This is a genomic window from Sinorhizobium sp. CCBAU 05631 (assembly GCF_002288505.1).
GTDB classification, from domain to species: domain Bacteria; phylum Pseudomonadota; class Alphaproteobacteria; order Rhizobiales; family Rhizobiaceae; genus Sinorhizobium; species Sinorhizobium fredii_C.
On sequence record NZ_CP023064.1, the window covers coordinates 511,481 to 567,010 of the forward strand.

Annotated in this window: 57 protein-coding genes and 1 riboswitch (2 of these 58 only partly in view); of the genes, 27 read left to right on the forward strand and 30 right to left on the reverse strand. The window is 62.0% G+C overall.

Translation table 11 applies throughout. The annotated features are described in order from the left end of the window. Together SS05631_RS21960 and SS05631_RS32065 are read left to right on the forward strand one after the other, a co-directional pair. On the forward strand, window positions 1–376 hold the 3' portion of the coding sequence (locus SS05631_RS21960; RefSeq protein ID WP_202947944.1) for a class I SAM-dependent methyltransferase. The gene continues 254 nt to the left of window position 1, outside the view; only the last 376 of its 630 coding nucleotides appear in the window; the start codon falls outside the window, past its left edge; its stop codon occupies window positions 374–376. Further along, window positions 339–485, forward strand: a complete 147-nt coding sequence (locus SS05631_RS32065; protein WP_202947945.1) for a hypothetical protein — start codon at window positions 339–341, stop codon at window positions 483–485. The genes SS05631_RS21960 and SS05631_RS32065 overlap by 38 nt, the downstream gene beginning before the upstream one ends. 15 nt (window positions 486–500) lie before the next feature. Here SS05631_RS32065 and SS05631_RS21965 read toward each other — a convergent pair whose 3' ends face one another. From SS05631_RS21965 to cyoA, 5 genes are all read right to left on the reverse strand, one after another. Continuing rightward, window positions 501–1,262 (reverse strand): SURF1 family protein, encoded by a 762-nt coding sequence (locus SS05631_RS21965; protein ID WP_037419283.1) that lies wholly within the window; start codon window positions 1,260–1,262, stop codon window positions 501–503. A 209-nt stretch (window positions 1,263–1,471) separates the two neighbouring features. After that, complete coding sequence (gene cyoD, locus SS05631_RS21970) at window positions 1,472–1,873, reverse strand: cytochrome o ubiquinol oxidase subunit IV (protein ID WP_037419286.1); 402 nt, start codon at window positions 1,871–1,873, stop codon at window positions 1,472–1,474. After that, on the reverse strand, window positions 1,870–2,499 hold the full coding sequence (gene cyoC, locus SS05631_RS21975; RefSeq protein ID WP_037419289.1) for a cytochrome o ubiquinol oxidase subunit III: 630 nt from the start codon (window positions 2,497–2,499) through the stop codon (window positions 1,870–1,872). The genes cyoD and cyoC overlap by 4 nt, the downstream gene beginning before the upstream one ends. 4 nt (window positions 2,500–2,503) lie before the next feature. Further along, the gene (gene cyoB / locus SS05631_RS21980; protein WP_037419291.1) at window positions 2,504–4,507 is read right to left on the reverse strand and encodes a cytochrome o ubiquinol oxidase subunit I; all 2,004 of its coding nucleotides are present in this window, start codon (window positions 4,505–4,507) and stop codon (window positions 2,504–2,506) included. A 36-nt stretch (window positions 4,508–4,543) separates the two neighbouring features. Then, the gene (gene cyoA, locus SS05631_RS21985) at window positions 4,544–5,704 is read right to left on the reverse strand and encodes a ubiquinol oxidase subunit II (RefSeq protein ID WP_037419294.1); all 1,161 of its coding nucleotides are present in this window, start codon (window positions 5,702–5,704) and stop codon (window positions 4,544–4,546) included. A gap of 273 nt (window positions 5,705–5,977) precedes the next feature. Here cyoA and SS05631_RS21990 point away from each other — a divergent pair, with 273 nt between their 5' ends. From SS05631_RS21990 to SS05631_RS22005, 4 genes are all read left to right on the forward strand, one after another. After that, entirely contained in the window at window positions 5,978–7,318 is a 1,341-nt protein-coding gene (locus SS05631_RS21990) for an MFS transporter (RefSeq protein WP_037419497.1), read from the forward strand. A gap of 125 nt (window positions 7,319–7,443) precedes the next feature. Continuing rightward, window positions 7,444–8,772, forward strand: coding sequence for a hemolysin family protein (locus SS05631_RS21995; protein ID WP_037419297.1), 1,329 nt, complete (start codon window positions 7,444–7,446; stop codon window positions 8,770–8,772). A 144-nt stretch (window positions 8,773–8,916) separates the two neighbouring features. Then, entirely contained in the window at window positions 8,917–9,105 is a 189-nt protein-coding gene (locus SS05631_RS22000) for a DUF3008 family protein (RefSeq protein ID WP_037419299.1), read from the forward strand. A 201-nt stretch (window positions 9,106–9,306) separates the two neighbouring features. Further along, complete coding sequence (locus tag SS05631_RS22005) at window positions 9,307–9,465, forward strand: hypothetical protein (RefSeq protein WP_083854047.1); 159 nt, start codon at window positions 9,307–9,309, stop codon at window positions 9,463–9,465. A 19-nt stretch (window positions 9,466–9,484) separates the two neighbouring features. Here SS05631_RS22005 and SS05631_RS22010 read toward each other — a convergent pair whose 3' ends face one another. Beyond that, window positions 9,485–10,006 (reverse strand): sigma-70 family RNA polymerase sigma factor, encoded by a 522-nt coding sequence (locus tag SS05631_RS22010; protein ID WP_037419302.1) that lies wholly within the window; start codon window positions 10,004–10,006, stop codon window positions 9,485–9,487. 259 nt (window positions 10,007–10,265) lie between these two features. Here SS05631_RS22010 and SS05631_RS22015 point away from each other — a divergent pair, with 259 nt between their 5' ends. The 4 genes from SS05631_RS22015 (at window position 10,266) to SS05631_RS22035 (ending at window position 11,926) form a co-directional block, all read left to right on the forward strand. Next, window positions 10,266–10,544 carry a DUF1236 domain-containing protein gene (locus tag SS05631_RS22015; RefSeq protein ID WP_037419305.1) on the forward strand — a complete coding sequence of 93 codons (279 nt, stop codon included), beginning with the start codon at window positions 10,266–10,268 and terminating at the stop codon, window positions 10,542–10,544. A 61-nt stretch (window positions 10,545–10,605) separates the two neighbouring features. Then, a complete protein-coding gene (locus SS05631_RS22020; RefSeq protein WP_037419500.1) occupies window positions 10,606–10,872 on the forward strand; it encodes a hypothetical protein in 267 nt (88 codons plus the stop codon). Window positions 10,873–11,171: 299 nt separating this feature from the next. Continuing rightward, window positions 11,172–11,669: a CBS domain-containing protein gene (locus SS05631_RS22030; RefSeq protein ID WP_037419310.1), complete on the forward strand. Its 498-nt coding sequence runs from the start codon at window positions 11,172–11,174 to the stop codon at window positions 11,667–11,669. Further along, window positions 11,657–11,926 carry a DUF982 domain-containing protein gene (locus SS05631_RS22035; RefSeq protein ID WP_037419312.1) on the forward strand — a complete coding sequence of 90 codons (270 nt, stop codon included), beginning with the start codon at window positions 11,657–11,659 and terminating at the stop codon, window positions 11,924–11,926. Before SS05631_RS22030 ends, SS05631_RS22035 begins: the two co-directional genes overlap by 13 nt. A gap of 21 nt (window positions 11,927–11,947) precedes the next feature. Here SS05631_RS22035 and SS05631_RS22040 read toward each other — a convergent pair whose 3' ends face one another. The 6 genes from SS05631_RS22040 to SS05631_RS22065 all read right to left on the reverse strand — a co-directional run bounded on the left by SS05631_RS22040 (window position 11,948) and on the right by SS05631_RS22065 (window position 15,060). After that, entirely contained in the window at window positions 11,948–12,256 is a 309-nt protein-coding gene (locus tag SS05631_RS22040; RefSeq protein WP_037419315.1) for a DUF6074 family protein, read from the reverse strand. A gap of 275 nt (window positions 12,257–12,531) precedes the next feature. Beyond that, on the reverse strand, window positions 12,532–13,314 hold the full coding sequence (locus tag SS05631_RS22045) for an SDR family NAD(P)-dependent oxidoreductase (RefSeq protein ID WP_037419318.1): 783 nt from the start codon (window positions 13,312–13,314) through the stop codon (window positions 12,532–12,534). 2 nt (window positions 13,315–13,316) lie between these two features. Continuing rightward, window positions 13,317–13,691 (reverse strand): hypothetical protein, encoded by a 375-nt coding sequence (locus SS05631_RS22050; protein ID WP_037419321.1) that lies wholly within the window; start codon window positions 13,689–13,691, stop codon window positions 13,317–13,319. Window positions 13,692–13,832: 141 nt separating this feature from the next. Continuing rightward, window positions 13,833–14,255: a low affinity iron permease family protein gene (locus tag SS05631_RS22055; RefSeq protein ID WP_037419503.1), complete on the reverse strand. Its 423-nt coding sequence runs from the start codon at window positions 14,253–14,255 to the stop codon at window positions 13,833–13,835. A gap of 187 nt (window positions 14,256–14,442) precedes the next feature. Continuing rightward, window positions 14,443–14,733: a DUF982 domain-containing protein gene (locus tag SS05631_RS22060; RefSeq protein WP_037419324.1), complete on the reverse strand. Its 291-nt coding sequence runs from the start codon at window positions 14,731–14,733 to the stop codon at window positions 14,443–14,445. Between the two features lie 75 nt (window positions 14,734–14,808). Next, window positions 14,809–15,060 carry a DUF982 domain-containing protein gene (locus SS05631_RS22065; protein ID WP_037419326.1) on the reverse strand — a complete coding sequence of 84 codons (252 nt, stop codon included), beginning with the start codon at window positions 15,058–15,060 and terminating at the stop codon, window positions 14,809–14,811. A 413-nt stretch (window positions 15,061–15,473) separates the two neighbouring features. On the opposite strand from SS05631_RS22065, the gene SS05631_RS22070 reads away from it, so the two are divergent. Both SS05631_RS22070 and SS05631_RS22075 read left to right on the forward strand, forming a co-directional pair. Next, window positions 15,474–16,571 carry a DUF475 domain-containing protein gene (locus SS05631_RS22070; protein WP_037419328.1) on the forward strand — a complete coding sequence of 366 codons (1,098 nt, stop codon included), beginning with the start codon at window positions 15,474–15,476 and terminating at the stop codon, window positions 16,569–16,571. Window positions 16,572–16,905: 334 nt separating this feature from the next. After that, window positions 16,906–17,250: a hypothetical protein gene (locus SS05631_RS22075; RefSeq protein WP_037419330.1), complete on the forward strand. Its 345-nt coding sequence runs from the start codon at window positions 16,906–16,908 to the stop codon at window positions 17,248–17,250. Between the two features lie 550 nt (window positions 17,251–17,800). Here the strand turns inward: SS05631_RS22075 and SS05631_RS22085 are convergent. Continuing rightward, window positions 17,801–17,962, reverse strand: coding sequence for a Thivi_2564 family membrane protein (locus SS05631_RS22085; protein ID WP_018237148.1), 162 nt, complete (start codon window positions 17,960–17,962; stop codon window positions 17,801–17,803). Window positions 17,963–18,278: 316 nt separating this feature from the next. On the opposite strand from SS05631_RS22085, the gene SS05631_RS22090 reads away from it, so the two are divergent. The 6 genes from SS05631_RS22090 (at window position 18,279) to ugpC (ending at window position 25,489) form a co-directional block, all read left to right on the forward strand. Then, window positions 18,279–19,298, forward strand: coding sequence for a LacI family DNA-binding transcriptional regulator (locus SS05631_RS22090; protein WP_037419336.1), 1,020 nt, complete (start codon window positions 18,279–18,281; stop codon window positions 19,296–19,298). Between the two features lie 97 nt (window positions 19,299–19,395). Beyond that, complete coding sequence (locus tag SS05631_RS22095; RefSeq protein ID WP_037419339.1) at window positions 19,396–20,631, forward strand: sugar ABC transporter substrate-binding protein; 1,236 nt, start codon at window positions 19,396–19,398, stop codon at window positions 20,629–20,631. Window positions 20,632–20,694: 63 nt separating this feature from the next. Continuing rightward, window positions 20,695–21,612 (forward strand): sugar ABC transporter permease, encoded by a 918-nt coding sequence (locus SS05631_RS22100; protein WP_050988256.1) that lies wholly within the window; start codon window positions 20,695–20,697, stop codon window positions 21,610–21,612. Further along, entirely contained in the window at window positions 21,609–22,472 is an 864-nt protein-coding gene (locus tag SS05631_RS22105; RefSeq protein WP_037419342.1) for a carbohydrate ABC transporter permease, read from the forward strand. The genes SS05631_RS22100 and SS05631_RS22105 overlap by 4 nt, the downstream gene beginning before the upstream one ends. Before the next feature lie 17 nt (window positions 22,473–22,489). Further along, window positions 22,490–24,412, forward strand: a complete 1,923-nt coding sequence (locus SS05631_RS22110) for a glycoside hydrolase family 127 protein (RefSeq protein WP_083854049.1) — start codon at window positions 22,490–22,492, stop codon at window positions 24,410–24,412. After that, window positions 24,413–25,489, forward strand: a complete 1,077-nt coding sequence (gene ugpC / locus SS05631_RS22115) for a sn-glycerol-3-phosphate ABC transporter ATP-binding protein UgpC (protein ID WP_037419349.1) — start codon at window positions 24,413–24,415, stop codon at window positions 25,487–25,489. Window positions 25,490–25,524: 35 nt separating this feature from the next. On the opposite strand, the gene SS05631_RS22120 is transcribed toward ugpC, so the two are convergent. From SS05631_RS22120 to SS05631_RS22130, 3 genes are all read right to left on the reverse strand, one after another. Then, on the reverse strand, window positions 25,525–25,740 hold the full coding sequence (locus tag SS05631_RS22120) for a hypothetical protein (RefSeq protein WP_037419352.1): 216 nt from the start codon (window positions 25,738–25,740) through the stop codon (window positions 25,525–25,527). Between the two features lie 175 nt (window positions 25,741–25,915). Beyond that, window positions 25,916–26,890 (reverse strand): AraC family transcriptional regulator, encoded by a 975-nt coding sequence (locus tag SS05631_RS22125; protein WP_037419509.1) that lies wholly within the window; start codon window positions 26,888–26,890, stop codon window positions 25,916–25,918. Window positions 26,891–27,306: 416 nt separating this feature from the next. Continuing rightward, window positions 27,307–28,023 carry a response regulator transcription factor gene (locus SS05631_RS22130; RefSeq protein ID WP_244412169.1) on the reverse strand — a complete coding sequence of 239 codons (717 nt, stop codon included), beginning with the start codon at window positions 28,021–28,023 and terminating at the stop codon, window positions 27,307–27,309. Window positions 28,024–28,959: 936 nt separating this feature from the next. Here SS05631_RS22130 and SS05631_RS22135 point away from each other — a divergent pair. Next, on the forward strand, window positions 28,960–29,739 hold the full coding sequence (locus tag SS05631_RS22135; RefSeq protein WP_037419356.1) for a response regulator transcription factor: 780 nt from the start codon (window positions 28,960–28,962) through the stop codon (window positions 29,737–29,739). Between the two features lie 635 nt (window positions 29,740–30,374). Next, a complete protein-coding gene (locus tag SS05631_RS22140) occupies window positions 30,375–31,151 on the forward strand; it encodes a response regulator transcription factor (RefSeq protein WP_037419359.1) in 777 nt (258 codons plus the stop codon). A gap of 256 nt (window positions 31,152–31,407) precedes the next feature. Here SS05631_RS22140 and SS05631_RS22145 read toward each other — a convergent pair whose 3' ends face one another. Then, entirely contained in the window at window positions 31,408–32,310 is a 903-nt protein-coding gene (locus tag SS05631_RS22145; RefSeq protein ID WP_245369173.1) for an AraC family transcriptional regulator, read from the reverse strand. 928 nt (window positions 32,311–33,238) lie between these two features. On the opposite strand from SS05631_RS22145, the gene SS05631_RS22155 reads away from it, so the two are divergent. Beyond that, on the forward strand, window positions 33,239–34,246 hold the full coding sequence (locus SS05631_RS22155; protein ID WP_037419362.1) for a serine hydrolase: 1,008 nt from the start codon (window positions 33,239–33,241) through the stop codon (window positions 34,244–34,246). Between the two features lie 79 nt (window positions 34,247–34,325). Here SS05631_RS22155 and SS05631_RS22160 read toward each other — a convergent pair whose 3' ends face one another. Next, window positions 34,326–34,985, reverse strand: a complete 660-nt coding sequence (locus tag SS05631_RS22160) for a peroxiredoxin (protein ID WP_037419364.1) — start codon at window positions 34,983–34,985, stop codon at window positions 34,326–34,328. A gap of 217 nt (window positions 34,986–35,202) precedes the next feature. Next, a riboswitch (TPP riboswitch) is annotated at window positions 35,203–35,305 on the forward strand. Window positions 35,306–35,382: 77 nt separating this feature from the next. Here SS05631_RS22160 and thiD point away from each other — a divergent pair. Further along, on the forward strand, window positions 35,383–36,183 hold the full coding sequence (gene thiD / locus SS05631_RS22165) for a bifunctional hydroxymethylpyrimidine kinase/phosphomethylpyrimidine kinase (RefSeq protein WP_086022753.1): 801 nt from the start codon (window positions 35,383–35,385) through the stop codon (window positions 36,181–36,183). A gap of 105 nt (window positions 36,184–36,288) precedes the next feature. On the opposite strand, the gene SS05631_RS22170 is transcribed toward thiD, so the two are convergent. The 11 genes from SS05631_RS22170 to SS05631_RS22225 form a co-directional block, all read right to left on the reverse strand. Then, window positions 36,289–38,652, reverse strand: a complete 2,364-nt coding sequence (locus SS05631_RS22170; protein WP_037419372.1) for a polysaccharide biosynthesis tyrosine autokinase — start codon at window positions 38,650–38,652, stop codon at window positions 36,289–36,291. Between the two features lie 129 nt (window positions 38,653–38,781). After that, window positions 38,782–39,687 (reverse strand): UTP--glucose-1-phosphate uridylyltransferase, encoded by a 906-nt coding sequence (locus tag SS05631_RS22175; protein WP_037419375.1) that lies wholly within the window; start codon window positions 39,685–39,687, stop codon window positions 38,782–38,784. Between the two features lie 4 nt (window positions 39,688–39,691). Next, window positions 39,692–40,738 (reverse strand): glycosyltransferase family 2 protein, encoded by a 1,047-nt coding sequence (locus SS05631_RS22180; protein WP_050988257.1) that lies wholly within the window; start codon window positions 40,736–40,738, stop codon window positions 39,692–39,694. Then, complete coding sequence (locus SS05631_RS22185) at window positions 40,735–41,661, reverse strand: glycosyltransferase family 2 protein (protein ID WP_037419377.1); 927 nt, start codon at window positions 41,659–41,661, stop codon at window positions 40,735–40,737. The genes SS05631_RS22180 and SS05631_RS22185 overlap by 4 nt, the downstream gene beginning before the upstream one ends. Next, the gene (locus tag SS05631_RS22190; protein WP_037419379.1) at window positions 41,658–42,653 is read right to left on the reverse strand and encodes a glycosyltransferase family 2 protein; all 996 of its coding nucleotides are present in this window, start codon (window positions 42,651–42,653) and stop codon (window positions 41,658–41,660) included. Before SS05631_RS22190 ends, SS05631_RS22185 begins: the two co-directional genes overlap by 4 nt. Further along, window positions 42,650–43,861 carry a glycosyl transferase family 1 gene (locus SS05631_RS22195; RefSeq protein ID WP_037419382.1) on the reverse strand — a complete coding sequence of 404 codons (1,212 nt, stop codon included), beginning with the start codon at window positions 43,859–43,861 and terminating at the stop codon, window positions 42,650–42,652. Before SS05631_RS22195 ends, SS05631_RS22190 begins: the two co-directional genes overlap by 4 nt. A gap of 109 nt (window positions 43,862–43,970) precedes the next feature. Further along, entirely contained in the window at window positions 43,971–44,765 is a 795-nt protein-coding gene (locus SS05631_RS22200; RefSeq protein WP_037419384.1) for a glycoside hydrolase family 16 protein, read from the reverse strand. Window positions 44,766–45,545: 780 nt separating this feature from the next. Continuing rightward, entirely contained in the window at window positions 45,546–45,803 is a 258-nt protein-coding gene (locus SS05631_RS22210) for a hypothetical protein (protein ID WP_037419387.1), read from the reverse strand. A gap of 38 nt (window positions 45,804–45,841) precedes the next feature. Beyond that, the gene (locus SS05631_RS22215) at window positions 45,842–46,399 is read right to left on the reverse strand and encodes a thermonuclease family protein (RefSeq protein ID WP_083854055.1); all 558 of its coding nucleotides are present in this window, start codon (window positions 46,397–46,399) and stop codon (window positions 45,842–45,844) included. Window positions 46,400–46,765: 366 nt separating this feature from the next. Then, the gene (locus SS05631_RS22220; RefSeq protein ID WP_037419389.1) at window positions 46,766–47,791 is read right to left on the reverse strand and encodes a glycosyltransferase family 2 protein; all 1,026 of its coding nucleotides are present in this window, start codon (window positions 47,789–47,791) and stop codon (window positions 46,766–46,768) included. Between the two features lie 218 nt (window positions 47,792–48,009). Beyond that, complete coding sequence (locus tag SS05631_RS22225; RefSeq protein ID WP_037419392.1) at window positions 48,010–48,300, reverse strand: exopolysaccharide production repressor protein; 291 nt, start codon at window positions 48,298–48,300, stop codon at window positions 48,010–48,012. A 778-nt stretch (window positions 48,301–49,078) separates the two neighbouring features. Between SS05631_RS22225 and exoY the strand changes: the two genes are divergently transcribed. Genes exoY through SS05631_RS22245 form a run of 4 tightly spaced genes read left to right on the forward strand, consistent with a single transcriptional unit; the run spans window position 49,079 to window position 53,392 of the window. Further along, on the forward strand, window positions 49,079–49,759 hold the full coding sequence (gene exoY / locus SS05631_RS22230; protein ID WP_037419395.1) for an exopolysaccharide production protein ExoY: 681 nt from the start codon (window positions 49,079–49,081) through the stop codon (window positions 49,757–49,759). 54 nt (window positions 49,760–49,813) lie between these two features. Continuing rightward, window positions 49,814–51,079, forward strand: a complete 1,266-nt coding sequence (locus SS05631_RS22235) for a polysaccharide biosynthesis/export family protein (protein WP_037419397.1) — start codon at window positions 49,814–49,816, stop codon at window positions 51,077–51,079. A gap of 4 nt (window positions 51,080–51,083) precedes the next feature. Continuing rightward, a complete protein-coding gene (locus SS05631_RS22240; protein WP_037419400.1) occupies window positions 51,084–52,364 on the forward strand; it encodes an O-antigen ligase in 1,281 nt (426 codons plus the stop codon). 20 nt (window positions 52,365–52,384) lie between these two features. Continuing rightward, window positions 52,385–53,392 carry an acyltransferase gene (locus SS05631_RS22245; RefSeq protein ID WP_037419403.1) on the forward strand — a complete coding sequence of 336 codons (1,008 nt, stop codon included), beginning with the start codon at window positions 52,385–52,387 and terminating at the stop codon, window positions 53,390–53,392. Window positions 53,393–53,414: 22 nt separating this feature from the next. Here SS05631_RS22245 and galE read toward each other — a convergent pair whose 3' ends face one another. Then, entirely contained in the window at window positions 53,415–54,395 is a 981-nt protein-coding gene (gene galE, locus SS05631_RS22250) for a UDP-glucose 4-epimerase GalE (protein ID WP_037419522.1), read from the reverse strand. A gap of 501 nt (window positions 54,396–54,896) precedes the next feature. Between galE and SS05631_RS22255 the strand changes: the two genes are divergently transcribed. Further along, window positions 54,897–55,530, forward strand: partial view of an ABC transporter ATP-binding protein gene (locus SS05631_RS22255; protein ID WP_037419406.1) — the 5' end (the start) only. 1,181 nt of this gene lie beyond the right edge of the window; 634 of the gene's 1,815 nt are visible here — the first part of the coding sequence; the start codon lies at window positions 54,897–54,899; its stop codon lies off the right edge, out of view.

Here is a 55,530-nt window from a genome sequence, read left to right on the forward strand (position 1 = left end):
ACCGCTGATCCAGCCGCATTGCATGGACATGGGTGACATACCGGCCGTCTTCTCTTCGATCGACCTGCTCTGGTCGGAGGGCGCCGCCTACAATATCGGCTTTGCCAAGGCGCTTGCGCGGTGGGCTGCGGCGCTGCGTCCTGGCGGCTTCGTCGTCATCAGCGAACTCGCCTGGTTGAGCGAGGTGCCGCCGGCCGCGGCGCGCGACTTCTTCCGTACCGGCTATCCCGACATGAAGCTGGCCACCGAGAACGTCGGCCTCGCCGAAGAGGCGGGGCTACCGCGTGTTGGGGACCCGCACCCTGCCGCAGGCGGCCTGGATCGACGACTACTACGAAGTGCTCGAGCCGCGTGCAACGGCGCTTGCCGGTCATGAAGATGCCGCGGTCAGGGCCTTCGCGCAGGAGACATTGAAGGAGATCGAGGTCTTCAAAGCGGCCGGCGACAGCTACGGCTATGTTCTTTACCTGCTTCAGCGATTGTGAGGAGCGCGCCTTTGCTCACGACGCGTCACGGCTGGCTCTTGCAGCCGAGCGCCAGAAGAGGATCAGCATCGCGGCGCTCATTAGAGCCAGGCAGAACCAGGTGATGGCGTAGACGAGGTGATTGTTGGGGAAGGCGACACGTGTCAGACCGCCGACGGGGAGGCCGCCGGGGTTGGGTGAGACATCGGCGTCGATGAAATAGGGCGCAACACCGGAAAGGCGGCGGGCCGCGGCGATCGCGCCGACGTCCCGGGAGTACCAGCGCTCCTCCTCAGGCCTGTTCGAGCGCAGCAGCGAGCCCTTCGGTTCATCCATGCGCATCAGGCCCGTCACCTCCGCATCGACCTCGACTTGGCTCTGCATCCGCGACGAAGCCTCGCGCTTGTCGGTCGGCACGAAGCCGCGATTGACGAGCACCGTCGTGCCGTCGTCGAGCGCGAGCGGGGTCATCGCCCAATAGCCGGCCCCGAGCTCGGTTGCGGCATAGACCAGCGTCTCCTTGTCGTAGAGGAACTGCCCACGGACCCGTACGCGCCGGTACTCGTCGCGGGCCCGGCTGACGTTCGGCCAATCGCTTCGGGAAGGCGGGGGTACGGGCGCCGCGTGGATACGTTGTTCGACACGGGCAATGAGATCGCTCTTCCAGGAGAGCCGTCCGACCTGCCATGTGCCGAGCGCCAGCAGGCCGGCGATCAGCAGGAGGCCGAGCGAGCTCACCGCAATGAGCGATGTCCGGGAGCGACGGCTGGGTGCGGTGTCGTCCTTGGGATTGATCATGGAGTGCCGCCGTGTCGGCTCGGGATACGAACTAACCTAAGGGGTTCATCGCTCATCCGGCCTGCCGGCCTCCTTCTCCCCGCAAGCGGGCGAAGGAGACTCGCAGCGCCGTCTCAGCCCTCTCCCCGCGCGCGGGGAGAGGGCTAGTCCTCGGGCTAAACCCGAGGAGAAAAAAGGACAACCAAGGCAGAAGATGGACGTCCGCTGCCTTACGGCATGTTCCTCATCATCTCGGGGCTCATCGGCATCATGTTCACGTCGAGATGATGCATGACCCAAAGCGAACCGGAGAGCGTGATGGCGACCAGCACGATGGTGAAGATCAGCGCCATCATAGTCCAGCCGCCTTCCGAGCGCGTGTTCATGTGCAGGAAGAAGATCATGTGCACGACGATCTGGACGGCGCCGAGTGCCATGATGATGACTGCCGTCAACACCGGGCTGACGAGGACATCGGCCATCACCAGCCAGAAGGGAATGGCGGTCAGGATGACGGAGAGGACAAAGCCGGTGATGTAGCTTTTCAGGGTGCCGTGGCCGGCGTCGTGGCCGTAGCTGTGGCCATGATGGGCTTCAAATGCATCCTCGTGCGACGGTGCGTGCATGCTCATCCGAGAACTCCCATCAGATAGACGAAGGAGAAGACGCCGATCCACACGACGTCGAGGAAGTGCCAGAACATCGACAGGCACATTAGGCGACGTTTGTTTTCGGCGATCAGGCCGTGTTTCGCCACCTGGGCCATCAGCACGAACATCCAGACGATGCCGGAGGTCACGTGCAGGCCGTGCGTGCCGACGAGCGTAAAGAAAGAAGACAGGAACGCACTGCGCTGCGGTCCGGCGCCCTCGTGAATCATGTGCGCGAACTCGTAGAGTTCGAGCCCGACGAAGGCGATGCCGAAGAGGGCGGTGACGGCCATCCAAGCAAGCGTCGAGTTCCTGTTGGCCTTCTCCATCTCCAGCATGGCGAAGCCATAGGTAATGGAGGAGAAGAGCAGCATCGACGTGTTCACGGCGACGAGCGGCAGGTCGAAAAGATCGGCAGGCGAGGGGCCGGCCGCATAGTTGCGGCCGAGCACGCCATGGGTGGCGAAAAGGACCGCGAAGATGAGGCAGTCGCTCATCAGGTAGAGCCAGAAGCCGAGCATCGTGCTCCCTTCGGGATGATGCTCCTCCTTCAGATAGAAGGTGGGCGCCTGGCCCTCGCGTACGGAGTGGTCGGTAAACTCGGTCATGGTCCTACACCTCGCTGGCAAGCATTTCGGTGCGCTTGCCCTCGGTTTCGGTGACGACATCGGCCGGGATGTAGAAATCGCGGTCGTAGTTGAAGGTGTGGCCGATCGCGATCGCGACCATGGCGAGGAAGGAGAGGCCGGCGAGCCACCAGATGTACCAGATCATGCCGAAGGCGAAGGCGACGCTGAGCGCGCCAAGAATGACGCCAGTGCCGGTGTTCTTCGGCATATGGATCGGCTTGAAGCCGGCAAGCGGCCGGCTGTGGCCGCGCTTCTTCATATCCCACCAGGAATCCTGGTCGTGGACGATGGGGGTGAAGGCGAAGTTGTAGTCCGGCGGCGGCGAGGCTGTAGACCATTCGAGGGTGCGGGCATCCCAGGGGTCGCCGGTCGTGTCGCGCAGTTCTTCGCGCCGGATGAAGCTGACGACGAACTGGACGAGGAGCGACAGGATGCCGAGCGCGATCAGGAAGGCGCCGAAGGCAGCGATCACGAACCAGATCTGCAGCGACGGGTCCTCGAACTGGCTGACGCGGCGGGTGACCCCCATCAGGCCGAGCACGTAGAGCGGCATGAAGGCGAAGTAGAAGCCACTCAGCCAGAACCAGAAGGACATCTTGCCCCAGAACGGATCGAGCCTGAAGCCGAAGGCCTTCGGGAACCAGTAGTAGACGCCGGCCATCAGCCCGAAGACGACGCCGCCGATGATGACGTTATGGAAGTGGGCGATGAGGAACAGCGAGTTGTGCAGCACGAAGTCGGCCGGCGGGACGGCGAGCAGGACGCCGGTCATGCCGCCGATGACGAAGGTCACCATGAAGCCGACGGTCCACAGCATCGGCACCTCGTAGCGGATGCGGCCGCGATACATGGTGAAGAGCCAGTTGAACATCTTCGCCCCGGTCGGGATCGAGATGATCATCGTGGTGATGCCGAAGAAGGCGTTGACGCTGGCGCCGGAGCCCATGGTGAAGAAGTGATGCAGCCAGACGATATAGGAGAGGATGGTGATGACCACCGTCGCATAGACCATCGAGGCGTAGCCGAAGAGCCGCTTGCCGCAAAAGGTGGCGACGACCTCAGAGAAGATGCCGAAGGCCGGCAGAACGAGGATGTAGACCTCCGGGTGACCCCAGATCCAGATGAGGTTCACATACATCATCGGATCGCCTCCGAGATCGTTGGTGAAGAAGTTCGTGCCGACGTAGCGGTCGAGGGTCAGCAAGGCGAGCGTCGCGGTCAGCACCGGGAAAGTCGCGACGATCAGCACGTTGGTGCAGAGCGACGTCCAGGTGAAGACCGGCATCTTCATCATCGTCATGCCGGGGGCGCGCATCTTGACGATGGTGGCGATCAGGTTGATGCCGGAGAGCGTCGTACCGATGCCGGCCACCTGCAGGCCCCATATGTAATAGTCGACGCCGACACCGGGACTGTAGTCGGCGCCCGAGAGCGGCGGATAGGCGAGCCAGCCGGTGCGCGCGAACTCGCCGACGAAGAGCGACAGCATGATGATGATCGCGCCGGCGGTCGTCATCCAGAAGCTGAAATTGTTGAGGAACGGGAAAGACACGTCGCGCGCGCCGATCTGCAGCGGCACGACGAAGTTCATGAGCCCGGTGACGAAGGGCATCGCCATGAAGAAGATCATGATGACGCCATGGGCCGTGAAGATCTGATCATAGTGATGCGGCGGCAGGTAACCCTCCGAACCGCCGAAGGCGATCGCCTGCTGCAGGCGCATCATGATTGCGTCGGCGAAGCCGCGCAGCAGCATGACCAGCGCCAGGATGACATACATGATGCCGATCTTCTTGTGGTCGACGCTGGTCAGCCAATCGCGCCAGAGCGTTCCCCAGAACCGGTAATAGGTGATCAGACCGAGGAGTGCGATGCCGCCGATGACGACGGCGGCGAATGTCGCGACGAGGATCGGCTCGTGATAGGGGATCGCCTCGAGGGTCAGCCGGCCAAAGACGAACTTCAGGAGATCTGGATCGGAGAACATGGGAAACCCGTTCATTGTTAGCGCAAGCGGCCAGAGTCAGTGGTTGAGTTGCGGCGGTGCGGGATCGCCGCCGCCGTCGGGCATCGAGTGCCCCTCGTGCCCTCCCATTCCCGGCATGTCGTGTTGCATCGGTTCGTTGGCGCCGTCGGTACCCTGCGGCTCCTCCTGGCTGCGCGCCGGTGTTCCGGTGGCCGGAAAGGTCGCAGCCGCGGCGCCCTCTTCGAGGGCGTGCCTGTTGTCGTATTCAAGACGCTCCCGGTTCTCGACACTTTCCTTGCCCGCGCCGCCCATCGCGTCGATGTGCATCATCTCGTGCATGCACATCTTGCCGGCCGTCACGCACATGTTGAGGATCGCGTCGTAGAGGCCCGCCTCGACCGTGGCGAAGTAACGGACCGGCTCCCGCTCGCTTGGCTTTTCAAGCTTCAGATAGGCATCGCGGTTGAGCGCCGTGCCCTGCGATTTTACGCGGGCGACCCAGGCATCGAAGCCCGGCCGGTCGACGCCGTGGAACTTGAAGCGCATGTGCGAGAAGCCGTCGCCGCTGAAATTGGCCGAGAAGCCCTCGTATTCGCCAGGCTTGTTGATGACTGCATGCAGCTTCGTCTGCATGCCCGGCATGGTATAGATCTGGCCGGCCAGGGCGGGGATGTAGAATGAGTTCATCACTGAGGATGCGGTGATCTTGAAATTGATCGGCACGTCCACCGGTGCGGCGAGCTCGTTGACGGTCGCTATGCCCTGGTCCGGGTAGAAGAACAGCCATTTCCAATCGAGCGCGACGACCTCCACCGTGAGCGGCTTCGCGTCTGCCGGGATCGGCCGCGCGGCGTCGAGCCGGTCGAGCGGCCGGTATGGATCGAGCTTGTGGGTGCTGATCCAGGTGACGGCGCCGAGCGCGATGATGATGGCGAGCGGTGCCGACCAGATCACCACTTCGAGCGCGGTCGAATGATGCCATTCCGGATCATAGGTGGCATTGGTGTTCGACCGGCGGTATCGCCAGGCGAAGAGAAGCGTCAGGAAGATGACCGGCACGATGATCAGCAGCATCAGGACCGTGGAAATCACGATCAGATCGCGCTGTTGCGTCGCGATATCGCCGGAGGGCGCCATGACCACGAGATCACAGCCCGCAAGCAGCAGCAGCGGCGGCACGAGGGCGAAGCGGCGGGTAAACTTCAGAAATGCTGGCACTTCCCTGGGCCCTTTCTGATGGTGACCGCCCTGCGACTAAAGTAGGAGTGGTTCAAACGGTATGAGGTTTTTGGTCGCACCGCAGCATTCTTGTGCATTGCGGCGTGGAGTCGAGGCATGTCGGCTGCCGGTGATCCTGTCCCGGAGGACCGGGATTTTTACTACGGCAAGCCGCAATTTCGCAATTCAAGACTTGATATGATCCGGTCTTTGATCAACATCGCCTTGAGAGGCGCGCGTCAGACCGGCGCCGAGCAGCGGGAGGCTTTGTTTATGAGAAGTGTGACGCAGCAGTCCCTCGGCCCGTCGTCTTCCTCGATGGAGCGAGACGCGCGGCGCATGCACGACGACCGGCCCGTATCGGCAGGCAATATCGCCATCGGCGTCGTCATCGGCCGGGCCGCCGAATTCTTCGACTTCTTCGTTTACGGCATTGCCTCCGTTGTCGTCTTCCCGCAGCTTTTCTTTCCGTTCGCGCCCGACCGGCTGACCGCAACGCTCTATTCCTTCGCCATTTTCGCGCTGGCCTTTGTCGCACGTCCCGTTGGTTCCCTTGTCTTCATGGCGGTCGATCGGACCTATGGCCGCGGCGTCAAGCTGACGATCGCTCTCTTCATTCTCGGCGGCTCGACCGCTTCGATTGCCTTCCTGCCGGGTTATGCAACGCTCGGGGGCTGGGCGATAATCATGCTGGCGATCTGCAGGCTGGGGCAGGGATTTGCGCTCGGCGGCGCCTGGGACGGGCTCGCCTCGCTGCTGGCGCTCAATGCGCCGCAGCATCACCGCGGCTGGTATGCAATGATCCCGCAGCTCGGCGCGCCGATCGGCTTCATGCTGGCGAGTGCGCTCTTTGCCTATTTCTTGATGTCCCTGTCCGAGGCCGATTTCCTCAGCTGGGGATGGCGCTATCCGTTCTTCGTCGCCTTCGCGATCAATGTCGTGGCCCTCTTCACGCGGCTGCGCCTGGTGATGACGAAGGAATTCGGCACCCTGCTGGAGGAGCACGAGCTGCAGGCAAGGCGGGTCACCGAAGTGCTGCGCTTGCATGGGCGCAACGTGCTTATCGGCGCCTTCGTGCCGCTTGCGAGCTTCGCACTCTTCCATCTCGTCACCGTCTTTCCGCTCGGCTGGGTGGAGATCTACACGGATCACGGCGCGAGCTCGTTCCTGATGGTGCAGTTCGTCGGAGCCATCTGCGGCATCCTTGCCATCGTCGCCTCGGGTCTCGTCGCCGACCGTATCGGCCGGCGCTATCACCTCGGCGTCTGCGCCGTGCTGATCGCGATCTTCAGCTTTGTCGCGCCGATGCTGCTCGAGGCGGGCGTCGCCGGCAGGAATGCTTTCGTGATCATCGGCTTCAGCCTTCTGGGCCTGTCTTTCGGCCAGGCTGCCGGTGCCGTCGCATCGCGCTTCGGCCGGGCCTATCGCTACACGGGTGCCGCGCTCACCTCCGACCTGTCCTGGCTGATCGGCGCGGGCTTCGCGCCGCTGGTGGCGCTGGGTCTGACCAGCCGTTTCGGTCTGGCTTTCGCTGGCTACTACCTGCTTTCGGGCGCCCTTTGCACCATCGCCGCGCTGGTCTTCAGCAAGACGCTCGAGATCCACAACGAATAGCAGATAGCACCCGGTCCGATCCAGGCTTACGAGATTCTGGTAGAGCTGCCGTGCCGGCTGGAAACGGCGTGCTACACTCCCCGTTCGGTGAAACGGCTGGGCCCGCTAGGGCCTGAAAGGAGAACATGCCCACCCCTGACAGTAGCCTGTTCGATTTTCTCGGAATCATGGCGGTGTTCCTGCTTGTGGCTGCCAACGGCTTTTTCGTTGCGGCCGAATTCTCGCTGGTCTCGGTTCGGCGTAGCCGCGTTGCGGAACTGGTGACGCAAAACCGGATGAATGCGAGCGCGTTGCGCCGCGCCGTCGACAATCTGGACGCCAATCTCGCCGCGACGCAACTCGGCATCACCATCTCGTCGCTCGCTCTCGGATGGATCGGCGAGCCGGCTCTCGCCCATCTTATCGAACCCTTGCTGTCGATCCTGCCGCAGTTCTGGGCCATCGCCGGTTCGCACGCCGTCGCCGCCGTGATCTCCTTCGTGATTATCACCGCGCTCCATATCGTGCTCGGAGAATTGGCGCCGAAGAGCCTGGCGCTGCAGCGCAGCGAGGGTACGGCGCTTGCAGTCGTCCGGCCGCTTGGTCTTTTCCTGTTTCTGCTCAGGCCGGCCATCCTGGTGCTGAACGGGCTCGGCAATATGGTCCTGCGTCTCGCCGGCTTGAGGACGGGAGCAGGCGAGGCCTCGCTGCACTCGCCGGCGGAGCTGAAGCTCATCGTTGCGGAGAGCCACGAGGCCGGGCTTCTGGATGTCGCCCAGCAGGAGCTGGTGCAGCGCATCTTCAGCATCGGCGATCGGCGGATTTCCGATTTCATGACGCCACGGGTCGACGTCGACTGGATCGATGCCGACGATACGCCGGCCGATGTGCTCAGGACGATCCGCGACTGCCGGCATGAGCAATTGCTGATTGGCAGGGGCAATATCGACGAGCCGATCGGCATGGTGCTGAAGAAGGATCTGCTCGATCAATTGCTCGACGGCAAGCCGGTCAACCCGTTCGGCGTCATGCGCGAACCGTTGATCCTCCACGAGGCAACCCCGGTTTTCCGCGTTCTCGAGCGCTTCAAGTCGGCGCCCGTCCGTCTCGCGACGATCGTCGATGAATATGGAAGCCTCGAAGGCATCGTCACCCAGACGGATCTCTTGGAGGCGATCGCCGGCGAACTGCCGGATCTTGAGGCGGAGGAACGCTCGGTGATTGAACGCGAGGACGGGTCCCTACTCATCGACGGAATGATGCCTGCCCATGACGCCTTCGACCGGCTGAAGCTGCGCGACCGGCCGCAGGACGGCGGTTATCATACGATCGCAGGCTTTGCGCTGCACATCCTCGGGCATCTCCCCGAGGCCGGGGAATGTTTCGAGTTCGATGGCTGGCGCTTCGAGATCGTCGACATGGACGGCAGACGGATCGACAAGATCCTGGCGACGAGCCTCGCCGAGCCGCAATAAAAGCCTCTCCAATCCGGCGCAGTTCGCGGAACATAATCCGATCTCGCCGGTTCCGAGGGCCTCGACATGGCCGATGGCCCGGAGCCGAATGATGCGTGATCGCCAGGCTGCGGCCTCTCGGTTCGCGTGAGCGGAGGAAGAGAAATGCCAGCAAAATCGAAGGCTCAGCAGAAGGCGGCCGGTGCCGCGCTCGCCGCCAAGCGCGGCGACATGAAAAAGAGCGAGCTCAAGGGGGCGTCCAAGGGCATGGCCGACTCCATGAGCGAAAAGGAGCTAGAGGAAATGGCGTCGACCAAGCGCAAGGGCAAGAAGGAACACGTGTCGAAGTCCTGAGAGCGCACCCTGGAGGCCGATCTGCCGCCACACTTCTGGCGCCGTCAACCTTCGGCCGGTGACGATCCGGCTGCGCCGCTTGCGGCAAAGTTGTTCCAATTCAAGGGGATAAGGTTTTCGTGTCGGCTTCGTTTTGGTGATTTACACCAGGAACCGGGGACCATATTTTAGGTTCGGCACCCCGGTAAGAAGGACGGACGAATGAGCGAACCAAAGGCCCGTACGGACGCGGACGCAGACATGGCCGTCGAGGAGCGGATCGCATTTCTGTTGGGCAAGATCGAAAAGGAACCGGTGCCGCAACGTCTGCTTGAACTGGCACAGCAGTTGCAGGAGGCGCTCAACGCCCGCAAGAAGTGACGGGCCGGGGGTGCATTATCTAGTTCAGGGGGTTTCCGTGCATCTGCACGGTCAACTCATCGCGCGCGCGGCTTAGTCGGCTCTTGATCGTTCCGATCGCACAGTCGCAGATATCGGCTGCCTCTTTATAGCTCATGCCAAAACCCGCAACGAGCACCAGCACTTCGCGATGCTCGGGAGAAAGACACCCCAAGGCGGTCCGCAGCTCGCCATTGAGCACCGACCACTCCTGGGAAGGAGCTATTGGGATCGGCAACTCCGCGCAGTTCGTGCTTCCCGGGCCTTCACGCGTGCGAATCTTGTACTGCGTGCGGAACGCATTGCGCATGATCGTGAACAGCCAAGATTTGAGGCTCGTGCCCGGTGCGAACTGATCGATGCTGCGCAGGGCGCGAAGCAGCGTTTCCTGGACGAGATCGTCGGCCTCGAAGGACGCCGACGTAAAAGTCCGCGCAAAGGCCCGCAACGCCGGGATCAGGTCCACGACCTGCTCTTCAATGTGCGGTGAGGGCTGCGACGCGTGACCGGCGGTGGCAGGCATATCAAATATCGCCCTTCTGGACCTGAGTACTTTTTTGGTGACGCGAAGGAAAATGCCTGTCTGCGGTTTTGGTTCCTGGAGAGCCGGACAATTCGCGGCGTTTGGTACGGGAGCAGCGTCGAAATCGCTCATTCGCCGGTGCCAGAATCCGAGTATTTCTGCTTGGCACGATAAAGATGTTCGCCAGGAGGGGCCAAACGGTTTGCGGGAACCAAATGCTGTCGCACTCGGTTAGGTGGGTCCTAGAAAGGAGAAAATCATGAAGAAGTTTGCCTTGATTTGTGCCGCCCTGATCCTCCCGGCATCAGCGATTGCCCAAACGACTGTCGTGCTGCCAGGTGAGGTCAGGACCTATGTCATGGAGCAAAAGACGCCATCCGTGGCCTTTGAGGGGGAGATCGTCGTGGGACAGCCCCTGCCGGAGACGGTGGAGATCCATACCATTCCTGATCAGCCGGACTTTGCCTATGCGATCGTGAACGAAAAGCGGGTGATCATAAATCCCAAGACCCGCGCGGTCGTGGAGGTCGTTCAGTAATAATTCAAATTGCGGCATGGCGGACTTCTTCCATGCCGCACTTCTGGTCTGTGAGGCGACCATGCAGGATATAGAATTTGAGCTGGCAGCCCACCGGGAAATCCTAATTGCCATCCTTTCGGCGCTGGCGCGCCACGAGGATGTTTGGCCGGAGATCAACCGTGTCCTCGACGAGGTCCGGGTTGTCCAGGATCATGAGGAAGATCCCGGAATCGTCCCCTCGGAGGCCTTCGCGAGGCAAAATGCAATGACGGAGGAGATCACCGCCATTCTTCGGGCCGCCAGGATGCGCGCCGCGCTCGATCCGGATTCACCGCGTCGCGGTTAAACAGCAAAGCCAAGAAAATTTGTAGGGAACCGCACTCTCTGTTGGCGCGTTAACCGAAAGTCCGCGCGTTTGCGCGGAGGTCCACGTCAACAGAAGGGATTGAATCGTGCGACAGCGAGTGAAGAAAATGCGTCCGAGGGTCGCCCGGCCGCCGGAAAATCCAAATCACAGCAAGAAGGCGCAACGGAACGCATGGCAACCGCAAGTGGCCGTGCCGCATCAGGTCGACCTGCCGCTCAAGAAATCGCCGGATGAGGAAATCGCGGTGCCGGCCTCCGTCAATGGCAGGAGCCTTGTAGATGGCCGGCCCTGAGGAAAAGGCCCTTATGGATAAGGCGTCGCGCGTCCGCGATGTGATGTCACGCCAGGTCTACACCGTTTCACCGACCGATACGGCGCAGTCCGTCGCCCGGCTGATGAAGGAGACCGGAGTGGGCGCATTGCCGGTCGAAGTTCCGGGGGTGGGTACGATCCTCGGAATCGTCACCGATCGCGACATCCTGATCTCGGTCGTCGCCCAGGGATTGTCGACATCGACGGCCGTGTTCGAGTTCATGACGGTGGCGGCCGAATCCTGCGAGGAAGGAGACAGCATCCTGCTCGCGGCCCAGAAGATGCACGATCTGAGGATTCGGCAGCTCGTCGTCATCGACGAAAAGCGTCACGCCGCCGGCATCATCGCGCTCGCAGACATCATTCGCGTTAACCCGGAACTCGGCGGCCTCGTGCTGGACGGCATGTCCCGCCACGAACCGGAAAGACAGCAGCTTGAAGGAATGACGCCATGCCCGGCCTGACGCAGGACCGCCTGTGGAGCGAAGCGGTGATACTCGAAGGAGAGAACCGCGTGCTTCGGGTTCAGAGCACGCGTGACGCATTGCTTTGCCTAAAGAATCATTGGCCATTGGCGGACGGAGAGGGGACTGCGAGGAGCGAGGCGCTCGCCGCCTGCGATCGGGTGATCGACGGACAGGACGAGCCGGATATTGCTCGCGGCGCCTTCATCAAAGCGGCCGAGGAAGCCCGGTTCACCGTCCATAGCTGGACAGAGTGAGAGCGCCGGATCGGCGACTGCTCATGTCCTGCTGTCGGATCGGTTCTTTCCGGCGGCAGGCGGCTCGTAGCGGCGCGCTATGGCGGCCTGAACTTCGGCCTGGAAGGCGAGCACTTGGCCGCGGATTTCGTCCTCCCTGAGGCCAAGCTGGGAAAGCTCATCCGCAAGCTTGCGGCATTCCATTTTCCAATATTGCAGAGCGGCGATTCCGTGTACCCGGTCAAGTTCCCGGGCGCAACGATCGACGTCCCCGCTACGCGCCTCGAGAGGAAATGCGACAATCCCGCCGGCCTTCAACATGCTCGTCCGCTCGTTCACTTCGGCTTCCATCGAATCACCCTGCACTCGCCTTAGGGGAAGCTCTATCGGCAAGATAGTTAATGATTTCCTCGTCCGGTCCCCGAAGGCAGCCCCTCAGCCGAGGAGGACAGATTATTTCCGCTCGCCGGGAACAAATCGGAGCGGTTCCGGTTTTTCCAATCGGAATGCGCGGAACGGTTCCCTCTCCGCAAGCCCCTTACGGATCCGCGCTTTTCCATAGTGCTGATGCGAATAATGGGCCCCGCCACCCGGCGGGGCTTTTCCGTCACCGAAGCGGGGATCAGTCAGCGCAGCAGCCCCTGTCCGCCGTCGACCCAGACGGGACTGCCGGTGATGTGCCGTGCCTCATCGGAGACGAGGAAGCGGATGAGTTCGGCGACGTCTTCGCTGCGCCCGGGCCTGCCGCCGGTGATCGGAACCTGTCCCTCCGGCCACTCGACCGCGATCGCCGTTTCCTGCTCGTGGCGCAAGCTCGTATTCTCGGCAATGCTGGTGTCGATCTCGCCCGGGCAGACGGCGTTGACCCGGATCTGGTGCCTCGCCAGTTCGAGTGCAAGTTGCTGGACCATGGCGACCTGGGCAGCCTTGGTGGCCGTATAGGCCGTTGCGCCCGGTGTGGTAAAGGTTCGCGTACCGTTGATCGACGAGACGACGACGATGGCGCCACCACCGCTTCGTTTCAGATGGGGGACTGTCGTGTGCAGAGTGAGAAAGGTGCCCCGCAGGTTGACGGCGATCGTTTCGTCCCATTCGAAGGGCTTGAGATCGTCGATTGGCGCCCAGACGCCGTTGATGCCGGCATTCGCGACGACGATGTCGAGCCCGCCGAAGTCGGACACGAGCTTGTCCACCGCCTCGCGCATCGGTGCTTCCTCGGAGACGTCTGCCTCGAGGACCAGCGCCTGTCCGCCCTCGGTGCCGATTTCTCCGGCGACATCCTCAAGCTCGGGCCGTGTGCGCCCGAGCACGCCGACCCTGGTGCCTCTCCTGGCGAGCGCACGTGCCGTGGCCCTGCCGATGCCAGATCCCGCGCCGGTGACGAGCGCGACAGAGGAGACGCCGCCCATGGCTAGTGCTTTTTCGCGCGGTCTGTCGGAATCGTTGAAACCGTCACGGAAACGGGGTCGCTCGCCGGGAAGCTGTCCTCGAGCCCCTCGTCGAGTTGCCGTTCCATCTCGTCGGTATCCTTGTTGTGACGCGCACTGCGGCGCATGTTCGTCTGGTCCGCTTGGCCTTCGCCATTCTCGAGGACATCGGTCGCGGTGTTGGCGAGTTCCATCATCACCTCTTTGGCGCGCTCCACTGCATTCATGCGGTTGAGGCTGCGGGCGGCGTCGTTGCGCAGGGAGACGGAGACGATCTCGCCGCCCTCTCCGACGAACTCAACGGTGAAACCGGCCCTTCCCCCCTGTTCCGGGATAACCTGTGTGCCGACAACGTGCATATGCTCATCCTCCTTGTCGCGGTTCCGAGCCGGGTTGGGATGAAGACCTCATCAACCGGGCAAATTCTGACTCGCGCTTCCTCTGTGCCTGCAGGCAAACGGCCCTGCGTTGTTTTTAGTTCCACCCGGCGAGGGCGCGGACTATCGGATCCCGGCGCGCTTCGGCTTTCGGTCGGCGGCCTTGGTGATCTTCCGATGCAGCGCCTGATCGCCCTCGCTCGCCGCATGCTCCTTCAAGAGTTCGCTAAGACGCTTCAGTTCCCCGTCATCGAGTTTTTCAATTCCGATGAAACGGTTCTCGGCCTCGCTCGTCAGGATGAGCTCATCCAGTTTCGCTTGGAGCGCCGTGCCATCGCGATTCTGCGAATTCTGGAGAACGAAGACCATCAAAAAGGTCACGATCGTCGTCCCGGTGTTGATAATCAGTTGCCATGTCTCGGAGAAATCGAAAAGCGGTCCGGTGAGACCCCAAAGCGCGACCGTTGCAACCGCGACCACAAAGGTGACCGGCCTGCCGGAATATTCCGCGACGGCTGTTGAAAATCTGCTGAAGTTGTTCGCCATCCGAGAGACCGTTCCTTTCATTGCGATAATCACGGAATTGTCCCGGCCGCAGCCGGCCAATCCGGAAGCGGAAATCCGCTTCTCGTCGGCTCGCGGTAAATGCCCGAAACCAAAAAAGAGTTCCCGGAGGTCGATGTCGCCGTCGGAAGCTGGCAACGCCTTGAGGTGCGGATGAAGACGGGTCAGGTCACTCCAGCCGCCGATGTGGATCGCCGGCGAGGTCCACGCCGGCGCGCGCGGCGATCGTCAGGAAGGCTTCGCGGGAAGCGGCGAGGAAAGCGGCGCGAGCTTCCTCCGGTCTTTTGCGATGCTTCAGCGCCGCATTGCAGGTGCGCACCGCGCAGCCGTAATAGGCGCCGTGGCGGACCGGCCACTCGCTTTGCAGACACTTTATTGCGTCGAGCGGCCCAACGACGGTGCGGCACTTGCCGTCCAGCATGTTCAGGCTGACGGGTTTTTCCCAGGGGATCTCGATCATGGCCGCTCCTTTCGCCCCTCCTGCGTGTCGGCGCTCTCGCGAAGGCGGGCTTCGACTACATCAGAATATGCGCCGCTATTGACTGCGAATCGATATGTGCGCTTCCTCCGCCGCCTTGATGAAGGCCTTGCGGGCTTTCTCGGTCGCGATCTTGCCGTCCAGTGCTTGGAGGCAGGTCCGCTTGGCGGCCGCCAGCGCCCGGCCGTGGTTTTGCGGCCAACGCGACGACAGGCATTCGACAGCCTCCCGCGTACTCTTCACGGCCCGATAACCACCCGTTCCGCCGAGCTCCAATTCGACGGTCTTGTCCCACCAGAAACAGTGCATGACGCTTTGCCTCGCCCGCTGGTTTGCCGATGGAAATCAAACTGGTGGAGCCGGTCTTTGGTTCCCTGGCGGCGGCGATGTCGCCGCAACAGCGGCGCGTGTGAAAGCCGCAGGGAACCCGATGGTTGCTGCCTCTTGCGTCTTGACGCCAAGCTCGATGTCGCTAAGTAAAGAAACGCTCCCGCTCTCAGACATCGGATCGCGGGAGGAACATTGGTGCCGGGCCCCTCTGGCGAGAGTTATTACGGCGCTCTCGTGATGTCGGTACCGCCAGCAAATCAGCCGGCGGATAACGCTACCATGAAAACTCCACTCATGCTCCACGCATGTGGCCGTTCGGCCGTGCGTTCTTTTCTATCCAACAACCTTCCGGTTGCAAACGCGACGAAGTCGCGGGCAGGGGAGGGTCGCCAATGACACAGTCTCACTCGCAGTCGGCCGCACTTAACTATTTCAAGTGGGCCTTTCTCACCACGGCCGCCGGTCTGGTTCTCGGCGCCTGGGTCGGTTGGCAATCGACCGGTACGCTCAGCGGCATGCTGACGGTCTTCTTCGTCTGTGCCGTCCTCGCTGTTCTCGAAATCTCTCTCTCTTTCGACAATGCCATCGTCAACGCCAACAAGCTCAAGGACATGACACCCGTCTGGCAGCAGCGGTTCCTCACCTGGGGCATCCTCATCGCTGTCTTCGGCATGCGCATCGTCTTTCCGCTGTTGATCGTGGTGATCGCGGCGAATATCGGGCCGATCGACGCGATCATCCTCGCAGCGGCCCGGCCGGAGGAATATGCCCGCATCATGCATGAGGCGCATCTGCCGATCGCCGCTTTCGGCGGAACGTTCCTGATGATGGTCGGCCTCAACTACTTCTTCGACCATGAGAAGGACGTCCACTGGATCGCCTGGATCGAGCGCAAGATGGCCCGCTTCGCGACCATCAGGGGCATCGAGATCGCCTTCGTGCTCGCCCTCATTCTCGGTTTCTCAACCTTGCTCGAGGGGGAAGAGGCGATCGCCTTCGTGCATGCGGCGGTCTACGGCCTGCTGACATTCCTCGTCGTCGAGATCGTCGGTGGCCTTCTGGATGCCACGGAGCAGACGATGAGCGCCGCCGCCCGCGGCGGCTTCGGTGCCTTCCTCTATCTGGAAGTGCTCGATGCGAGCTTCTCTTTTGACGGCGTCATCGGCGCCTTCGCCCTGACGCAGAACCTGTTCATCATCGCCATCGGCCTCGGCATCGGTGCCATGTATGTCCGCTCGATGACGGTGATGCTGGTCGAAAAGGGAACGCTCAGCGAATATCGCTATCTGGAACACGGCGCTTTCTACGCGATCCTGATCCTCTCCGTGGTGATGTACTTCCAGACCCTCATCCATATCCCCGAGGTCATCACCGGCCTTGGCGGCGCTGGCCTGATCGGCCTTTCGCTCTGGTCGTCGATTCGCCACAACAGACGCCAGGCGCAAGGCGAGGCTTTGGCGGGCGAGCCGGACGGGCGGCTTCGAGCCTAGTTCCGAACGCCACTTTTGAGATGGACGGCCCGGCAATCCCATGCCGGGCCGTTCCGTTTTGGTTGATTGCCTGCAGCGCCGCAGCCATTTTGCGGCAGCAGCGCGCCCCTTCTACAGCACAGGCCGAAAGGTGGAGCAAGCCGGCGCTGCCTCCTCATTTCGGGTCAGCCGGAGCGACGCGGATGTCCTCCGCCATCCATCGAAGTGCCGTGCGCGAAATTTCGCTTCATGCCTTTCTTTGCCGGAAAAGGGTCACAGTTTCGGGCGAAGGCCGAGCACGCCGGGCGCGCTTCCCGGAGGCTTGGTTATCAGGAAACGACGCGGAGGAACGCTGTTGAACGCCAGCCCGAACGATCTTGCGCTGATTGCCGTCATGCGCCGCTATTTCCAATTGAAGGACGAGGCGAGCGCGTTGAAGCAGCGGTTGGAGGCCGCCCGCAGGGATGCCGGCGAAGAAATCACCCGCTTCTACGATCCGCGGCTGAATGCCGCCCATGCCGACGATATTCTCGCCTGGCATCGGCTCCGGAAGGAGCAGGAAGAACTGATGAGTCTTGCCGCGCGATGGGGACGGGGCGGCAGCATCGAAGACTACCCTGTCGAAAGAGAGGCGCCCACGAAAGCCGGGGCGGCGGTGGAAACCGTCCACATGCTCGGCATCCACGCCTTGACGGACTGATGGACTGCTGAGCGACAGTCTCAGACACTCGCGCCCGGTAGGGGGCGCGAGGTCTTCCCTACGCGATAGCCCGAAGCGCTATTGCGGCGTAGCGGGCGCGGGCGTGGTGGGCGCCGGGGTCGTCGGTTCTGGTGTCGCCGGTGCCGGCGTCGTCGGTGCGGGTTCGGGTGCCGGCGCGGGAGCGGGTTCGGGTGCCGCGGGTGCGGGAGCCGGTTCTGTCGGGGCCGGTGCCGGGGGCGTCTCGGCGGTCTGTTCGGTGCCACCCGGCATCAGAAAGATTACCGCGAGGATGACGATCGCGACCACTATGATACCGATGATCACGTTTCTGTTCATTGAAGAATTCCTCCGATACTGGAGACCCATCCTGGGTTGATGGTCTCGACTCGATTATTGGAGCGGCCAGTCTGCTATGCAATCAGAGATCAGTGAACACGGCCCATAATCACCCTTGAACGGGGTGATTCGCAACCCGACTGCCTGTTTTCCCCGACGCGAGAGCCGTTGACGAACGGCTGCATCGGCATTGCTGCCAATTGGCGCGGCTGCATTAGAAAACCGCGAGATACCGCAGCAGCGACAGGACGCCGATGATGATCACGATCACCTGGACGATTTGCTTGGTTCGTCCGTCCAGCGGCAACCGGTTAACGAGGTAGAGCACCAGGATGACGACGAGGAAGGTCACAAGCACACTGATCAGTAAGGACATGTATTTCCGCTCCCGTTGCGTTGCTTACAAATCTTTACCTATGGGAGCCGAAGCGGAAGGAAAGACCTGAGCCGCCAGATTGCAGATGCCGCTTTGCGTGCAAGGGAGTATCGGCGCTCAATTCGCGCGTCTCGATCGGCCGTGGCGCGAAAATTTTCGAGCACGTCGGCGGCAACGGACCAAGCGGCACGGCTGGTGTTGCGTTCCACCTTCGAAGATGTCCAGAAACGCCGGCGAGTTGAGAAAACGTTTTCTCATATTGACATCTGCCGTGCGAAAAGGTTTTCTCACCTTTATATCTAAGGCGGAGGCTGATTTGACGACGCAGCGGGCCAGAGGCGGACGCGTGACCATTCACGATCTGGCGCGGGTGGCCGGGGTCAGTGTCTCGACGGTGTCGAAGGCGCTGAACGACAATGGCCGCATGGCCGCCGAGACGCGGGCGCGGATCAAGCGGATGGCCGCTGAAATAGGCTTCCGGCCGAACGCATTGGCGCGGGGGCTGCTCTCGAGCCGGTCGTTCACCATCGGGCTTCTGACCAACGACACCTATGGCCGCTTCACCCTGCCGGTCATGGCCGGCGTTTCGGAGGCGTTGGTCGATCACGGCGTCTCGGTCTTCCTCTGCGCCATCGAGGACGATCCGGTCCTCGGCAAGGTCCATGTCGACGCCATGCTGGACAAGCAGGTGGACGGCATCATCGCGACAGGCAAGCGGATCGACAGGTCTCTCCCGGTCGATCTCGCTGGCCTGCCGGTGCCCGTTATCTATGCCTTCACCGCCGGAGCGCCGGAAAGTGTCACATTCACGGCCGACGACGCGCAGGGGGCGACGCTCGCCACGGCCTGGCTCAAGAAGCTCGGTCGCCGCAGGCTGGTGCATATCACCGGCCCCGAGGATTTCGTTTCCGTACGCGAGCGCGCCTCCGCCTTCATAAACGAGGCGGGCGAGGCTGGCTCGGTGCGCTATGGCGTCTGGTCGGAGAGTTGGGGGCACCAGGCGATTGCCGATCTGTGGGGTGCCGGCGGCGTGCTGCCGGACGGCATCTTCTGCGGCAACGACCAGATCGCCCGCGGCGTCATCGATGCGCTTCGGGAGCGTGGCGTCCGGGTGCCGGAGGAGGTTTCCGTCATCGGCTTCGACAATTGGGAAATCCTGGCCGAACAGACCCGACCGCCGCTGACGACAATCGACATGAACTTGAAGGAACTCGGCAGGGAGGCCGGGTTGATGGTGCTTGCACTTGCCGAAGGACGCCCGGCCGAGCCGGGCTTGCGCAAGCTGCCCTGCAAGCTGGTCGTCCGGCAATCCTGTGGTGGCGCCCAGACCAACTGAATGAGCGCGCCTGGTTAGGCCTCGCCGGCCGAGTGCGACTGAGCGAGGAGGAGGGGGCCTGCATTGAGGCGACTCCGGTCAAGAGGAGGAATGGAAAGTGTTGAAGAGATTACTTGCCGCAACGACGCTTGCCTACGGGCTGGGGCTCTCCGTTGCTTCCGCCGAAACGATCAGCATGTGGGTGCGCTCTGGCATCGGCGACTCCTTCAAGGAAGTCGTCAAGGCCTATAATGCTGCCGGTGAGGACAAGGTGGAACTCACCGAAGTTCCCTTTTCCGAACTTGTGCAGAAATATGCCACCGCCATCGCCGGCGGCGAGGCGCCGGATGCGCTGTCGCTCGACCTCATCTATACGCCGGCTTTTGCGGCCGCCGGGCAGCTCGAGGACCTCAGCGAATGGGCGAAATCGCTTCCTTATTTCAATTCGCTGTCGCCGTCGCATGTCAAGCTCGGCACCTATGAGAACAAGATCTACGGCCTTCCGCTTTCGGTCGAGACCTCGATCTTCGCCTGGAACAAGGAACTCTACCGCAAAGCAGGCCTCGATCCGGAAAAGGCGCCGAAAACCTGGGAGGAGATCACCGCCAATGCCGAGAAGATCCGGGCGCTGGGCGGCGAGACCTATGGCTTCTACTTCTCCGGAGGCGGCTGCGGCGGCTGCATGATCTTCACCTTTACGCCGCTCGTCTGGGGGGCGGGCGCCGACATCCTCTCGACCGACAGCAAAAAGGCGACACTCGACACGCCTGAAATGCGCAAGGCCGTCGACATTTATCGCAACCTCGTCGCCAAGGACACGGTCCCCGCCGGTTCCGCCAGCGACAACGGCGTCAATTTCCTGACCTTTACGAACGGCAAGATCGGCCAGCAGAGCATCGGTGCCTTCGCCATCGGCACGCTGGTCACCCAGCATCCGGAGATCGACTTCGGCGTCACGCTGATCCCGGGCGTCGACGGCAAGCCGTCTTCCTTTGCCGGCGGCGACAACTTCGTCGTCACCAAGGGCACGCCGAAGCTGGAAGCGGTCAAGAAATTCCTCGAATATACCTATTCGATGGAGGGCCAGAAGATCATGGCGAAATACGGCAGCCTGCCGACCCGCGGCGATATTGCCGGTGAGGTTCTCGAAGGGCTCGATCCGCGCCTCAAGGTCGGCATCGAGGCGATCGCCGTCGCAAAGACGCCCTATACGCTGCAGTTCAACGATCTGATCAACTCATCGAACGGCCCGTGGGCAACCTTCATCAATGCGGCAATCTACGGTGACGACGTCGACGGCGCCTTCTCCAACGCGCAGTCCGAGATGCAGTCGATCATCGACGCGGGCCAGTAACCCGTAGCGCTGGGAGGGCAATTTGCCCTTCCAGCACACGCAAGGGGATCGAAGAAATCACTCATGACGATGTCGGACATCGCATCTTCGTCGCCGCGCCACTGCAGGAGGAAGCGGTCCGGCTGGCGCGGCCTGCTCTACATCGCGCCGGCGATGGCGCTGGTCACCGTGTTCTTTGTCCTGCCGGTGCTCTTCACCGTCTGGATGAGCCTGCACAAATGGCCGCTGCTCGGCACGCCCGCCTGGATCGGTTTCGGCAACTATGTCCGCATGGTGAGCGACGCGCGCTTCATGGCGGCGCTCAGCTTTACGGCGCACTATACGATCATCGTCACCATCGCGATCTTCGCCGTCGCCTTTCCGCTGGCGATGTTCGTCGAGAAGCCGCGGCCGCTGGTTTCCGCCTATCGAACGATCATCTTCCTGCCGGTCGTCGTCGGGCTCGCCTCGGCCTCGCTGCTGTGGGTGTGGCTTGCCAATGTCGACAGCGGCCTCTTCGCCCCGCTCATTCAGCGGCTCGGGTTAACCGGTGGCCGCATCAATCTGCTGGCCGATTTCGATACGGCATTCCTGACCATCATCGTCATGGTCGTCTGGAAGATCGCCGGCTTCACTATGATCATCCTGCTCACCGGGCTGCAGGCGATTCCGGCGGAGCTGACGGAGGCGGCCCGTATCGACGGCGCGAGGCGGTGGCAGCGCTTCCGTTACCTGACGCTGCCGCTGATGCGTCGGACCATGGCGCTGGCGCTGATCCTGTCGGTCACCGGCTCCATCCTCGCCTTCGACCAGTTCTATATCATGACCAGCGGCGGCCCGCAGAACCGCATGATCTCGGTCGTCTACTACATCTTCAACCAGTCCTTCGTGTCCTTCAATCTCGGCTATGGCGCGGCGCTGTCGATCGCGCTCCTCGCCATTCTCGTCACCATCAGCATTTTCCAGCTCTGGCTGCTCAAGGTGGGGGATGAGAGGCCATGAGGACGCGCCGGGAAATCCGCGCCCGCAAGGCGCTGCGCGACCGGGTCGCCTATCACGGGATCGGCATCGGCACGGCGTTCTTCTTCCTGGCTCCTTTCGGCATCGGCTTCCTGGCATCGTTCCGGCCGAACAGCGAATCCGGTCTGCCGCCGCTGCCGCCATGGCCGCTGTCGGGTATCAGCTTCGATGCTTATCGCATCCTCGACGGCTTCGGCTCTGGTGTCTGGCAGCACACGATGAACTCGCTGGTGGTGTCGCTTGGAACGGTGGTCTTGACCGTCGCGATCAGCGTGCTTGCCGGCTATGGCTTCTCCCGCTACCGCTTTCCTTTGAAGAATGCGCTTTTCGTCCTGATCATCGCGACGCTGATGATCCCGTTCCAGTCGATCCTGACGCCGCTTTTCATCATCCTGGCGCGGCTCGGACTCAACAATTCGCTGTTCGGCCTGATGCTCGTCTATGTGACGCTGCAACTGCCGTTCTCGGTCTTCATGATGCGCAACGCCTTCGATGCGGTGCCGAAAGAGATCGAGGAGGCGGCCCGCATCGACGGCGCGCGCGACCTGAAGCTGCTGGTGCGGGTGCTGTTGCCGCTTGTCATGCCCGGCGTCGCGACGGTGTCGATCTTTGCCTTTCTCAATGCCTGGAACGAGTTCTTCGCGGCCCTCGTGCTGCTCTCCAGCAATGACAATTATACGCTACCGGTGCTGATGACGGCCGTCCGCGCCGGTCGCCTCGGAGCGATCAACTGGGGTGCAGTCCAGGCCGGCGTTGCCGTCATGGTGGTGCCGTGTCTCATCGTCTTCCTGCTGTTGCAACGCTACTACATGCGCGGGCTGATGGCCGGCGCGGTCAAATGACGAGAGAAAGGGATATCATGAGCAAGAAGGACCGTCAGTTCAGGCCCGTGGCCGTTCCGGATGTGCAAGTCGGGGGATTTTGGGGCAAGTGGCAGGACGCTGTCTGCAACGCCACGGCCGAGATCCTGCTCGACCGTTGCGTCGAGGCGGGGATGTTGCAGGCGCTCGACGTGAGGCGCCCGGGACCGGGGATCATCATCCCCATCCAGCCGTGGGGCGGAACGACCCAGATGTTCTGGGACAGCGATCTGGCGAAGTCGATCGAAACCATTGCCTATTCGCTCTACCGCAAGCCCAATCCGCACCTGGAGGCCAGAGCCGATGAGATCATCGACATGTATGAGCGGCTGCAGGACAAGGACGGCTATCTGAATTCCTGGTTCCAGCGCGTGCAGCCGGAGCGGCGCTGGACGAACCTGCGCGACCATCACGAGCTCTATTGTGCCGGTCATCTCATCGAAGCGGCGGTCGCCTATTTCCAGGCGACCGGCAAGCGCAAGCTGCTCGACATCATGTGCCGCTTTGCCGACTACATGATCGGCAAATTCGGCCATGGCGAGGGGCAGATCGCCGGCTATTGCGGCCATCAGGAAATCGAGCTTGCGCTTGTTAAGCTGGCGCGCGTCACCGGCGAGAAGAAGTATCTCGAGCTTTCGAAGTTCTTCATCGATGAGCGTGGCCAGGAGCCGCACTTCTTCACGGAGGAGGCGATCCGCGACGGCCGTTCGCCCAAGGACTATATCCAAAAGACCTACGAATACAGCCAGTCCCACGAGCCCGTGCGCCGGCAGAAGAAGGTCGTCGGCCATGCGGTTCGCGCCATGTATATGTATTCAGGCATGGCCGATCTCGCCACGGAGTACAAGGACGACACGCTCACAACAGCACTCGAGACATTGTGGGACGATCTGACGACCAAGCAGATGTATGTCACGGGCGGGATCGGCCCGTCGGCGAAGAACGAAGGCTTCACGGACTATTACGACCTGCCGAACGACACGGCCTATGCCGAGACCTGCGCCTCGGTCGCGCTGGTCTTCTGGGCAAGCCGCATGCTAGGGCGCGGCCCGAACCGGCGCTTCGCCGACATCATGGAACAGGCGCTCTACAACGGCGCGCTGACCGGTCTTTCACTGGACGGCAAGACCTTCTTCTATGACAATCCGCTGGAAAGCACCGGCAAGCATCATCGTTGGAAGTGGCACAATTGCCCCTGCTGCCCGCCCAATATCGCCCGGCTCGTCGCCTCGGTGGGTGCCTATATGTATGGCGTCGCGGCCGACGAGATCGCCGTTCATCTCTATGGGGAAAGTACCGCGCGGCTGGAACTGGGCGGCTCTGGCGTCACGTTGCGGCAAGTCACCAATTATCCCTGGGACGGTAAGGTCTCGACCCGGCTCGAACTCAAGCAGCCGCGGCAATTCGCCTTGTCTTTGCGCATTCCGGAATGGGCGGATGGCGCCAGCCTTTCGGTCAATGGCGGCCGCATCGATCTCGATGCCCTGATGCTGGACGGCTATGCCCGCATCGAGCGAACGTGGACCGATGGCGACGAGGTTTCGCTCGACCTGCCGCTGACCCTTCGGCCGCAATACGCCAATCCGAAAGTTCGGCAGGATGCCGGCCGTGTCGCGCTGATGCGCGGGCCACTGGTCTATTGCGCCGAGGAGATCGACAATGGCGGCAATCTCAGTGCCATCGTCGTGCCGAAGGACCTTCCTGAAACGAAGACGTCGATCATGAAAGACCTCGAAGATGCGATCGCCGTGGAGTTGCCGGTCGAGCGCGAGGACCCGACGGACTGGGGCAAGGCGCTGTATCGCGCCACACCGCCGACCAGGCACGAGGCAAATCTGCGCCTGGTGCCTTACCACCTCTGGGACAACCGCGCGCCCGGCGAAATGCTCGTCTGGCTGCAAGCCGAGAAGCGTGGCGCCTAGATGACCGAACGAGATAGGATCGGTGTGGCACTCAGCGACGTGCGCAAGAGCTTCGGTGCGCTGCAGGTCGTCCATGGCATTGATCTGACGATCAGGGACGGAGACTTCGTCGTCTTCGTCGGCCCGTCGGGTTGCGGGAAATCGACGCTGTTGCGGATGATCGCCGGGCTCGAGGAGGTGACCGACGGGGAAATCGCCATCAAGGGTCGCGACGTGACGGATCTCGATCCGTCCGAGCGCGGCATTGCCATGGTCTTTCAGTCCTATGCGCTTTATCCGCATATGAGTGTGCGAGACAATCTCGCATTCGGACTGAAGATGGCCCGTACCGAGCGTACCGAAATAGAGCGGCGCGTCGGGCAAGCGGCCGGGATCCTCAAGATCGACCATCTGCTCGACCGGCGGCCGGGACAATTGTCGGGCGGCCAGCGCCAGCGCGTGGCGATCGGCCGGGCGATCGTGCGTAAGCCGGACGTCTTCCTGTTCGACGAGCCGCTCTCTAATCTCGATGCCGAGCTGCGCGTCTCGATGCGTGTGGAGATCGCGCGGCTGCACCGCGAACTCGGCAACACGATGATCTATGTGACGCATGATCAGACCGAGGCGATGACGCTTGCCGATCAGATCGTCATCCTGCGGGACGGCAGGATCGAGCAGACGGGGGCGCCGCGCGATGTCTACGAGAATCCCCTCAACACCTTCGTCGCCGGCTTCATCGGCTCGCCGCGCATGAACCTGCTCGACGCGGAATGGCGAGGCCCGGGAAAGATGCGGCTCGCCGGCTGCGAGATGGACGCGCGCCTGGATGGACTTCGACCCGGCGATAGGATCGTCTTCGGCATGCGGCCCGAACATATTAGGATCGTCGCCAGCGGACCGGATGCCGTGCAGGCGACCGTGGAATTCACCGAATATCTTGGTGGCACGCGCTATGTCTATTGCAGGCTCGGCGACGGACAGAATGTCGTTGTGGAGTTGCGGGAGAGCGACGACATTCCGTCGGGATCGACAGTATGGCTGACAGCGCCGCGCGAGCGCAGGCGGTATTTCGATGCGAGCGGCGCGCGGATTGCCTGAACCTGGCGCGCCGGACGGAAGCCGCAGACCTCCCGTCAAAACTGCGCAAGGTCGCGATAGCGGATTGGAATGCCCGCCGCCTCATGGCATTTCGCAAGGCTTTCCAGCCAGCAGGCCAGGTCTTCCGGGATTTCGGCCTGTCCGCTTTCCATCGCCTCGATCCAGGCGAGCTGGCATTGGAGTGCGGATGTCAGGTCGATCGTCGTCCATCGCAAACTGGCGAGACATTCGGCAAAACGTTTAGGCGTCATCGGTAGGTTCTTCGTTCGGATGCTGGCGCGTCCAGTTGCGCCGCTCCTTTTATCGACAGCTCTGCCGTAATTCGGCGTTCCCATGGTAACAGGCTGTTGTCGGGCGGCTCTTCTGCGGCTCGACAGGCTGGTAGCCGCGTTGCGTCAGAGCCGGCCCTGCCTTTGCCGCCTGCCCTCAGCGCTTTCCGCCTCGCATCGTTTGCGAAGGCAGGACGCCGAAGCGCTTCTTGTAGTCGGCTGCGAAGCGGCCAAGATGGGTGAAGCCCCATTTCAAGGCGATATCGGCGACGCTATGGGTCTCATGGGTGTTGATGAGATCCTGGTGGGCGGCGGTCAGCCGCATTTCGTGCAGATAGGCCATGGGGGTGGTCATGCGGAACTGCCGGAATCCCTGCTGCAGCGTGCGGACGCTGACCTTCGCCGCCGCGGCGATATCCGCCATGGTAATCGGCTCCGCGATATGGGCATGCATGAAATCGATCGCCCATTTCACATGCCTCGGCGCCGGCAGCGGCGCCGTACTGGCAAGCTGGTCCGAGTAGCGATGCGGAACGGCTTCCAGTATGAGATGGGTCACCGCATCGCCGAGCGACGCGAGAGCCAGCGGCGATTGCCGCAAAGGGGCATCGCCCCGCAGCCCCTCGCAGGTGGTTTCGACAAGTTGTGCCAAAGCCAGCCCCGGCCCGGCGCTGAGATCCATATGCGGGTAGAACTCGATATTGCCGCTGATGGTCCGCTCCAGAATGCTGATCAGGTGATTGGCAATCTTGCCCTGGTCGATGAACAAGGTGAGGTGCCGGCGCGGGCCATATAGCCGAACGCCTTCACTGCGCGCTCCATCGACGATCGTTCCCTGTCCCGGCCGCGACCAGATTTCCCTGCCGCCGGGCTCGAACAGGGCAGCTCCTCGTGTCGGCAGGAAGATCAGCAGCTTGTCGCTCGGCGCCTGCCGCCTGCATTCCATTTCGCCTTCATAGGCGCAGCTGCCGAAGGATATAACCCCGGTGGAATAGAACTCGCAGTCAAACGAAAGTGCTTCACCACTCAGCCTGTTGACTTTGATTAGAGAAGCAGGCGTGGACAGAACGGCTGCAAGTTCATCCGGATCGACGCCGCGAAATGACGTGGCTGCAATAGAGATCCTGTCCACTTCGCTGTTACCTTCCCCAAGCGGAGGCGGGTCTGGCCACAGGGCAAAGCGGAAATAGAGGCCGCCGGCTGCAGCTGCCGGCGCCACCTGTTTTCCGCTTCCCGGGGTGTGCGAAGCTATCCCGCCATCCCATTCTCGCGAATGAAGAATCGCACGGCGCTATTCGTCCTTCCGGACGGACTAAAGCTCCACAAAAATATCGCGCGGCCAAGACATCTCGGCGTCATACGGACAGAAGTTGCGCGCTATGGATATTGCGTTTCATGAGGTCGGCAAGGCGATCTACCTGCGATCGAACTTGCTCTGCGCCACGTGCTTGCCGCGTCGATTCGGCGCCGAAGGTCGGGTGATTTCTGCCTGACTGCAACAACACTCTACCCTTGGCCTTATCGCAGGACGGCAGAAGCGATGTCGCCTCATTCGCGCTTGTCGGAGCCGCGATCGTCCGCGCTCGTCACACGTGGTTCCTGTGAGGGGTGATCCGGAAACAGGTCGTTGATCTTGTAGGCGACCTCGGTCCTGTTGGCCGCCTTGATCTTCTTCATGATGTTGCGGACGTGGACCTTGACCGTGCTTTCCCGCAGGTTGAGCTCGTAGGCGATGACCTTGTTTGCCTTCCCACGCCGCAGGGCCTCCACCACCTCCGCCTGGCGGTCGGTGAACAGACCGGCCAACGGTCGCTCGGCGGCGCCCTCCGTTTCGAACAGGTGGCGCATCGCGAACACGCTGCTTGCGGGAACGAAGATGCCGCCAGCCAGGGAAAGCGAGATAGCCTCGATGCAGACATCGACGCTTACCGAGGAAGGAATATAGCCTTTTGCGCCACATCTCAGCGCTTTTACGATCTGGGTCAGGTCGTCCCTGTCGGACAGGACGATCACCGGAACCGGGGCGACCTCTGATGCGAGTGCCGTGATGTCCTGTTCGATAGCCGGATCATCAATCTTCTTGTCGGCGATGTTCAAGAGGATGGCCGACGGCGGCGCAGTTTCCTCGCGTTGCCGTCTCCATTCGGCGGAGGACTCGAATGTGAGGATGGGCTTGCCGGGATGGTCGGCGGCGATGTTTCGTGCAAGGCTGTCGCGCCAGAGCACCCGCCCGTCGATGACCACAAGGTGCCGCTCTTGCGGCAGCCGCGCTTCCGTTTCCGTCTCGTGCGGTGTTTCACCGGCGTCGTCGGGAGCAGCGTTGGCCTGGGCCTCCCCGCGGTCGATCGGGCCGGAAGAGCTTACGGCCGGTTCCCCTCCGCCGCTCGTCAAACTTTCGTTGGGGTCGAGGGAGCTGTTTTCTGGGCTATTGCGAAACGCGCTTACTTCGTTAACCACATTTTCCTCGAAACAATACTAATTACTATAAGAATCTGAGGATTCTGAAAAAGTGCGAGATAATATCAAAAATATATCGGCAATATCGTTATCGTAGTCTCTGTCATTTGTTCGCGTCTGAACAGTGCAGAAAAATGTGTACACTTGAAGCATATGGCGAGGAAAGAACATACGCCTTTTGGCGCAGCTTTCTCTATCCTCAAACCCTTCTTTTAATTGACCTAGTTCGCGTTCCAAATGCCGTGGCGATCGGTGCATGAGCAACCGCAGCTGCTAGAGAAAGGCACTTCCGGACTTATTCCGTTGCGAGATCGATTTGAGGTCAATCCTTGGGGTCCGTCGAGCGATACATCACTGGTCTTGGACGACATCCCAGGACTTCGCGAGTGTTGCCAATTCCTCAGCAAATATATCGGTGCAGGACGGAACGGAACAATGGGGATCAACGTCTGCGATCTCACTTAGCTTCGACGCTTGCTGGCGCCCTCGTCATGCGGCTGCGCCCTAGCGCGCGCAGAGGGCTCTCAAGGCTTCACTAGATGGATGCTGTCGCGGTACTGCTCTCGTTCATTTGGATGAAGCAGGGCAGGCAAAGCTTCGCCGACCAGTAAACTTTCAATGGATAGGTCACACTTTTTGCTTCGTCGCTACTGGGTGCGCCCTCAGCTAGAGTTCGCGTAAGCGACGTGAATTGCGCAGGTTCGATCGACCAGCAGTTGCCGATCGATGGAGCGGGTGAGGGGTATGGCGTTACGGAACGTGGCTGATCAGGGTAGAGTTGGAGCCTCAGGCTTTGCGGAGGGTAAACGGCGGGCAGAGCCCCGCCGCGTCATTCTGATCGTATCGAGCGTCGGAAGCGTTTCGGAGCGGCTAATCGAGGCGATGGAACGCGAATTTCCATGGGTGCTCGTCGACCAGGTCGACGACGTCGATGCCGCATGCCGGTCCTTCCTGTATCCAGTCGCCTTGATTCTTGTCGACATCGGCCTGATGAGGGCACTCGAGGGAGCCGCTACCCGGCTCTTGCACCTGCACCCTCAAGCCCTCACGGCGGTCATTGAACCGCATAGACAGGGCCAGAATACGTCCTTCGCCGATCTTCTGAGGTCGCCCCTCGTCCGGGGCATGCTGCCCATGAACGTCAGACTTGACGTATGGCTGTCGGTGATCCGGCTGATGCTCTGCGGCGGCGCCTATTTTCCGCCGGAACTGATCTTCCAGGCCAGCAAAGGCGCTCACCACTTGCCGTCCGACAATGGGATCGCCACGAACGCGCACAGCGAGGTCGAGGGAGTTGCCGACCTGACCGCCCGCGAACTGCAGATTCTCGAGATGGTTTCCCGCGGGCTGCAGAACAAGCTCATCGCGGCTGAAATCCGCCTGTCGGAACATACTGTGAAAATCCACCTGCACAATATCATCACCAAGCTGGGCGCTCACAACCGGACCGAGGCGGCGGCTCGTTATCGCAGCTTTCAGGACCGGAAGTCATCGGCGCTGAAGGAGTTCCGCTCCACGACCTGAGCGCCTCCGGCAGGGCTGGGTGCCGGAAAGCCGGTCCGCTGCGGTCGCATCATCGGCCGCTTGCCGCTTCCAATTGCGCCGTGAATACTGCGAAAGGCGGATGGGGGAGACCGGTGAGCCGTCTAAGGCGGTAGCCATCCCCTCTTTTTCTGCAATTGTCAAATGCGATCAGGCGTCACCTAATCCGATGCTTCGCCTTACTGCATGTCTCCTTAAAGACATGCAGCGTCTGATAAGACGGCGCTGTAGGGGGCGGAGCCTGGGCTTGTGGCGCTGCTCATTCGGGAAAGGAGAAAGCTTGTCATCCGCTCGGAAAGTACCCGACCCCGTCAGCCGCCACCGGGCGGAAGGAGACGGGCAACAGAGCCGCAGGTCATTATCGCCCATATGTGGGCGACGGCGCGGCCTTCTAGCGGGCTCTCTTCCTTTTTCGGTGATGCTCTACTAGACTATTGTGTATTACGTGTTTATTTTTGATGATGCAGTGTCGAGTTTAAGTTTTTCTCCTGAAGAGCGACGCCGATAGTATTAGTTCGAAAGTGGTATTTTGAGTATTTCCAGAAACTTTTACGGGTCAGGACCTTCGGGGTTGTGGCGTTTGTATCTATAGAGATCTTTTTTAAGGGGATTTTGCAATGGCTACCTTGATTTCGAGATTTGAGAAAATGCCGGCGTTTGCGCAGGAGACTCTCGGTGCAAACAGCCTCGCCCAGCTTGCGAGAGATGGGGAAATGCAGCAGGCGGAGGGGGTCGACAAACGCTGCCTGCTTCTGCTCGACAGCCGCGCTTTGGATCGTGAATGCTTGGCGAGGACCTTAACCACCCATGGGCTCGGCATGGAAGTCGGTGCCTTCGGTTCCATCGATGAATGGAGGGCGAAGCAGAGCAAATGCCCGCCGATCGGGGCCGTTCTCCTCAATATCGGCGCGCGCAAGGTTGCCGACGTCGCCGCCGAAATCGCCAAACTCGCCTCCGAGTTCCGGCCGGTGCCGATCGTCGTCCTCTCCGATATCGACGACCTCTCCCAGATCCTGCGGGTGCTCGAATGCGGCGCACGGGGATATATCCCTACCTCCGTTGGCGTGGAGGTCTGCATCGAAGCGATCGGATTGGCGATAGCGGGCGGAATCTTCCTGCCGGCGAGCAGCGTCCTCGCGGTCCGGCATTTGATCGAAAACCAAAGGCCGGAGGCGCCGCCGCTGGCCGGCATGTTCACGCTTCGGCAAGCGGAGGTCGTCCAGGCGCTTCGCAAGGGCAAGGCGAACAAGATTATCGCCTATGAGCTCAACCTTCGCGAAAGTACCGTGAAGGTCCATATCCGCAACATCATGAAGAAGCTGAAGGCGACGAACCGGACCGAGGTGGCATACAAGCTGAATGATCTCTTTACCGGCGAGGCGGGCTATCATTGATCGTCCCGACCTGTACAGGGGGATCGGCTCGCACGAGCCGGTCCATGCCTGTTGCGTTATGCCCGTGGAGCGGTGACGTTGCCGCATGTTTCCCTGAGCCGTCGCGGATTCGACGGTAGAAAAATGCAGTAACTGGAAGCGCCGCTCGCCTAAACACAGTACGTGACGGTGGCGTATTGGGCGGCGTCTGGCGGCTGCGTTTTTCTGTCTCATCAGCAGTCGGTCGTGGCGCCCGTGCGGCGCCGCCGCGCATTTTTCAATCGCCCGAATCCAAGTGAAGGGGCCGACCCCTTAGCGATTCCGAAGGCGGGCACCCGTAGCATTTGCGATATTCGGTCGCGAAGCGACCCATATGCCTGAAGCCCCATTTGCGGGCGATTTCCGCCACTGAAACCCTTTGGCCGGCTTTCAAGAGATCCCGATGGACCGCTTGCAGGCGAAGCTGGGCGAGGTAGCTGATCGGCGTCGTGCCCTTGAAGCGCTTGAAGCCCTCCTGCAGGGACCGAACGCCGATGCCGGCCGCCTCCGCGATCTCGGTCATCGACATCGGCCTGTCGTGATTGGCGTGCATGAAATCGACTGCACGCTTGACGTGCCTCGGTGACGGCAGCCACTCGCCCTGATTCAAGGCGGTGGAGAACCGATGCGGCACCGTATCGACAAGCAGGTTGACGATGCTTCCTGAGAGATGGGAAAGCGTTTCGGGCATATCACGCATCCCGCCGTCCGCGCCGAGGCAGGTGGCCATGATCTGCGACAGCCTGAAGATGATCTGGCCCGCCCCGGCTGCGAGGTCGAGTTGGGGGGTGAAGTCGAGCGAGCCGTAGACCGGCCGTTCGAGGGAGCCACGGAGGCGCTGGAAAATATCTTCCTGGTCTATGACGAAGGAAAGGTGGCTGCGGCTTCCCTCGATCTGCAGTTCCGACAGTCTGTTGCCGTCGAGGATCGCAGCTTCGCCCGGCTTGGAAATCAGATTCTCGCTCCGTCCTATCTTCACGCAGGCGGAGCCGTGCAGGGGAAGCAATATCAGCAGCTTAGGCACCTCGTCCTTCTGTCCGATGCTAAGAGTGCCCCGCGAAATCACGCGGCTGAAGGCGACCCGTCCGGCGGCGGCGAACTCATAGCTGTAGGAGAGGTCCGTTTTCAGCGGCCTTTGCACCCGGACAGGCCCGATGCAGCGCGTCAGAACTTCGGCTCTTCGGCGTTGCTGCCCAGATATGAGAGTTTCATTCCCTGCCTTTGCCCTTGCATCGTCAGTTTCCCGATGAGAAATCAAGACATCTCGACCCGGCGCATCCTCCCGTTGCGCCCGGCCGCGTTTCTAATGCATGTCGCCCAAAACTGTGCAGCGGTTTTGGGATGACGACATGCACAAAAACAAAGACCTAAAGCGCGCCGCGTGAATACGTTTGAACGCGACGGGCTTTAGCACCTTATGGGTCCATTGCTCTGACACCCGCCGCAGTCCCGCGAGCGACTTGATCGAATAGACGGGCCAAGGCGTGCGAGCCACGCAAAGTCGCTGACGTCTCCTCCCGGTTTTGTTAGCGCGCGCTTATGCGACAAGACGGCGGCTTACAAGTAGGAAGATTGAAATTTCCGATTCCTTCCCTTCGAGTGACGCCGCCGCCTCCTCCTACTGCTGCTCAAATGTTGTGCGGAGTGCCGCGCAAAGTGGCAGAGTCCCCTGAAGTTCGATGCTGCTCCTAAGACTGGAATCCTACCGTCCTCGCTTCCGCAGGGAACAGTTAATTCGCGGTAATCTTCAGCCGCCCTTGAGATCGGAAGTTCTAGATCGGACGGGGGAGTTCTCCCTTCCCAGGATGTTAAGAGATGCTCGAAGAGCGGGGTTATCCGCCGCGCTGGATCAAGGCGTCGGGATACTGGATAATGGGTCAGGCCACGAGAAGTTCGACGAGGCTTAGGCCGCATCGAAATTTCCACGTGCCGTAGCTCATCCGCCGGTTTGTCATGGATCGTCCTTAATACTGCCACGACCGGTGCGGGAGACGGAGCACGGATTCACTTCGTCGTGAGTTTTAGGTGAAGGTAATGACTTCGGCGCCCGTTCGCCCTAGGTCGAGGCGATGATCAGATCTCTGGCCGTCGTTCTATTGCTCTTGCTGCCGCTTGCCTCCAGCGCAGCCGCGGAGTCTCCTGCCGTTCCCGATCTGGTGAAGGGGCTTGCCGATCGGGAAGAGCTGAAGCCGCTGAAGACCGTCATAGTCGCGCGTGACGGTGAGACGATCGCCGAGCAGGGCTATCGCGGCCACTCTCCGGGCGAATCGACCAATATCAAGTCCGCGTCGAAGTCGATCATATCGGCCCTGGTCGGGATCGCGATCGACAAGGGCCTCCTGGACGGTCCTGAACAGAAGATCGCACCGCTGCTGAAGGAGGATCTGCCCTCGCCGGCGGATCCGCGGATCAATGATATCACCATCGGCAACCTGCTTTCCATGCAGGCCGGACTTGGCCGGGTGTCGGGGCCGAATTACGGCCGTTGGGTATCGAGCCGCAATTGGGTTCGCTTCGCGCTCTCGCAGCCTTTCGCCGACGAGCCTGGCGGCCGGATGCTCTATTCGACAGCCTCGACGCACCTGCTTTCGGCGATCCTCACCAAGGTCGGCGGCAAGTCGACGCTCGCGCTCGCGCGCGATTGGCTCGGTCCGCTTCAGGGTTTCAGGATCGGTGCCTGGGAACGCGATCCCCAGGGCATTTATCTCGGCGGTAATCAGATGGCGATGAGCGCAAGATCGTTGCTTGCCTTCGGAGAACTATACCGCAAGGGCGGCCGGGCGTCCGACGGACGGCAGATCGTTCCGGCGGACTGGATCGATCTTTCGTGGCAGCCCCACACGAACTCCTATTTCTCCGGCGACGCCTATGGCTATGGCTGGTTCACCCGCCGGATCGGCGGCGAGACGGTCCATTTCGCCTGGGGCTATGGCGGCCAGATGCTCTACATCGTCCCGGCGCTGAAGCTCACCGTGGTCATGACCTCCGAGGAGAGCGGCCCGTCGGCGCGCAACGGCTACCGCGACGCGTTGCATCGCGTCCTGGCGGAAATCGTCAGCGCAGTGAAAGCGGATTGAGTTGGGGAGGACTATCGAAGCCGCGAAAGGCTAAACGAGCCCTTCGCGGCTGTTGGTCGTTACGCGCTGCCCAGTGGCCTCATGCCGTCGGCTGCTTCGTCTTCCTGAGATAGGGAAGAACGGTGTCGAAGGAGCCGAAGCGCTGGATGGCGTCCTCGTTCGATACTGCGGCCGTGATGATGACATCTTCGCCCTGCTTCCAGTTTGCCGGCGTTGCGACCTGATGCTTGGCGGTGAGCTGGATGGAATCGATGGCGCGCAGGATCTCGTTGAAGTTGCGGCCGGTGGTCATCGGATAGGTGAGGATCAGCTTGATCTTCTTGTCGGGTCCGATGACATAGACCGAGCGCACGGTGGCGTTGTCGGCGGGCGTGCGGCCCTCGGACGTGTCGCCGACGCCGGCGGGCAGCATGTCGTAGAGCTTGGCCACCTTCAGATCCCGGTCGCCGATCAGCGGATATTCGACGTCGAAGCCGGTCGCGACCTTGATGTCGTTCTTCCACTTGGCGTGGCTGTCGACGGGATCGACCGAAATGCCGATGATCTTGACGCCGCGCTTGCGAAACTCGCCTTCGATCCCGGCCATGGCGCCGAGTTCGGTGGTGCAGACGGGCGTGAAATTCTTCGGATGCGAGAAGAGCACCGCCCAGCCATCGCCGATCCATTCATGGAAATTGACGGTGCCTTGTGTCGTCTCGGCGGTGAAATCGGGGGCGGTGTCGTTGATGCGGAGGCTCATGGCTTGCTCCTTTCGGGTCGACGGGAATGGGCCCAAGAATAGCGCAATCAACGGAGTTTTCGAGGACGAAACGCGCCGTCGCGACGCGCAAGAGAAACGTCTGCAGCGTGTTTCTGCCGCTTCAGAGAAAAATCTTCCATCGGCAGATGGCGGGTCCGCAAGCAGTCGCTCGCAGGTGGCAGCGTTGACACTGCCGCATGCTTGCCGCATAGAATGTCGGCATTCCGAGGGGAGCGCCGAGCGGCGCTGAGACGGCGGTGAGCCGGACCCTTGAACCTGATCCGGGTCATGCCGGCGTAGGAACGGAAAGAGGCTACCCTCCGCCACGTCTTCGCCTTCACCTGGGTCTCCGTGATTTTTTTCACCAGGAGATCGACCAATGCAGCCTCATGCGCCCGTGCCGCCGATCGCGCTCACCATTGCCGGATCGGATTCGGGCGGCGGGGCCGGTATCCAGGCGGATATCAAGACTTTTTCGGCCCTCGGCGTCTACGGCGCCAGCGTCGTGACGGCGATTACCGCGCAGAATACGAAGGGCGTCACCGCCGTCGAGGACGTCTCGCCGGAGATTGTCGCAGCGCAGATAGACGCGCTTTTTTCCGATCTCGACGTGAAGTCGATCAAGATCGGTATGGTCTCGCGCCGGGAAACGATCATCGCCATCGCCGAAGGCTTGCGCCGCTTGGAGAGGCGCGCGGTTGTCGACCCGGTCATGGTCGCAACCTCCGGCGATCCGTTGTTGCAGCCGGATGCGATGGCCGTGCTCACGCATGAGCTTCTACCCTTGGCCATCGTCGTCACACCCAATCTGCCGGAGGCGGCACTTCTCACCGGCCGCCCGGTTGCAGAGGACGACGCCGAGATGACCCGCCAGGCCGAGGCCCTCATGACGTCGGGCGCCCGCTCGGTGTTGATCAAGGGAGGGCATCGGAGAGGCAGCGACGCGACCGACCTCTTCTTCGACGGCGATCGGCTCGTCCGCTTCCCGGCGCGGCGCATCGAAACACGCAACGATCACGGGACCGGCTGCACGCTTTCGGCCGCCATCGCCGCCGGTCTTGCCAAGGGACAGCCGCTCGCCGAGGCGGTGGGCGCCGCGAAGGCCTATCTGCACGCGGCGATTTCCGCCGCCGACCGGCTGAAGGTCGGAGGGGGCCGGGGACCGGTCCACCATTTCCACGAATGGTGGGGGCGCTGAGGCGGATTCATATTAGGCGGGATTGCCGCCACGCCCACCGGCAATTGCAGCAGCTATAGGCGAACCCATTCAGGGCCGCCTATAGCACCGCGCAGGAGTTCGCGGTCAGGCGGCCGTGTGCCGGCTCGTGACGCCTTCCTCGATATAGTACTTGCCGTAGCGGTGCCGATATTTCTCCGCACCGCCGAAGTCGCTGTATTTCTCGAGTTCGTCCATGTCGGTCTTGTTGAGGATCACGCCCAGGACCTTTGCATCGATCTGCGGCTCGGAATTCAAGAGGTCCCGAACGAGCCTCGAGGGCGTGCGGCCCCATTCTACCACGAAGAGGACGCCGTCTGCGAGCGGCGTGAAGGCCTTCGCGTCGACCACGGGAGCAAGCGCGGCGAGATCGACGACGACGTAGTCGAAGGAATTGCGGGCATTCTCGATGAGCCCCGCCATCGCCTGGGAGGCGAGCAGTTCGTTGCTCTGATGCCTGCGATCCGACGCTCCGCCGCCGGCCGGCAGGATCGCGAGCTTTGTACGCTGATCCACCTTGATGCCGGCGGGCCAGGTCGCTTCTCCCGTCAGCGTCTCGACCAGCCCCGTGCGCGGAGCCGGCGTGATCATCTGGGTGAGACCGGGCTTGCGGATGTCGGCGTCGATCAACAGTGTCCGCTTGCCGCTCGAGGCCAGCAGCGCCGCGAAATTGGCCGCGACGATCGACTTGCCCTCGTCCGGAAGGGCCGAGACGATCGCGATGACGCGGCTCTCGTTTCCGGGCAGCATATGGTCGCAGGCGAGCTTGGCATTCCGGAATGTCTCCGCGAAGGCGGAGCGCGGCGCATCGAGCACGATCCGCGAAAGGCGTTGGAATGGCGTGGCGCCCTCCGAAGGGTCGTGCGGTTGTCGGTCCGATCCGAAACGGGCACGCACGAGCTGCGTCGTTTTCTTCGTCCGCGAGCCGATCAGCGGAACGTAGCCGAGCGATCGGTGGCCGAGCATGGAGCGCACCTCGCCTTCAAGCCGGAAGGTTCTTTCGCGGAATTCGAGGAATGCGGCATAGGCGCCGCCGAACATCAGGCCGAGCACGGCCGAAAGCGCCAAGGTCATGGTCTTCTTCGGGCTCGACGGCGCCGTCGGGACGCCGGCTTCGGAAATGACGCGCGCCTTGGCGATCGGGAAGGACTGTTGCTGCGTTGCCTGTTCGTAGCGGCCGAGATAGGATTCGTAGAGCGTCTTCAGCGCCGCGGCCTTCTGCTCGAGGACGCGCAACTGCACCAGCGACTTGCTGGCGTCGGAATTCTTGCCGGCGATCCCCTCGATGCTCTTGCGCAGCGAGGCCTCGCGCGAGCGGGCGACTTCGAACTCGTTCTTGTAGCTTGCCGTCAGCTGCTGCAGTTCCTGATAGATCTGCCGGCCGATGTCCTCCTTCTCGGCCCGAAGCGAAACCGCCTGCGGATGGTCCTCGCCGAAATTCTGCGCCACCTCCTGCTCCCGCTTGCCGATGCCGAGATAGCGGGTGCGCAGGTCCCGGATCACCGAATTGTCACCCTCCTTGGGGGAGATGGTGGCATTGTTGACGGCGGCCTCCGGCCCCTGGTCGATGATCGACTTGAACTGTTCGTAGCGCGCCGAGGCACTGGCCGTATCCGCCTGCGCGACGATCAGCTGACTGTTGAGATCGGCGAGCTGCTGTTCGGACATCAGTTCGCCGCGCGCCGCGGTCAGGCCGTTCTCGCTGCGGAACTGCTCGACCTCGAGGGCGGCCGCCTGCGAGCGCTGCCGCAGATCGTCAAGCCGCTCCTGCAGCCAGACCGAAGCCCGTTCCGTCGCTTCGAAATTGGCGTTCAGCTGGTCGGTCAGATAAGCTTCAGCATAGGTCCTGACGACACCGGCGGCAAGCTGCTGATCGCTCGATCGGAAGGAAAGCGAAATCACCGAACTGCGGCCGACGCGTTCGACATAGAGCGACTGCTGCAAGATTGCCGAGGCTTTCAGCCGGCGGCCATTGCGCGCCGCTTCCTCCGAAACGCCCGGCCCGCCCGAGAACAGGCCGGTCGCCGTCTTCAGCCAGTCCTTGACGACGGCGGCAGGCGAACGGGGCGGATTGACGATGGTATCGTTCTCCGAAAGGTTGAGCTTGTCGACCACCCGCAGCGCCAGCTCCCCGGACTTCAGGATCTCGACCGCGCTGGCGATCTGCGTGTCGAGCATCTGGCTGTTGGTCGGCACTGGTTCTTCCTCGGCATATTTCGACAGGTTGTCGTCGAGGAGGATCTGCGTCAGCGAGGTGTAATAGGGGGTCGCGAACAGCAGATAGGCGGCCCCGAGCAGGATGAAGAGCACCACGAACGCTGCAACGAGCCTTGCCCGGCGGACGACGACGGCCAGCAGACGGTCGAGATCGATAAAGCCGTCCGATTGTTCCTCGCGGGGCACGATGCTCAAGGGCACACTTCTCTGTTTCATGGGGGCCGTTCTGTTCATCTTTTTCTCCGGTCCTCCTGCCTGCTTCCTTAAAAACATGCAGTATTTCAAAGCGCGATTTCTCCGCGTCCTGCAGGACACGCGACGCTCTGCTCCCGGCGGCCTCGCGCGGCCGCCGGGAGCTTGGGCTTATGCCGCGCGGATGCGGCTTTCGTGAGACAGGACGATCTCGCGGACGGATTCGAACACGACGTCGCCGATGTCGGCGCGGGCAAGCGCGAAGGCGACATTGGCTTCGATGAAGCCCTGCTTCGAACCGCAGTCGAAGGTCCGGCCCTCATAGGGATGGGCATGGAAGGACTGGTCTGCCGAAAGCTTCAGCATGCCGTCGGTCAGCTGGATCTCGTTGCCGGCCCCGCGTGACTGGTGCGCGAGAATGGAGAAGATCTCCGGCTGCAGGATATAGCGGCCGTTCAGATAGTAGTTGGACGGCGCCCGCCCCGCCGGCGGCTTTTCGATCATCTCGGTGACCGAGAAACCGTGGCGCACCGTATCGCCCTTGCCGACGATGCCGTATTTCGAGGCCTCTTCGGGGGCGCATTGCTCGACGGCGACGACATTGCCGCCGACCTCGCGATAGAGATCCACGAGGCCTGCCATGCAGCCGCGTGCGCCGAAGGAGACCATGTCCGGCAACAGCAGTGCGAACGGCTCGTCACCGATCAGGTCGCGTGCGCACCAGACGGCGTGGCCGAGGCCGAGCGGCGCCTGCTGGCGCGTGAAGCTGACGGAGCCGGCCTTCGGCAGCATAGCTTCGAGCTCGGAGATCTGCGCATTCTTGCCGGAGCGCGTCAGCGACGAGATGAGTTCCGGCGTGTCGTCGAAATGATCCTCGATCACCTGCTTGTTGCGGCTGGTGACGAAGACGATGTGCTCGATGCCGGCCTGGCGCGCCTCGTCGACGGCGTACTGGACGACCGGGCGGTCGACGATCGTCAACATTTCCTTCGGCACGGCCTTTGTCGCGGGAAGGAACCTCGTTCCGTTCCCGGCAACGGGGATCACTGCTTTCCTGACGGTCCTGATGCGGTCCATTTTGTTATCCTTTGCTTGTGTGAGGATCATTGCCCAGCGGGGATCGTTCAGCCGCCACCGTGATCGGGGCGGGTTGCGGCGCCCGCGCCGCCAGGCGGCGCCATCGCGCGGCGATCGGCATCCGGAGATGCCGAAGCGCTATCGGGTCGGCGAGCGCGGTCTTCAGCGCGCCAGCCAACGATCTCTTTTTCAGGTACTCGACGAGCAGAAGAAACGAGCGCGCCTGGCGGAAGCCGCGCGCACGCTTGCGCTGCATCCTTCGCGATAGCGGGTCAAGCGCATATCGCTGCAGGAATGCCTCGTCTGCCGCGATCATCGCATCGATGTGCTCGAGTTTCAAAACGCGCGAGATCGAGCCTTCGCGGATGTGATAGGTATAACCGGCCGAGGGCTCCACCGCGCAACGCCCGCCGCATGCAAGCGCGGATGCGAGCAGGATGTAATCCTCGCCGATCTTCAGCGACTCGTCGAAGGCCAGGCCATGATCGGCGAGGAAGCGGCGCTCGAACACCGGCTTCATGTAGCCGAAGTTGTGCTCGGAGCGGAAAATCACGTTCGATTCGATGAAGGCCGGCAGCGTCAGTACCGGCAATGCATCGAGGTCGGCATCGTCGAACATCCGGACATTGCTTCCGTCGAGCGACAGCACGTCGAGATTGTCGACGACCAACTGCGCGCCTGTCGCTTCGGCGCGCGCAATCATCCGCGCCAGTCTTGCCGGGCGTACCGTGTCGTCCGAATCGAGAACGGCGATCCAGCGGCCGCGCGCCGCCGCGAAGCCGGCATTGCGGGCCCCGCCCGGGCCGCGATTTTGCTCAAGCGAAACGAGCCGGACCCTCGGGTCGTCGATCGCGGTGACAAGAGCAACTGTGTCATCCGAGGAGCAATCGTCGACGACGATCGCTTCGACCGCGACGCCTTCCTGAGCGAGGGCGCTACCAACCGCACGGGTGATCGTGTCGGCGGCATTATAGGCGGCGATGACAAAGGTGACGTCCGGCGTGGATTCGTTCACGGTTGTGTGCATGGGAGGGTTGACGGGCGCGGTCATCGGGAGGTCACCTCGGCGGCTCCATACTGCTCGAGCTCCTTGTGACCGAGGAGGCCGCTGATCACGCCGGCATGCAGCACGGCGCGCAGCGCATAGCGATTTCGCCGGACGGCTAACGGCAGAAAGAGAACCGCGGCGCATCCGCAAAAGGCGGCCTTGGAGGCGGCGAGCGCAAGGTTCAGCGGCTGGCCCGCACCGCGCGCCTTTTCCGTCAGCAGCCGTCCGTGGGTTTGGCCGGAGCGGAAGCGCCGTTTGGCGAGCCAAGCAAACGAGGCCCGGCCTTCCGGCACCGGCTCATGCACCCAGGCCTCCTGAGCAAAGGCGATCGTTCCTCCTGCCTGGTGCATGCCAGTGAAGAAATCCGTGTCCTCGCCTCCGCTGCGGCCGAGCGCGAGCTTGAAGCGGCGGCCATGGAGCGACGGGGCCCTGATCCGGAGCAGCGCATTGCAGGTATAGCCCGTGCGGATTTCGCCCTTCACCCACACCGGCAAAGTGGAGTGGAAGTCGCCCTTGCGCATCCAGGCGGGCGCCGACGGGGCGTAGTGGGCCCGGACCGGGCCGAGGACAGCGTCCGCGCCGCTCGCCTGCGCCTCTTCCAGCAGGCTGACCAGCCAGTCGCTCGAGGCGGTCTCGTCATCGTCGATGAAGGCGAGCAGGTCGCCGGTGCTGTTGTCGAGGCAGGCGTTGCGGGCGATCGAGATGTTCGATGCCGGGCAATGGAGATAGGTGACCTCGAACGGCATTTCCGGCCGCAGTCTCTCAACGAGCGCCCGGGCGCTCGGCGTGGAATCATTGTCGGCGACGATGACGCGAAGCGTCGCCCTCGCGGGCAGCGTCACCGCCGCAAGCGACCGAAGCGTCGCGGCGAGTTCGGGCCGACGGAACGTGCAGACGCCGATGTCGATATGAAGGGCCGCGCTCATTGCTCCACCCGACGCCGGAAATCGAGGAGTTCGCGCCAGAAGCCGGCGGACCAGGCGAGATGCATGACCATGGCCGAGAGCGCCGCCAGCGGCCCGTAGGGGTTGCGCTGGCCGACCGCCATCCAGACGCCATAGCCGAGGCACGCCGCTGCCCAGACGCCGAAGGGGATGATCGCCGCCCAGCTGATGATGGCAAGAAGTGCGCCGAAGGCGACGGGCGCGACGCCAAGTGGCAGCATCTGCCGGAGCCCGGGCATCGCGCGGTGCTTGAGGATGTTCTTGGCGCGGCCGCGGCCATAGCCGAAATACTGCTTGAACAGCGGCACGATCCGATTGCGCGGATAGTAGACCATGCTGGTCCTGTCGGTCATCCAGATGCGATAGCCGGCTTTGCCCAAGCGAAAATCCAGTTCGGCATCTTCATTGTGGCTGAAGGTCTCGTCATAGCCACCGACATCGGTGAAGGCGGCAATGCGCATCAGGGCGTGATGGCCGTGCTCGGCCCAATGGCCGGCCGCACCGGTCCGGTGCTTGGAGCCGCCATTGCCGAGCTTGGAGTTCTGGGCATAGGCCGTCGCCTTCTGGAAGGTGCCGAAACCCTCGGTCTGCATGGCGACGACGACAGAGTCGGCTTCGGTTGCGAGCGCTTCCTCGACGAGTCGCTCGCAATAATCGTCCGGGTAACTCGCATGCGCGTCGATGCGGATCAGGTAGTCGAAGCCCGAACCGAGTTCGGCGACGGCGCGGTTGACGGCAGCGCTTTGGATTCGCTTCGGATTGTCGAGGAAGAGGACGCGCGGGTCCTCTTCGGAGAGGCGGCGAGCGATCTCGCGCGTGCCGTCGTCACTGCCGCCGTCGGCAATGACGATCTTCGCGTTGAGGACGCCAAGCGACGGACGCAGCTTCGCGACAAGCGCTTCGATATGCAGCGCCTCATTGAGGCAGGGGATGACGATGAGGGTAGACGTCGACGCCGGGCTCTCCGCGGTCATAGCAATCCACTTTCGTTGTGACGGGCTTCCGCAAGGGCAGCGGCCGGAATGATCGTTTGCGTTGCGTCGTGGGTGAGCGTTGCCAGCCGCCGCACGAGCGTCTCGCAATCCGCGCGGTCGAACACCCAGGTGGCGGGATGACACCGGCCGATCCGGTCGGCGGCTTCGGAAAACTTGTCCGCCGTCATCGAGCCCAGGAGCGCGGCGAGGGCGTCGGCATCGGCTTCTTCAATGACGAGACCGATCCCGCGCACGGCGAGAAAGCGGGCCGTCTCCGTACCCTTCATCGCAATCGGAACGCGGGTGTGGCGGCATCCTTCATAGAGCCGGTTGGGCAGTAGCCAGTTGGAGTTCTGGCCCTCCTCGAAGAAATCGATCGCCCAGGTGAAGTGGACGGCGCCGTAGATCTCGGCGAGGTCCTCGGGGTTTCGATAGGGGCCGTCGAACCGCATGAACGGCTCGTTCTGCACGAAGCCGTCAAAATCCCTGAATTCCGAATAGGCGGGCCTGCCGCGCAGAACGACTTCGAAGCGGCCTTCCATCCTGCGGGAAAAATCGGCGAGGAGGTGGAGCGACTTGCGGCAGCGAAGCGCTCCGAACCAGCCGATCCTCCAGGGCGCACCGGGTTGGGGATATTGGGCTGGGACGCCCGCCGGCAGCGTGCTCCCATCGATTTCAAGCACCTTGTTCTCGAGCAGCATCGGCGGCGCCTCGAGGCCCGAAAGGGGGCGGAAGTAGTGCTCGATGAAGGCCGGCGAACTGGTGATCAGCGAGCGGGCGTCTCGGCCGAGCCGGGCCTCGGCGGCGCGGAGCGCCCGCCCCACCATGTCCCTGCGCAGCATCAGCCGGTGAATGTCGAGGCACTCATAGACAATCGGAACGTCGCCGCCGAAGAGCGTCACGGCGCGTTTGGCGACGGCGAGCATTTCGAGATTGCGGGCGATGATGAGGTCGGGCTTGCGAAGATGGCCGAGCCTGCCCTTCAGCGACAGGCAGGCGGCGGCGACGGCGCCGAGCCGCTGGGCGAAGCGCCCGTCCGCCGTCGTTCCGAGTTCGATCGGCTCGACGCCGCTCACGGTTGCAAGCGGGTTGCCGCCGCGGCGGAAGCCCGCCAGCGTGACATCGGCACCGCCGGCGACCAGTGTCAGCGTTCTTCGCCGCACCGCGGGGTCGGCAAGATCCTGTGCCAAATATAGTATCTGCAGCATGAAAACATCCGTTTCCCTGCTCAGCCCGGGCCGAGCTTAGTTCAGTTTTTTGTGCACCGCAACAAGTTGTTGCAATTGCTCATAAAATGGTCAGTTGCTCAGATTGCGGTCAGTCCAGTCGGCAGGCGACCGACTCGGGGAATTGGCACTTGTCGCCGGGGGCCGTGAAGGCGACCCGATCGACCTGGAGCTTTGTCGGCTCCTTGTAGGAGAAGGTGCCCATCCAATCGCTGAGCGTGTCCGTTCCCCACAGGCTGAAGAAAATCTTCTGGGCGTTCGCCGGGATTTTGGCGGGATCGGTGACTTCATGAACGAGCTCGCCGTTGATGTAGTAGCGCAGCCGGTCCTTCTCCCAGACGAAGGCATAGTCGTTGAAGCCCTGGTTAGCGCCGCCCGGCACATCGGCCAGAAATTCGTTGCCACCTTTGGCCGCCACATATTGGTTGATCTGCACCTTCGCGGTGTTCTTGCCGAGCACCTCGAAATCGATCTCGTCATGCGGCTTCTTATCGGTCGGGCCGATATAGGTGAAGAAGGCCGAGTTCAGCCCGGAACCGTCCGCAGCCTTGATCCTTGCCTCGTAGGTGCCGTAGCCGAAGCGCTTGCGCGTCTGGATCTCGCCGCAGGCGAAATTACGCTTGCCTTCCTTGCGTTCTTCGAAACCCAGTTCGAGAACTCCATTGACGATCTTCACCTGCTTCTTGGACCAGGTGCAGTTCTGGTGCGCGCCGTTGTCCCAGCCATCCGAGACGTACCAGACCTTTTTGTCCAGCTTGTCGAAGTCATCGATGAACGACGTGCCTTTGGCACCGTCCTGCGCTGTGGCACTGCTCACATTGCAGGCGAGCGGAAGTGCGGTGATAAGGGCGAGGCACAACAGGCGCCCGTAGCGATCGGATTTCATTGTCTTGCTGCCTTTGCTGCGGAGTCGCGTGGGGGCATGGGAGCCCGGGCGGGGCTCGACTGAGGGTTGTGGGAAGGGCGCGCAAGCGCAGCACCCCGGAGCAGCGCAACGCGCGCGAGGTCAATCTGCGTCGAGACATAAGCGCCCATACTCACGATATCGGTCACTCCTATCGGGCGGCGCCTCGTGGCGCCGTTTTAACGAAGCAGACTTAAGCTCACGGCGAACAAACTAGGGCATTTGCAAAGAGAAAATATGGCAGTGCAGCAGAAAATCGAACGAGGCTATGCTGCAGCGCATCCAAGCGGCGAAGTTTTCGCGAGCGGGTCGACATCGGCTCAAGAGGGCCATCCGGGTTAAATCCCTGTTTCCCCGCATGTTGAGAAAACTGTGCCCTGCAAAATTTGGGGGCAATCGCGAGTTGTGCGGTGCGGCTGTGAATTTTGCACGAGAGACGTAATTTTTTTGGCTCCATCCCGCGCTTGGGGAAATTGCCGAGTGGAAATGCGGCAAGGATGAGGCGGGATTTACCCCCGGGGGTTGCTGCGGCGCCGGGCTAACCGATTCGCATCTCGATCGGTTGAGCCGGAGGCCGGCGCCGTTCCGCCGGCGGCCTGCAATGTCAGACGACCCCTAAAATGTTACTGGAAAATTGCGGCCCCCCAGACAATAGTGTGTCCATACTTTAGTGCTTTCAGTACCAAAGCAAGCCCGCCGCGCAATCGGCTTCGCGATGAGGGGAGCCGCTCTCGATTACATGCAGCAATTGAGGCGAACGGACTAATCGTCCCTGGGCTTGGCCGAGATGGTATCGCGCTCGTTCCCCCGGAGCGGCCCCTTCATTTCGTCAAGTTCGGCCTGACGCTCGGCCGCGACGATCGGCTCATTCGATTTCAGCGAAGGCTTCAGGATCGCCACCACCGGGCCGACGGGGCCCAGTACGCAGCCGATTATCAACCAAAGAAGACTATGTCCGCCCCTAACCGCAGCGACGACCGCGGTCGCGATGGCGCAGAATATCCAAAACTCGACGATCATCGACTCTCACTTGACACCTGCCGAGGAAACCCCTCGGCTTACTCTTCCGCCACGTGGCTGGAGGCTTCTGCCCTGGCTTGCCCGCGCCACATGCCGGCTCCAAGTGATCGTGCCATTTCCTGTGCGGCGGCGTACAGTCCTTTGTCGTGATTTTCTTCACGGCTGACGGCGTGGCCGGATTCACCCAGCCACCGGTTGACGTCATTGCCGTCCGCTCGGAAGCATGCGCCGATATAGCGGCCGTAGCGGTCACGGCCGGCGAATGTGCAGCGGGTGGGGCGGGATGCCGACAAAAACGCCTTGAGGGCCAGCGCCGCTTCCTTGCCGCAGTGATAGTCTGCCCCCGTCTCGTCGAGGCAGAACTGCCAATCCTCGGGTGCATCCACTCCGTAAAGCTGGATGCGCTCGCCCGCAATTTCGATCGTATCGCCATCAACCACGGAGGCGTCGCCGCCGACCGGGCCAGCCGCCGCGGCCGCGCCCGGCGCGGCCAGCAGGACAAGCACGATGGGAATCATCCGCATTGGAGGGGACGGCGACGCCGAACGGGCGCGCGGCTCGGCGAGGGTTATTGCGGCGATCCGACTGCCGATCATGCGTCCATCCAGCCCCTGTTCTGGTGCTGAATCTAGCGCAAGCGGCTCGCGGTTCGCATCCCTGAAAAACTAGGGGAACCAGTTCGAGATCGGTGGATACTGCGCGTTCGACATTGAAGGGGCGCAAGCCCCTTCAGCAGTCGTCACAGCCTCGCAAGGCTTGCGATCAAAAAACGAACATATAGAGCAGGACGATGACGATCAGGGGAACACCCATCAGCCAGAGAACGATGCCTTTCATTTCGCTATCCCGGTAGTTGTTGACCATGTCGGGGTAACGCTGCGCGGGGAAAAGCGTTCCTGCTGGCTTCCATGATACAACAGAGCCCCTCTGGGTCGGCGGGCCGCCTGGCAGAGGGCTTTGGTTTATTCCGCTCGCTCCAGCGCAAAGGCCTCGAGCAGGTAGCGGACATCGCCGGATCCGCCGAGCGCCACCGGTGCGGGCGTCCGGGAGCGCCGCAGGTGTTCGGTCTTGTCGGCAGCGATTCCCCGGACGATCGCCGGGAGGGCGCCGGGGTGCGTCAGCGCATAGGCAAATGCGGCCGCGGTTCCTTCGTTGCGCTTGAGGTCGAGGAAATGCCGCAACTCGTAGCGGCCGCGAATATGGTGCTCGTGCCGCCGCAGCGCCGCGGCAGCTTCGGTGCTCAGACGGGCCTCGGCGAGGATGGCGCGATCGGCCTCATAGAGACGTCGCAAGTCGATCGTCCGGTGGCTGCCGCTCAAGGAGTCGCCGCGAACCACCGCCGCATAGCCGCAGCTATGGATGATCTTGTAGCGCGCCCCGAGCGCTAGCGCCCTGGCATAGAGGTCGAAATCCTCGCCGAGGCGCAGGGTCTCGTTGTAGCGAAGGTCGAATTGATCCAGGAACGAGCGCCGCATCAATGGCTTCAGGAAACCGATTTCGCCCCGCCGGACACCCCGGCGCGAAATATTGCCTTCGACGAAGCCGACGAAATCGATCAGGCGAGGGCTGGGCGCGAAGCGGTCGATCCTGCGCGCAGCACCCATCGCTCGCGCGGCGTCGATGAAGGCGATATTGTCGGCGATGAAATCCCAGCCGTCCTGAGCGAGCAATTGGCGCATCCGCCCCGGGAAGAAGAAGTCGTCCGCGTCCAATATACCCACGAACGGGGATTCCGAAACGGCAATCGCATGGTTGCGAGCCGCGGCAGGCCCGCGGTTCTCTTCGAAGCGGACCACGTTCAAACGTCCGGAGCCGTCGTCGGCGGCGCACGCCACGGCTGCGGTCTCATCGGTCGAGCCGTCGTCGACGACGACGACTTCTGCGACTTCCGGCTCTGCGAGCGCCGAGTCGATAGCCCGGGCAATCGTTTCGGCGGCGTTCTTGGCGGCAATGATAATGCAGACATTCGTCGGCGCGGCTGCGGTCATAAGGGCCTCCAGCGGTCATCGGATGGGTCTAGTTTCGCGGCTCCTGCTCGTTGCCTTCGAGTCACCGATTCGAGGGCGTACGACGCGCTACAGGTCCCTCTGCACCGGGAGGGCAGGTGGGGCCCTGGAGCGGGTACGCAGGACCATGCATGGCGATCGTGTCGCAAGCGCGTCAAAGAGCAAGATTTTTTCGCTGGTGCGAAGGGCCGAGAAAGCGGTCAGGAATTAAAGTGACCGGGACGGTTCAGTCGGCGCAGCGGAACCTTGTTCGCCTGCTTTTCGTCATTCGTCGCATCGGCCGGCAGCTTTCCGGGCGATAACTTTCGGCGCTCGCGCGCTTCCTTCCACACCAGGAAAAGCACGGCGAGAAAGTATCCTATCTGTATCAGAACGGCACAGAGCAGCGTCTGTATGGCCGTCGAGGCGAGCGAACCGGTCAGAAAGTAGGTGGCGATGGCAAACGCCGCCAGCGCGCCGAACATGCTCATGACGAAGCGTGGTGCGAACATTGCCTACCCCGCTTTCCGATTTGCTCGTGGAACCGTCATTGCACTCCCGCCCTCGCTCCTGTTTACCACTATATTAGCGGTCGCTTTTCTCTTCAACCTGCAAAACGCAACTTTGTCGCTACAGTCCCTAGCGGGAAAAGCTTTCCGTCATCTTTAGGTAGACTCAGCAATTCGAATGGGTCCGCCGGTTAAACGGTACAATCACCGATAGGTTCGACGGATTTGGAGGATTATTTTTCCGCGAAGTGCGGGGGTCAAGCTGACTCGCTGGAACGGCCCCTAAATTCACAGGGGGAAAGGCGAACTCGTTCTGTTTGCTGCGACTTTTGCCGCTGAAGCAGCCGTTTTTTCCGATCAACTTTTGTTACAGGCAACAGGGCCTCGGCTTGAGAATATGTGCAGCGCAACAAAATGATGCGATGCAAAATTACACTCAAAAGTCCGACTTTTAAAATCTTCCCGCCGGAGAGCCGTGGTAGCCGCTAGTGAAAAATTGCTGCGTCAAATACAATACTTTAGCCATCGCAAATAATGAACGTGCGCCGATGTTTGAAGGGCGAGATGACGAACGCAACTATTTTAGCGGTGAACTCCAAACCGTATACTTAAAATTTCGTAATAGTCTCTGACCGGCACGCCCGCTAAACACCCTCGCGTCGGCGTCCGCTGACGCTGCCATCATTCCGCCTTCAAAAATCAAATTCTCACCATACACTCGCGCTAGATGACGCTCCGTCCCTCGGGACCGACAATCGCCAACGTAAATGGAGTCACCTCTATGAAGTCCGCGACTCGCTCGGCCAGTACGGCTTTTTTTATTCCCCAGGAGACCGGTGCGATCCGGCCGATCGGCGGGATATCAAAGCGAAGCTTCGACATTCTCATCGCCATTCTGGCACTGATCGCCCTCAGCCCGCTTTTCCTGCTCGTCATGGCGTTGGTAAAGTTTTCGGACGGCGGCAGCATTTTCTACGGTCATCGCCGCATCGGCCATAACGGCCAGACCTTCAAGTGCCTCAAGTTCCGAACGATGATGGAAAACGGCGACCGGGTCCTGCAGGAATACCTGAAGGCGAATCCTGCCGCCTACGAAGAATGGCGCACCACCCGCAAGCTGCAGGACGATCCGCGCGTTACCGTGGTCGGAAGCGTCCTTCGCAAGCTCAGCCTCGACGAACTGCCGCAGCTCATCAACATCATTCGTGGTGAAATGAGCATCGTCGGTCCGCGTCCGGTCGTCGAAGACGAACTGGAGCTCTACGACGCGGCTGCCGAGTTTTATCTGCGCTCGCGTCCCGGCCTGACCGGGCTCTGGCAGATCAGCGGCCGCAACGATGTGTCCTATGCCACTCGGGTGGCCTTCGATACGCATTATGTCCAGAACTGGTCGCTCATTGCCGACCTCGTCATCGTCTTCAAGACCATCCCCGCCGTCTGCCTCTCCCGCGGCAGCTACTGAAACCTTGGCGTCGGCTCGCGGCTGAGCGCAACGTCAAGCAACGGGAAATCCCAGATGCAATCGATCAGAGTTCCAGGGGTGCCAGCCGGCTCCCGCAAGTTTTTCCATTTCGCCCGCCTCGCACTCTGCGCGGCGCTTGTCTTGTCGGGTGCTGGCATTGCTCGGGCGGACGATTATCGCCTCGGCGTCATGGACAAGTTGCGGATTCGCGTTGCCGAATGGCAGACCGCCGAAGGCGCGGTCCGGGATTGGTCGGCTGTCGGCGGTGAATATACGGTCGGCGCCTCCGGCAAGGTGTCGCTGCCTTTCGTCGGCGATCTGCCTGCATCCGGCCGCACGACAACGGAACTCGCCGAAGAGATCGGCATCAAGATGCAAAAGCTCTTCGGGCTTCGCGACCGGCCGTCAGCCTCGGTTGAGATGGCGCAATACCGTCCGGTCTATCTCTACGGCGAGGTCGAGACGCCAGGCGAATATCCCTATGCCCCCAATCTCACCGTGCTCAAGGCAATCAGCCTTGGCGGCGGACTGCGTCGGGGCCCGACCGGCCAGCGCTTTGCACGCGACTATATCGCTGCGAACGGCGATTCGTCGGTCCAGGTGGCGGAGCGCAACCGCCTGCTCATTCGCCGAGCCCGCCTTCAGGCGGAAATTGCCAAGCACGACAAGATCACGTTGCCGGAGGAGCTCAAGAACGTCCCCGGTGTCGACAAGCTGCTCGAAAGCGAGACGGCTCTGATGGTGTCGCGCGACAAGCGGCAGGAACGCCAGCTCGACGCCCTGGCTGATCTCAAATCGCTGCTGCAGAGCGAGATCGACTCGCTGGCGAAGAAATCCGAAACGCAGCAGCGTCAGCTGGAGCTCGCCACCGAGGACCTGGACAAGGTCGACAGCCTTGCCGAAAAGGGCCTGGCGCTCAGCCAGCGCAAGCTCTCGCTCGAGCAGCGGGTGGCGGACGTCCAGTCGCAGCTTCTCGACATCGATACGACCTCGCTGAAGGCCAAGCAGGACGTCAGCAAGGCAACGCAGGACGAATCCAACCTGCGCAACGACTGGGATGCGCAACTCGCCCAGGAACTGCAAAATACCGAAGCCGAACTCGACACGCTGACGCTGAAGCTCGGCACCAGCCGCGATCTGATGACCGAGGCGCTCATGCAATCGGCCGAGGCGGCACAACTGGACGAGCAGGCTGCAAACATCACCTATTCGATCATTCGCGAACAGGACGGAAAGTCGAAGGAGATCGCGGCGACCGAAACGACGCCGGTGCTTCCCGGCGACGTGATCAAGGTCAATGCCGCAGTGGCGATGCGGTGAATGCATGCGGATCCGCAAGGCGAGCCTCATCGATCCTGACGCGAATGGGCTCTACGGCACCGCGGCCGTGGCCCTTTCGCTGTTCGTCTTCGCCTATTCGACCCGTTTCGGACCGATTTCCGTCCTCGCCTATTACGGCCTGTGGCTGCCGCTTGTTCTCGTCGACTACCGCAAGGTCCTCGGCAATTACGGCAGGTTCGTCTGGATCTTCGCCTTCGTGATCCTTGCCTGTCTTTCGATGTTCTGGTCGGCCGCGCCCGGCGTGACGGCACGTGCCGGGATCCAATATCTGAGCCACATCGTCTGCGCGCTCATCGCCATGCGGGTGATCGACATCGGCACGCTCACCCGCGGCGCCATCGCGGGTGTCGCCATCGTGCTCGTCTATTCGCTGCTCTTCGGCGTCTACCATTACGATCCGCTCGACGGCACCTACAGCTTCGTCGGCGCATTCGCTTCCAAGAACCAGCTGGGCTTCTATGCCTCGCTCGGCATCTACTTCGCCTTCATGGCCGTCGTCGTTCTTGGCGAACGGGGCGTCTGGCGGGCCGCTGCCGGGGTAGCGGGCGCGATCGCCGCCTATTCGCTGTTCGCCTCCCAATCGGCGACCTCGGTGCTGACGACTGTCGCGATCCTCGGGCTTTGTGTCGGCATGCGCGCGATCACGGCGCTCAGGCCCGCGAGCCGGAAAGGGCTCTTTATCGGCGTGGCGGTTTTCGGCGGTGTCGCCGCGGTTGCACTCATCTATGCCGGTGTCATCGATCTCGTGCTGGGCGCATTCGGCAAGGATTCGACGCTCACCGGACGTACCTATCTGTGGCAGCAAGGGATCGAAGCGGCTCAGGCCTCGCCGATCTTCGGCATCGGCTATCAGGCCTATTGGGTGCAGGGATTTTCCGAGGCGGAGCGCCTGTGGGAAGAGTTCTACATTACCGCCCGCTCCGGATTCCACTTTCACAACACCTATATCGAGGCCGCCGTCGAAACCGGACTGGTAGGCCTGATGCTGTTGACGATGCTGCTTCTCACGGCGGTGTTCGGGCAATTGAAGCGTCTGCTGTCCGAGGACCGTGACGCGGAGGCCATGGTGCTGTTCGGCATCGCCATGCTCCTTCTCATCCGCTCCTTCGTCGAGATCGACATCATGAACCCGTACCATGTCGGATCCTTCCTGCTTTACTTCACCGCAGGGAAATTGACGGTCGCCCGCCGCCGGCAGGCGGTGACCTGGCTTTGGCCGGGCGACGGGCCCACTCCGGCGTATCGGCCGCGGCCCAGCATGTGACATCACGGTCAGAGGGGACGATGGGGACGATCCGGGCGATTCAGTATCTTCGGGCGGCGGCGGCGCTCGCAGTCGTGATCTTTCACGCCGCCGAAAAGACCGGCCACGATTTTACGATCGGAGCGGCCGGTGTGGACGTCTTCTTTGTCATCAGCGGCTTCATCATGTGGGTCATCAGCGACCGGCGGCCGGTGACCCCCGCGAAATTCATCTCCGATCGCCTCCGCCGCGTCGTCCCGATCTACTGGTTTGCGACGGCCGTCATGATCACCGGGGCGCTCGCCGGCTTGTTTCCCACTTTGGTGCTGACCCTCGACCACGTTCTGGCCTCGCTGGTTTTCTTTCCGGCCCGCTCGCCGAGCAGTGGCGAGATTTGGCCGGTGCTCGTGCAGGGCTGGACCCTGAATTTCGAGATGCTCTTCTACGCCGTGTTCGCGGCCTCCCTGCTGCTGCCGCGGCATTGGCGCCTCCCGGCGATTACCGGCCTCTTCGTGGCGCTGGTCACCGTCGGGTTGGTTGCTCCCAGCGAAAATGCTCTCTGGCTGACCTATACGCGGCCGATCATCCTCGAATTCGTCGCCGGCATTATCCTCGGCGAGTTCTGGCTCCGCGGGAAGGTTCCCGGGGCGGCAATCGGTTCTTCATTGATCGCCTGCTCGCTCGGCGGTTTTGCCCTGATCGGGGGCCTTCATCTTTCCTTCGACGAGCGCACGACCGGGCCGCTCGCCGTCCTCCTGGTTCTTGGCGCGCTGTCGCTCGAGGCAAGCGGACGGATGCCGATGCTGAACCTGCCGGACCTGCTCGGCAATGCTTCCTACTCGATCTATCTATGGCATACCTTCGCGATCTCGGTCGTCGCCAAGGCCGGCGGCCTATTGGGCATGCCCGCGGCGATTTCGATGGGCCTGGCGATCCTGGCGGGGACGGTCGCCGGTATCGCAGCCTACGGCCTTGTCGAGCGCCCGCTGCTGCAGCGTGCACGGACGCCGGCGCCGGCCGTCGGCCTTACCGGGCCTACCGCCCAATAGGCCGGCGAGCCTGCAGGCCTGCTCAGCCGTTTCGGCGCGAATGCCAGTTCCAGGCCGATTCGGTGATTGCCGCCAGGTCGTATTGCGGCTCCCAGCCGAGCACTTGCCGTGCCTTGTCGTTGTTGGCGACGAGCGTCGTCGAGTCGCCCTCGCGGCGGCCGACATAGCTAACATCGAACGGCCGCCTGGAGACCTTCTCGATTGCCCCGAGCAACTCTTTCACGGTTGTCCCCGTGCCGGTGCCCAGATTGAGCTCGACGCTGTCGCCGCCCTCGAGCAGGTAATCGACGGCGCGCACATGCGCATCGGCAAGATCGAGAACATGGATATAGTCGCGCACGCAGGTGCCGTCGCGCGTCTCATAATCCGTTCCGAAGACCTTGAAGCCTTCGCGCCGACCCAGCGCCGCGTCGATCGCCAGCGGAATCGCATGCGTCTCCGGTTCGTGCCATTCGCCGATGCGGCCCTCGAAATCGGCGCCAGCGGCGTTGAAATAACGCAGGATGACGGAGCGCAGGCCCTTGTAGAGGCCGTAGTCCTTGAGCGCCTGCTCGCAGACCCACTTGGTCCGGCCATAGGGGTTGATTGGAGCCTGCTTGTGGGTTTCGTCCATCGGCACGCTGTCGGGCAGGCCGTAGGTGGCGCAGGTGGACGAGAAGACGAAAGCCTCGATGCCGGCGGCAAGCGTCGCCGACAAGAGGGTCAGCGTTCCGATGACATTATTGTCGTAGAAGGCGACCGGATCCCTGACCGATTCGCCGACCTCGATCATCGCCGCGAAATGCAGCACCGCCCGCGGCTGATGGCGGGCCAGCACTTCGTCGAGGCGCCGCCGATCGCGGATGTCGCCCTTCTCCAGAACGCCCCAGCGGACGAATTCCTCGTGGCCGTTGGAAAGATTGTCGTAGACGACCGGGTGATAGCCCTTTTCGGCCAGTCGAAGGCAGGTGTGAGAGCCGATATAGCCGGCACCGCCGACGACGAGGATATTGTTGTTCTGCACGGGCAACCTCAGGAATGACTTTCAGAAACCGGAATGGAGCGCCGTTCGCTTTCGCAACCAATAGCGGCGATTTTTCAACACAATATGTAAGTTCTGCAAAAGATGGCACTCCACACAACGTCGAATGCCGCTTTGCTTCGCAGGCGTCGGCGAAGGGAGTAGGTGACTGTGGCAGACATGCAGCACTTTGCTGTCTCCTGGCCGGAGCACAATATTTGCGCTTGGCTCGATCGGTGTCTTCAACTATAAGCAGTCTTCCGGCAATCAGAACAGGGAGGTTACGATGACAGCCTATTGCTTCTCCCTTAGGGACGGTCCACGATCCTGACCTCGTGACCGGGAGCGCCCGCGCTTCCTGATTGCCGACGGATCCCGCACCGTCCGGCCCCTCCTTTTTCGGAGACGGCGCCGTTTCATCAATGCCGCACGCGCAATCGTTCCGGGCGGCATTCCCTTGCTGATCAGATCTCGGGGCCGGTGCGTTGCCACCGGGCAAATCCTATGGCGTTCACTCGTTTTGCGGCGCGCGATCGTGCCTTCCGCAATGTTTTTCGCTTTTCCTGGGCGCACTGGAAGAAGCAGCCGGTGCGGCTTGCCGGCATCCTTTGCACAGTGCTGCTTGCCACGCTTGCCGATGTCCTGACGCCGCTCTATGCCGGCCGTCTGGTGGATGCGATCGTCTCGGGTGCGGCGAGCGATGCGATCGCATGGAATGCCGCGCTCTCGGCCTTCTTGGTCATGATGGCCCTTTCCCTCGGCGCCATCGTCTTCAAGCACGCCGCGATCACGATCATCGTCAGCCTGACGCTGAGGATGATGTCCGACATCGCGGCCGCTGCGTTCCACCACATTCAGCGCTTCTCCAGCGAATGGCACGCCAACAGCTTCGCCGGCTCGACTGTGCGCAAGGTGACGCGTGGCATGTGGGCGATGGACCTCTTCAACGACACGCTGCTCATCGCGCTGTTTCCCTCGGTCGTGATGCTCATCGGCTCGACGGCGCTGATGGCCTGGCACTGGCCGATCATGGGCGCGATCGTCGGGCTTGGGTCCGTCCTCTTCATAGCCGTCACTGTCTTGCTGTCGCTCGGCTACGTGGCGCCGATGGCGAGCCTTGCCAACAGCTGGGACACGC

Bases quoted from the DNA above. Each gene is read 5' to 3' on its own strand.
- SS05631_RS22155 (WP_037419362.1), top strand. From the start codon at position 33,239: ATGATCAGATCTCTGGCCGTCGTTCTATTGCTCTTGCTGCCGCTTGCC.
- SS05631_RS22220 (WP_037419389.1), bottom strand. From the start codon at position 47,791: ATGACCGCAGCCGCGCCGACGAATGTCTGCATTATCATTGCCGCCAAG.
- SS05631_RS22245 (WP_037419403.1), top strand. From the start codon at position 52,385: ATGGGGACGATCCGGGCGATTCAGTATCTTCGGGCGGCGGCGGCGCTC.
- SS05631_RS22110 (WP_083854049.1), top strand. From the start codon at position 22,490: ATGAGCAAGAAGGACCGTCAGTTCAGGCCCGTGGCCGTTCCGGATGTG.
- exoY (WP_037419395.1), top strand. From the start codon at position 49,079: ATGAAGTCCGCGACTCGCTCGGCCAGTACGGCTTTTTTTATTCCCCAG.
- SS05631_RS21995 (WP_037419297.1), top strand. From the start codon at position 7,444: ATGCCCACCCCTGACAGTAGCCTGTTCGATTTTCTCGGAATCATGGCG.
- SS05631_RS22170 (WP_037419372.1), bottom strand. From the start codon at position 38,652: ATGAACAGAACGGCCCCCATGAAACAGAGAAGTGTGCCCTTGAGCATC.
- SS05631_RS22190 (WP_037419379.1), bottom strand. From the start codon at position 42,653: ATGACCGCGGAGAGCCCGGCGTCGACGTCTACCCTCATCGTCATCCCC.
- ugpC (WP_037419349.1), top strand. From the start codon at position 24,413: ATGACCGAACGAGATAGGATCGGTGTGGCACTCAGCGACGTGCGCAAG.
- SS05631_RS22225 (WP_037419392.1), bottom strand. From the start codon at position 48,300: ATGTTCGCACCACGCTTCGTCATGAGCATGTTCGGCGCGCTGGCGGCG.
- SS05631_RS22240 (WP_037419400.1), top strand. From the start codon at position 51,084: ATGCGGATCCGCAAGGCGAGCCTCATCGATCCTGACGCGAATGGGCTC.
- SS05631_RS22020 (WP_037419500.1), top strand. From the start codon at position 10,606: ATGCAGGATATAGAATTTGAGCTGGCAGCCCACCGGGAAATCCTAATT.
- cyoB (WP_037419291.1), bottom strand. From the start codon at position 4,507: ATGTTCTCCGATCCAGATCTCCTGAAGTTCGTCTTTGGCCGGCTGACC.
- SS05631_RS22010 (WP_037419302.1), bottom strand. From the start codon at position 10,006: ATGCCTGCCACCGCCGGTCACGCGTCGCAGCCCTCACCGCACATTGAA.
- SS05631_RS22030 (WP_037419310.1), top strand. From the start codon at position 11,172: ATGGCCGGCCCTGAGGAAAAGGCCCTTATGGATAAGGCGTCGCGCGTC.
- SS05631_RS22065 (WP_037419326.1), bottom strand. From the start codon at position 15,060: ATGCACTGTTTCTGGTGGGACAAGACCGTCGAATTGGAGCTCGGCGGA.
- SS05631_RS21990 (WP_037419497.1), top strand. From the start codon at position 5,978: ATGAGAAGTGTGACGCAGCAGTCCCTCGGCCCGTCGTCTTCCTCGATG.
- SS05631_RS22005 (WP_083854047.1), top strand. From the start codon at position 9,307: ATGAGCGAACCAAAGGCCCGTACGGACGCGGACGCAGACATGGCCGTC.
- SS05631_RS22200 (WP_037419384.1), bottom strand. From the start codon at position 44,765: ATGAAATCCGATCGCTACGGGCGCCTGTTGTGCCTCGCCCTTATCACC.
- SS05631_RS22210 (WP_037419387.1), bottom strand. From the start codon at position 45,803: ATGATCGTCGAGTTTTGGATATTCTGCGCCATCGCGACCGCGGTCGTC.
- SS05631_RS22140 (WP_037419359.1), top strand. From the start codon at position 30,375: ATGGCTACCTTGATTTCGAGATTTGAGAAAATGCCGGCGTTTGCGCAG.
- cyoD (WP_037419286.1), bottom strand. From the start codon at position 1,873: ATGAGCATGCACGCACCGTCGCACGAGGATGCATTTGAAGCCCATCAT.
- SS05631_RS22000 (WP_037419299.1), top strand. From the start codon at position 8,917: ATGCCAGCAAAATCGAAGGCTCAGCAGAAGGCGGCCGGTGCCGCGCTC.
- SS05631_RS22060 (WP_037419324.1), bottom strand. From the start codon at position 14,733: ATGATCGAGATCCCCTGGGAAAAACCCGTCAGCCTGAACATGCTGGAC.
- SS05631_RS22135 (WP_037419356.1), top strand. From the start codon at position 28,960: ATGGCGTTACGGAACGTGGCTGATCAGGGTAGAGTTGGAGCCTCAGGC.
- SS05631_RS22070 (WP_037419328.1), top strand. From the start codon at position 15,474: ATGACACAGTCTCACTCGCAGTCGGCCGCACTTAACTATTTCAAGTGG.
- SS05631_RS22050 (WP_037419321.1), bottom strand. From the start codon at position 13,691: ATGCACGTTGTCGGCACACAGGTTATCCCGGAACAGGGGGGAAGGGCC.
- SS05631_RS22055 (WP_037419503.1), bottom strand. From the start codon at position 14,255: ATGGCGAACAACTTCAGCAGATTTTCAACAGCCGTCGCGGAATATTCC.
- SS05631_RS22085 (WP_018237148.1), bottom strand. From the start codon at position 17,962: ATGTCCTTACTGATCAGTGTGCTTGTGACCTTCCTCGTCGTCATCCTG.
- SS05631_RS22015 (WP_037419305.1), top strand. From the start codon at position 10,266: ATGAAGAAGTTTGCCTTGATTTGTGCCGCCCTGATCCTCCCGGCATCA.
- SS05631_RS22040 (WP_037419315.1), bottom strand. From the start codon at position 12,256: ATGGAAGCCGAAGTGAACGAGCGGACGAGCATGTTGAAGGCCGGCGGG.
- SS05631_RS22235 (WP_037419397.1), top strand. From the start codon at position 49,814: ATGCAATCGATCAGAGTTCCAGGGGTGCCAGCCGGCTCCCGCAAGTTT.
- SS05631_RS22045 (WP_037419318.1), bottom strand. From the start codon at position 13,314: ATGGGCGGCGTCTCCTCTGTCGCGCTCGTCACCGGCGCGGGATCTGGC.
- SS05631_RS22180 (WP_050988257.1), bottom strand. From the start codon at position 40,738: ATGACCGCGCCCGTCAACCCTCCCATGCACACAACCGTGAACGAATCC.
- SS05631_RS22175 (WP_037419375.1), bottom strand. From the start codon at position 39,687: ATGGACCGCATCAGGACCGTCAGGAAAGCAGTGATCCCCGTTGCCGGG.
- SS05631_RS22120 (WP_037419352.1), bottom strand. From the start codon at position 25,740: ATGACGCCTAAACGTTTTGCCGAATGTCTCGCCAGTTTGCGATGGACG.
- SS05631_RS22215 (WP_083854055.1), bottom strand. From the start codon at position 46,399: ATGATCGGCAGTCGGATCGCCGCAATAACCCTCGCCGAGCCGCGCGCC.
- SS05631_RS22185 (WP_037419377.1), bottom strand. From the start codon at position 41,661: ATGAGCGCGGCCCTTCATATCGACATCGGCGTCTGCACGTTCCGTCGG.
- SS05631_RS21965 (WP_037419283.1), bottom strand. From the start codon at position 1,262: ATGATCAATCCCAAGGACGACACCGCACCCAGCCGTCGCTCCCGGACA.
- SS05631_RS22160 (WP_037419364.1), bottom strand. From the start codon at position 34,985: ATGAGCCTCCGCATCAACGACACCGCCCCCGATTTCACCGCCGAGACG.
- SS05631_RS22100 (WP_050988256.1), top strand. From the start codon at position 20,695: ATGACGATGTCGGACATCGCATCTTCGTCGCCGCGCCACTGCAGGAGG.
- cyoC (WP_037419289.1), bottom strand. From the start codon at position 2,499: ATGACCGAGTTTACCGACCACTCCGTACGCGAGGGCCAGGCGCCCACC.
- SS05631_RS22195 (WP_037419382.1), bottom strand. From the start codon at position 43,861: ATGCTGCAGATACTATATTTGGCACAGGATCTTGCCGACCCCGCGGTG.
- SS05631_RS22105 (WP_037419342.1), top strand. From the start codon at position 21,609: ATGAGGACGCGCCGGGAAATCCGCGCCCGCAAGGCGCTGCGCGACCGG.
- SS05631_RS22035 (WP_037419312.1), top strand. From the start codon at position 11,657: ATGCCCGGCCTGACGCAGGACCGCCTGTGGAGCGAAGCGGTGATACTC.